This is a genomic window from Nocardia sp. NPDC101769, from assembly GCF_044766925.1.
Taxonomy (GTDB): Bacteria; Actinomycetota; Actinomycetes; order Mycobacteriales; family Mycobacteriaceae; genus Nocardia.
This window is the reverse complement of sequence record NZ_JBIWMX010000033.1, coordinates 56,440-110,225: the sequence shown is the minus strand read 5'-3', so window position 1 is coordinate 110,225 and position 53,786 is coordinate 56,440. Positions and strand designations below refer to the sequence as shown.

At 67.1% G+C, this 53,786-nt stretch carries 61 protein-coding genes (1 of these 61 running past the window's edge); 31 read left to right on the top strand and 30 right to left on the bottom strand.

All coding sequences use genetic code 11. The features are described from left to right. Window positions 1-362, top strand: a 362-nt coding sequence (locus ACIRRA_RS36810) for a hypothetical protein (RefSeq protein ID WP_402777990.1), incomplete at its 5' end; no start/stop codon positions are given. Window positions 363-1,095: 733 nt separating this feature from the next. On the opposite strand, the gene ACIRRA_RS36805 is transcribed toward ACIRRA_RS36810, so the two are convergent. Then, window positions 1,096-1,236, bottom strand: a complete 141-nt coding sequence (locus ACIRRA_RS36805) for a hypothetical protein (protein ID WP_402777988.1) — start codon at window positions 1,234-1,236, stop codon at window positions 1,096-1,098. Window positions 1,237-1,567: 331 nt separating this feature from the next. Here ACIRRA_RS36805 and ACIRRA_RS36800 point away from each other — a divergent pair, with 331 nt between their 5' ends. Then, window positions 1,568-1,855, top strand: a complete 288-nt coding sequence (locus ACIRRA_RS36800; RefSeq protein WP_402777985.1) for a hypothetical protein — start codon at window positions 1,568-1,570, stop codon at window positions 1,853-1,855. A 242-nt stretch (window positions 1,856-2,097) separates the two neighbouring features. Here ACIRRA_RS36800 and ACIRRA_RS36795 read toward each other — a convergent pair whose 3' ends face one another. The 4 genes from ACIRRA_RS36795 to ACIRRA_RS36780 form a co-directional block, all read right to left on the bottom strand. Further along, window positions 2,098-2,550, bottom strand: a complete 453-nt coding sequence (locus ACIRRA_RS36795) for a hypothetical protein (protein WP_402777982.1) — start codon at window positions 2,548-2,550, stop codon at window positions 2,098-2,100. A 121-nt stretch (window positions 2,551-2,671) separates the two neighbouring features. Next, on the bottom strand, window positions 2,672-2,833 hold the full coding sequence (locus ACIRRA_RS36790) for a hypothetical protein (RefSeq protein WP_402778004.1): 162 nt from the start codon (window positions 2,831-2,833) through the stop codon (window positions 2,672-2,674). Window positions 2,834-3,246: 413 nt separating this feature from the next. Further along, the gene (locus ACIRRA_RS36785; protein ID WP_402777979.1) at window positions 3,247-4,500 is read right to left on the bottom strand and encodes an MFS transporter; all 1,254 of its coding nucleotides are present in this window, start codon (window positions 4,498-4,500) and stop codon (window positions 3,247-3,249) included. Window positions 4,501-4,597: 97 nt separating this feature from the next. After that, window positions 4,598-4,750: a hypothetical protein gene (locus ACIRRA_RS36780; protein WP_402777976.1), complete on the bottom strand. Its 153-nt coding sequence runs from the start codon at window positions 4,748-4,750 to the stop codon at window positions 4,598-4,600. A 266-nt stretch (window positions 4,751-5,016) separates the two neighbouring features. Between ACIRRA_RS36780 and ACIRRA_RS36775 the strand changes: the two genes are divergently transcribed. Continuing rightward, window positions 5,017-5,922 carry a M24 family metallopeptidase gene (locus ACIRRA_RS36775; protein WP_402777973.1) on the top strand — a complete coding sequence of 302 codons (906 nt, stop codon included), beginning with the start codon at window positions 5,017-5,019 and terminating at the stop codon, window positions 5,920-5,922. 276 nt (window positions 5,923-6,198) lie between these two features. On the opposite strand, the gene ACIRRA_RS36770 is transcribed toward ACIRRA_RS36775, so the two are convergent. Together ACIRRA_RS36770 and ACIRRA_RS36765 are read right to left on the bottom strand one after the other, a co-directional pair. After that, window positions 6,199-6,492, bottom strand: a complete 294-nt coding sequence (locus tag ACIRRA_RS36770; protein WP_402777970.1) for a hypothetical protein — start codon at window positions 6,490-6,492, stop codon at window positions 6,199-6,201. 160 nt (window positions 6,493-6,652) lie between these two features. Further along, the gene (locus ACIRRA_RS36765) at window positions 6,653-6,958 is read right to left on the bottom strand and encodes a hypothetical protein (RefSeq protein WP_402777967.1); all 306 of its coding nucleotides are present in this window, start codon (window positions 6,956-6,958) and stop codon (window positions 6,653-6,655) included. Between the two features lie 222 nt (window positions 6,959-7,180). Here ACIRRA_RS36765 and ACIRRA_RS36760 point away from each other — a divergent pair, with 222 nt between their 5' ends. After that, window positions 7,181-7,612, top strand: coding sequence for a pyridoxamine 5'-phosphate oxidase family protein (locus ACIRRA_RS36760; RefSeq protein WP_402777964.1), 432 nt, complete (start codon window positions 7,181-7,183; stop codon window positions 7,610-7,612). An 18-nt stretch (window positions 7,613-7,630) separates the two neighbouring features. Next, complete coding sequence (locus ACIRRA_RS36755) at window positions 7,631-8,407, top strand: tyrosine-type recombinase/integrase (protein ID WP_402777961.1); 777 nt, start codon at window positions 7,631-7,633, stop codon at window positions 8,405-8,407. A 237-nt stretch (window positions 8,408-8,644) separates the two neighbouring features. Here ACIRRA_RS36755 and ACIRRA_RS36750 read toward each other — a convergent pair whose 3' ends face one another. The 3 genes from ACIRRA_RS36750 to ACIRRA_RS36740 all read right to left on the bottom strand — a co-directional run bounded on the left by ACIRRA_RS36750 (window position 8,645) and on the right by ACIRRA_RS36740 (window position 10,593). Continuing rightward, window positions 8,645-9,010 carry a hypothetical protein gene (locus ACIRRA_RS36750; protein ID WP_402777958.1) on the bottom strand — a complete coding sequence of 122 codons (366 nt, stop codon included), beginning with the start codon at window positions 9,008-9,010 and terminating at the stop codon, window positions 8,645-8,647. Window positions 9,011-9,539: 529 nt separating this feature from the next. Beyond that, entirely contained in the window at window positions 9,540-9,845 is a 306-nt protein-coding gene (locus ACIRRA_RS36745) for a hypothetical protein (RefSeq protein WP_402777956.1), read from the bottom strand. Window positions 9,846-10,242: 397 nt separating this feature from the next. Further along, window positions 10,243-10,593, bottom strand: coding sequence for a DoxX family protein (locus ACIRRA_RS36740; RefSeq protein WP_402777953.1), 351 nt, complete (start codon window positions 10,591-10,593; stop codon window positions 10,243-10,245). 49 nt (window positions 10,594-10,642) lie between these two features. On the opposite strand from ACIRRA_RS36740, the gene ACIRRA_RS36735 reads away from it, so the two are divergent. Further along, complete coding sequence (locus ACIRRA_RS36735) at window positions 10,643-11,014, top strand: winged helix-turn-helix transcriptional regulator (protein WP_402777951.1); 372 nt, start codon at window positions 10,643-10,645, stop codon at window positions 11,012-11,014. Between the two features lie 465 nt (window positions 11,015-11,479). On the opposite strand, the gene ACIRRA_RS36730 is transcribed toward ACIRRA_RS36735, so the two are convergent. Beyond that, window positions 11,480-12,064 (bottom strand): hypothetical protein, encoded by a 585-nt coding sequence (locus ACIRRA_RS36730; protein ID WP_402777949.1) that lies wholly within the window; start codon window positions 12,062-12,064, stop codon window positions 11,480-11,482. A gap of 709 nt (window positions 12,065-12,773) precedes the next feature. On the opposite strand from ACIRRA_RS36730, the gene ACIRRA_RS36725 reads away from it, so the two are divergent. Next, complete coding sequence (locus ACIRRA_RS36725) at window positions 12,774-13,052, top strand: hypothetical protein (protein ID WP_402777947.1); 279 nt, start codon at window positions 12,774-12,776, stop codon at window positions 13,050-13,052. Between the two features lie 78 nt (window positions 13,053-13,130). Here ACIRRA_RS36725 and ACIRRA_RS36720 read toward each other — a convergent pair whose 3' ends face one another. From ACIRRA_RS36720 to ACIRRA_RS36710, 3 genes are all read right to left on the bottom strand, one after another. Further along, window positions 13,131-13,352, bottom strand: a complete 222-nt coding sequence (locus ACIRRA_RS36720; protein WP_402777945.1) for a hypothetical protein — start codon at window positions 13,350-13,352, stop codon at window positions 13,131-13,133. A 246-nt stretch (window positions 13,353-13,598) separates the two neighbouring features. Continuing rightward, a complete protein-coding gene (locus tag ACIRRA_RS36715) occupies window positions 13,599-13,790 on the bottom strand; it encodes a hypothetical protein (protein WP_402777942.1) in 192 nt (63 codons plus the stop codon). A 127-nt stretch (window positions 13,791-13,917) separates the two neighbouring features. Further along, window positions 13,918-14,838: an esterase/lipase family protein gene (locus ACIRRA_RS36710; RefSeq protein ID WP_402777939.1), complete on the bottom strand. Its 921-nt coding sequence runs from the start codon at window positions 14,836-14,838 to the stop codon at window positions 13,918-13,920. Window positions 14,839-14,970: 132 nt separating this feature from the next. On the opposite strand from ACIRRA_RS36710, the gene ACIRRA_RS36705 reads away from it, so the two are divergent. The 6 genes from ACIRRA_RS36705 to ACIRRA_RS36680 all read left to right on the top strand — a co-directional run bounded on the left by ACIRRA_RS36705 (window position 14,971) and on the right by ACIRRA_RS36680 (window position 22,754). Next, window positions 14,971-15,519 carry a TetR/AcrR family transcriptional regulator gene (locus tag ACIRRA_RS36705; RefSeq protein ID WP_402777935.1) on the top strand — a complete coding sequence of 183 codons (549 nt, stop codon included), beginning with the start codon at window positions 14,971-14,973 and terminating at the stop codon, window positions 15,517-15,519. 456 nt (window positions 15,520-15,975) lie between these two features. Then, the gene (locus ACIRRA_RS36700) at window positions 15,976-17,370 is read left to right on the top strand and encodes a hypothetical protein (protein WP_402777933.1); all 1,395 of its coding nucleotides are present in this window, start codon (window positions 15,976-15,978) and stop codon (window positions 17,368-17,370) included. Between the two features lie 231 nt (window positions 17,371-17,601). Next, window positions 17,602-18,015, top strand: a complete 414-nt coding sequence (locus tag ACIRRA_RS36695) for a pyridoxamine 5'-phosphate oxidase family protein (RefSeq protein WP_402777931.1) — start codon at window positions 17,602-17,604, stop codon at window positions 18,013-18,015. Window positions 18,016-18,177: 162 nt separating this feature from the next. Next, window positions 18,178-19,581, top strand: coding sequence for an amino acid permease (locus ACIRRA_RS36690; RefSeq protein ID WP_402777928.1), 1,404 nt, complete (start codon window positions 18,178-18,180; stop codon window positions 19,579-19,581). A gap of 189 nt (window positions 19,582-19,770) precedes the next feature. Then, window positions 19,771-21,303 carry an LCP family protein gene (locus ACIRRA_RS36685; RefSeq protein WP_402777925.1) on the top strand — a complete coding sequence of 511 codons (1,533 nt, stop codon included), beginning with the start codon at window positions 19,771-19,773 and terminating at the stop codon, window positions 21,301-21,303. A gap of 71 nt (window positions 21,304-21,374) precedes the next feature. Further along, window positions 21,375-22,754: an FAD-dependent oxidoreductase gene (locus tag ACIRRA_RS36680; RefSeq protein WP_402777922.1), complete on the top strand. Its 1,380-nt coding sequence runs from the start codon at window positions 21,375-21,377 to the stop codon at window positions 22,752-22,754. On the opposite strand, the gene ACIRRA_RS36675 is transcribed toward ACIRRA_RS36680, so the two are convergent. Next, window positions 22,755-23,414, bottom strand: coding sequence for a TetR/AcrR family transcriptional regulator (locus tag ACIRRA_RS36675; RefSeq protein WP_402777919.1), 660 nt, complete (start codon window positions 23,412-23,414; stop codon window positions 22,755-22,757). It abuts the gene before it with no gap. Between the two features lie 66 nt (window positions 23,415-23,480). Here ACIRRA_RS36675 and ACIRRA_RS36670 point away from each other — a divergent pair, with 66 nt between their 5' ends. Next, complete coding sequence (locus ACIRRA_RS36670) at window positions 23,481-24,521, top strand: oxygenase MpaB family protein (RefSeq protein ID WP_402777916.1); 1,041 nt, start codon at window positions 23,481-23,483, stop codon at window positions 24,519-24,521. A 4-nt stretch (window positions 24,522-24,525) separates the two neighbouring features. Further along, window positions 24,526-25,866, top strand: coding sequence for an oxygenase MpaB family protein (locus tag ACIRRA_RS36665; protein WP_402777913.1), 1,341 nt, complete (start codon window positions 24,526-24,528; stop codon window positions 25,864-25,866). Between the two features lie 4 nt (window positions 25,867-25,870). Here ACIRRA_RS36665 and ACIRRA_RS36660 read toward each other — a convergent pair whose 3' ends face one another. The 3 genes from ACIRRA_RS36660 to ACIRRA_RS36650 all read right to left on the bottom strand — a co-directional run bounded on the left by ACIRRA_RS36660 (window position 25,871) and on the right by ACIRRA_RS36650 (window position 28,281). Further along, window positions 25,871-26,221, bottom strand: coding sequence for a hypothetical protein (locus ACIRRA_RS36660; RefSeq protein WP_402777910.1), 351 nt, complete (start codon window positions 26,219-26,221; stop codon window positions 25,871-25,873). Between the two features lie 407 nt (window positions 26,222-26,628). Then, window positions 26,629-27,270 carry a LysE family translocator gene (locus ACIRRA_RS36655; protein WP_402777908.1) on the bottom strand — a complete coding sequence of 214 codons (642 nt, stop codon included), beginning with the start codon at window positions 27,268-27,270 and terminating at the stop codon, window positions 26,629-26,631. A 237-nt stretch (window positions 27,271-27,507) separates the two neighbouring features. Further along, window positions 27,508-28,281 (bottom strand): SDR family oxidoreductase, encoded by a 774-nt coding sequence (locus tag ACIRRA_RS36650; protein ID WP_402777906.1) that lies wholly within the window; start codon window positions 28,279-28,281, stop codon window positions 27,508-27,510. A gap of 59 nt (window positions 28,282-28,340) precedes the next feature. Here ACIRRA_RS36650 and ACIRRA_RS36645 point away from each other — a divergent pair, with 59 nt between their 5' ends. Next, window positions 28,341-28,700 carry a winged helix-turn-helix transcriptional regulator gene (locus ACIRRA_RS36645; protein ID WP_402777903.1) on the top strand — a complete coding sequence of 120 codons (360 nt, stop codon included), beginning with the start codon at window positions 28,341-28,343 and terminating at the stop codon, window positions 28,698-28,700. A 7-nt stretch (window positions 28,701-28,707) separates the two neighbouring features. Beyond that, window positions 28,708-29,412, top strand: a complete 705-nt coding sequence (locus tag ACIRRA_RS36640) for a polysaccharide deacetylase family protein (RefSeq protein WP_402777900.1) — start codon at window positions 28,708-28,710, stop codon at window positions 29,410-29,412. Window positions 29,413-29,415: 3 nt separating this feature from the next. Here the strand turns inward: ACIRRA_RS36640 and ACIRRA_RS36635 are convergent, their stop codons facing one another. Further along, window positions 29,416-31,422, bottom strand: coding sequence for an APC family permease (locus ACIRRA_RS36635; RefSeq protein WP_402777897.1), 2,007 nt, complete (start codon window positions 31,420-31,422; stop codon window positions 29,416-29,418). Between the two features lie 173 nt (window positions 31,423-31,595). Here ACIRRA_RS36635 and ACIRRA_RS36630 point away from each other — a divergent pair, with 173 nt between their 5' ends. Then, a complete protein-coding gene (locus tag ACIRRA_RS36630) occupies window positions 31,596-32,372 on the top strand; it encodes a GntR family transcriptional regulator (protein ID WP_402777895.1) in 777 nt (258 codons plus the stop codon). A gap of 79 nt (window positions 32,373-32,451) precedes the next feature. Here ACIRRA_RS36630 and ACIRRA_RS36625 read toward each other — a convergent pair whose 3' ends face one another. Together ACIRRA_RS36625 and ACIRRA_RS36620 are read right to left on the bottom strand one after the other, a co-directional pair. Then, a complete protein-coding gene (locus ACIRRA_RS36625; RefSeq protein WP_364616657.1) occupies window positions 32,452-32,745 on the bottom strand; it encodes a hypothetical protein in 294 nt (97 codons plus the stop codon). Between the two features lie 126 nt (window positions 32,746-32,871). Further along, window positions 32,872-33,063 (bottom strand): hypothetical protein, encoded by a 192-nt coding sequence (locus tag ACIRRA_RS36620; RefSeq protein ID WP_402777891.1) that lies wholly within the window; start codon window positions 33,061-33,063, stop codon window positions 32,872-32,874. A gap of 384 nt (window positions 33,064-33,447) precedes the next feature. Between ACIRRA_RS36620 and ACIRRA_RS36615 the strand changes: the two genes are divergently transcribed. Further along, entirely contained in the window at window positions 33,448-33,678 is a 231-nt protein-coding gene (locus ACIRRA_RS36615) for a DUF397 domain-containing protein (protein ID WP_357002634.1), read from the top strand. Window positions 33,679-33,764: 86 nt separating this feature from the next. Next, window positions 33,765-34,652, top strand: coding sequence for a helix-turn-helix domain-containing protein (locus tag ACIRRA_RS36610; RefSeq protein ID WP_402777888.1), 888 nt, complete (start codon window positions 33,765-33,767; stop codon window positions 34,650-34,652). Between the two features lie 122 nt (window positions 34,653-34,774). Here ACIRRA_RS36610 and ACIRRA_RS36605 read toward each other — a convergent pair whose 3' ends face one another. The 3 genes from ACIRRA_RS36605 to ACIRRA_RS36595 form a co-directional block, all read right to left on the bottom strand. Further along, window positions 34,775-35,023, bottom strand: a complete 249-nt coding sequence (locus ACIRRA_RS36605; protein WP_157390198.1) for a hypothetical protein — start codon at window positions 35,021-35,023, stop codon at window positions 34,775-34,777. Window positions 35,024-35,356: 333 nt separating this feature from the next. Further along, window positions 35,357-35,602 (bottom strand): hypothetical protein, encoded by a 246-nt coding sequence (locus ACIRRA_RS36600; RefSeq protein ID WP_402777883.1) that lies wholly within the window; start codon window positions 35,600-35,602, stop codon window positions 35,357-35,359. 70 nt (window positions 35,603-35,672) lie between these two features. After that, window positions 35,673-36,344, bottom strand: coding sequence for a hypothetical protein (locus tag ACIRRA_RS36595; protein ID WP_402777880.1), 672 nt, complete (start codon window positions 36,342-36,344; stop codon window positions 35,673-35,675). A 60-nt stretch (window positions 36,345-36,404) separates the two neighbouring features. Here ACIRRA_RS36595 and ACIRRA_RS36590 point away from each other — a divergent pair, with 60 nt between their 5' ends. Both ACIRRA_RS36590 and ACIRRA_RS36585 read left to right on the top strand, forming a co-directional pair. Next, window positions 36,405-37,238, top strand: coding sequence for an acyl-CoA thioesterase domain-containing protein (locus ACIRRA_RS36590; RefSeq protein WP_402777878.1), 834 nt, complete (start codon window positions 36,405-36,407; stop codon window positions 37,236-37,238). A 183-nt stretch (window positions 37,239-37,421) separates the two neighbouring features. Next, on the top strand, window positions 37,422-38,801 hold the full coding sequence (locus ACIRRA_RS36585; protein ID WP_402777875.1) for a lipase family protein: 1,380 nt from the start codon (window positions 37,422-37,424) through the stop codon (window positions 38,799-38,801). Between the two features lie 16 nt (window positions 38,802-38,817). Here the strand turns inward: ACIRRA_RS36585 and ACIRRA_RS36580 are convergent, their stop codons facing one another. After that, window positions 38,818-40,368 carry an acyl-CoA carboxylase subunit beta gene (locus ACIRRA_RS36580; RefSeq protein ID WP_402777873.1) on the bottom strand — a complete coding sequence of 517 codons (1,551 nt, stop codon included), beginning with the start codon at window positions 40,366-40,368 and terminating at the stop codon, window positions 38,818-38,820. Between the two features lie 169 nt (window positions 40,369-40,537). On the opposite strand from ACIRRA_RS36580, the gene ACIRRA_RS36575 reads away from it, so the two are divergent. The 4 genes from ACIRRA_RS36575 to ACIRRA_RS36560 all read left to right on the top strand — a co-directional run bounded on the left by ACIRRA_RS36575 (window position 40,538) and on the right by ACIRRA_RS36560 (window position 43,812). Continuing rightward, window positions 40,538-41,917, top strand: coding sequence for an ABC1 kinase family protein (locus tag ACIRRA_RS36575; RefSeq protein ID WP_402777870.1), 1,380 nt, complete (start codon window positions 40,538-40,540; stop codon window positions 41,915-41,917). Between the two features lie 114 nt (window positions 41,918-42,031). Next, window positions 42,032-42,247, top strand: a complete 216-nt coding sequence (locus tag ACIRRA_RS36570; RefSeq protein WP_402777867.1) for a hypothetical protein — start codon at window positions 42,032-42,034, stop codon at window positions 42,245-42,247. 133 nt (window positions 42,248-42,380) lie between these two features. After that, the gene (locus ACIRRA_RS36565; protein ID WP_402777864.1) at window positions 42,381-42,731 is read left to right on the top strand and encodes a hypothetical protein; all 351 of its coding nucleotides are present in this window, start codon (window positions 42,381-42,383) and stop codon (window positions 42,729-42,731) included. A 649-nt stretch (window positions 42,732-43,380) separates the two neighbouring features. Beyond that, window positions 43,381-43,812 (top strand): hypothetical protein, encoded by a 432-nt coding sequence (locus ACIRRA_RS36560; protein ID WP_402777861.1) that lies wholly within the window; start codon window positions 43,381-43,383, stop codon window positions 43,810-43,812. Window positions 43,813-43,924: 112 nt separating this feature from the next. Here ACIRRA_RS36560 and ACIRRA_RS36555 read toward each other — a convergent pair whose 3' ends face one another. The 4 genes from ACIRRA_RS36555 to ACIRRA_RS36540 form a co-directional block, all read right to left on the bottom strand. Then, on the bottom strand, window positions 43,925-46,936 hold the full coding sequence (locus ACIRRA_RS36555; RefSeq protein WP_402777858.1) for an alpha-mannosidase: 3,012 nt from the start codon (window positions 46,934-46,936) through the stop codon (window positions 43,925-43,927). A 211-nt stretch (window positions 46,937-47,147) separates the two neighbouring features. Next, window positions 47,148-47,309, bottom strand: coding sequence for a hypothetical protein (locus ACIRRA_RS36550; RefSeq protein WP_402777855.1), 162 nt, complete (start codon window positions 47,307-47,309; stop codon window positions 47,148-47,150). Window positions 47,310-47,346: 37 nt separating this feature from the next. Continuing rightward, the gene (locus ACIRRA_RS36545; RefSeq protein WP_402777852.1) at window positions 47,347-48,012 is read right to left on the bottom strand and encodes a respiratory nitrate reductase subunit gamma; all 666 of its coding nucleotides are present in this window, start codon (window positions 48,010-48,012) and stop codon (window positions 47,347-47,349) included. Window positions 48,013-48,125: 113 nt separating this feature from the next. Continuing rightward, on the bottom strand, window positions 48,126-48,605 hold the full coding sequence (locus ACIRRA_RS36540; RefSeq protein WP_402777850.1) for a pyridoxamine 5'-phosphate oxidase family protein: 480 nt from the start codon (window positions 48,603-48,605) through the stop codon (window positions 48,126-48,128). 124 nt (window positions 48,606-48,729) lie between these two features. Between ACIRRA_RS36540 and ACIRRA_RS36535 the strand changes: the two genes are divergently transcribed. Then, window positions 48,730-50,679: a GMC family oxidoreductase gene (locus tag ACIRRA_RS36535; RefSeq protein ID WP_402777848.1), complete on the top strand. Its 1,950-nt coding sequence runs from the start codon at window positions 48,730-48,732 to the stop codon at window positions 50,677-50,679. 46 nt (window positions 50,680-50,725) lie between these two features. Here the strand turns inward: ACIRRA_RS36535 and ACIRRA_RS36530 are convergent, their stop codons facing one another. Beyond that, window positions 50,726-51,334, bottom strand: a complete 609-nt coding sequence (locus tag ACIRRA_RS36530; RefSeq protein ID WP_402777845.1) for a TetR family transcriptional regulator — start codon at window positions 51,332-51,334, stop codon at window positions 50,726-50,728. A 108-nt stretch (window positions 51,335-51,442) separates the two neighbouring features. Here ACIRRA_RS36530 and ACIRRA_RS36525 point away from each other — a divergent pair, with 108 nt between their 5' ends. The 4 genes in view from ACIRRA_RS36525 to ACIRRA_RS36510 are tightly spaced (each overlapping or abutting the next) and all read left to right on the top strand, a layout consistent with a single transcriptional unit that may run on beyond the window. Continuing rightward, window positions 51,443-52,681, top strand: coding sequence for an alkane 1-monooxygenase (locus tag ACIRRA_RS36525; protein ID WP_402777842.1), 1,239 nt, complete (start codon window positions 51,443-51,445; stop codon window positions 52,679-52,681). Beyond that, window positions 52,681-52,866, top strand: coding sequence for a rubredoxin (locus ACIRRA_RS36520; protein WP_379384828.1), 186 nt, complete (start codon window positions 52,681-52,683; stop codon window positions 52,864-52,866). Before ACIRRA_RS36525 ends, ACIRRA_RS36520 begins: the two co-directional genes overlap by 1 nt. Next, on the top strand, window positions 52,863-53,048 hold the full coding sequence (locus ACIRRA_RS36515; protein ID WP_402777838.1) for a rubredoxin: 186 nt from the start codon (window positions 52,863-52,865) through the stop codon (window positions 53,046-53,048). Before ACIRRA_RS36520 ends, ACIRRA_RS36515 begins: the two co-directional genes overlap by 4 nt. Beyond that, window positions 53,045-53,786: the 5' portion of an NAD(P)/FAD-dependent oxidoreductase gene (locus ACIRRA_RS36510; protein ID WP_402777835.1), read on the top strand. Its footprint extends 548 nt past the window's final position; only the first 742 of its 1,290 coding nucleotides appear in the window; it begins with the start codon at window positions 53,045-53,047; its stop codon lies off the right edge, out of view. Before ACIRRA_RS36515 ends, ACIRRA_RS36510 begins: the two co-directional genes overlap by 4 nt.

The window sequence follows — 53,786 nt, the reverse complement described above, 5'->3', positions numbered from 1 at the left end:
CCTCGACCACCAACGGCCACAACCCTGAAAAGACCACGGCGGCAGGCACATTCACCTCACCCACCGGTACATCGTGCCGTCAACGGCGCACAGTCACCACCGAAAAAGGGACAGAGCCGTTATCTGGACAGACCCAGCGTGTGATCTGCTTAATCATCAACTTCGGTCACCCGGACAGTTCGACCAAGTATCTCGCGCAAGCGGGTATCGCATGCGTCGCGTTGTTCTGGTTCGTCGGTTGGCTCCCCCGCAAAGGGAAAAGCGCCGTGGCGCCGCGCCTCGATGATTCGATCAAGCCCGTGCAGCCGAGCGCAGATACCCTTCTCGCGGTCGGGTTTGACATCCGAGGCGTTCACGCGTGACTGGAATGGAGCCGACCGGATCGTCCAGCGCCTTCATCCGCTAGCTTTAGTGAGCTAGAGTGCGCTGCAATGCCGCATACCGTGCTGACCGAACCGGCCGCCAACGGCCGGAACCTGTTGCGGTGCAGAACGTCCGCTACTGCCGATGAGCGAGCTTGAAGGATGATCGTTCGAGTGCGGGTGTCAGCGACCAGCGCTAGCGTCCCTTCGGTGACGAGCAATGTGGAGATGCAGTTCGACGTGCGCGGCCTTACCGGTGACGACCAGGCTCAATCCGTTTACGAAGCGGTGCGGAGGTGCTCACCCATGAAGGTATGGATCGGGACGTCATGCTGAACACAGTGGAGCAGAACCAGCATTGGTCGGTCGAATGCAGGAGTGAGGGTTCGCTGTACATCAGTAGTTGGGGCCAGTGGTACTCGAGCTTCGAGGGCTCGTTGCGCCGATGTGTCGCCAGTGTCGCACCCGCCGCGGAGGTGAAAATCTGGTGGGGCCATCCTGACTTGGAGTACCCGGGCTCAGAGTGATCTCGCTGCCAGAACGCACTATCTTGCCGCTGACTGCGCTGACCGAACCGGCCAGCGCAGCGCGCCGACGGCCGGAACCTGGTGCGGTGCAGAACGTCCGCTATTGCCGAGTTCAGTGCATCGCGGCGCGCCTGCAATGTTGGCGGGCTTGTGCTTGGTCGTGAACCCGAACTGGCGTTCCAGCCGCATGGTGGAGGCCGTAGTCGTCACGCTTTGGCTTCGAGAGCGGGAGCGAGAGTGTCGATGATCCGGTCTGCGTAGGCGGGGTTGATCGGGTCGCCGCTGATGAGGAGTCGGTAGTACAGGGCGCCGATGCCGTCGCGGGGATTCGCGTCAAATTCGACCATCAGCTCACGCAACTGCACGACCAGGAGATCGCCGGCCGTGCAACAGCTTGACACCGCGCGCTTGACCAGACTGATCTTCCGTTCGGATCGTCGCGGCGTCGCATAAACGATCTCCGATCGAACCCCACACTCTCCCAATGTGTCTCGCAACAGCGATACTTCCGTGAGGGTTCCGCCGCTGCGTAGCGAGCGGTACGGCCGTCGTGAGCGGCCCACCGAAGTCGGGGCACCGCAGCCCCGTACGAGTCGCGCACAATGATATTGGTGGTGGGTGGGGACTCAACGACAGCGGTCCCTCCCGCCACGAGGATTCGTCGCGAAGGAATCACCTATGTTCAGGAAGTCCGGCATCTACGCCGATCCGCCAGTGGAACTGACCATGGGGCAGATGCGGTCTGCGCTCGCAGGTGCCCGGCGGGCCGCTCGCGAATCCCGCCGGTCACTGCGCACAGCCGGCGGCCAGTACCGGCGCTACCGGCGGGGTGCGGGCACGACTTATATGGATTGGCCACGCTGGCACACGGAGTACCTGCGCGAATACCGGCGGGGATCGGATTGGGTCCGGCCCGACAACCCCGACGGCCTGGCAGGAGGGGCCGACAGCGGGGCGCTCTTGTAGCCCCTGATTCGGGGAGCGGAGCCGGTGAGCCAAGGCTGCGCCAACCACACTGCACGGCCTCCATCGCCAGCAGGCTGACACGGGCCGACCCCGCGCTGACCGAACCGACCAGCGCAGTCCAGACCGGCTGCCGCCCAGGGCATCCGCTCATACCCGAGTATGGCGCAGGAGCCGGGTGGTGGGCATGAGAGGATCTCGCCCCCTGCGATGAACTCGGATGTCAGAGTTGCCGGGGCGGAGTGCTAGCTGCCGGGCAGCAGGTTCGAACTGCCGGATCCGATGCTGCCGCCGCCACCGCAGCCGCCCTGCTGGGGCTGCTGCGCCGTCGGTGATCCGGGGGGTGCGGCGACCACGACCACCGTCAACGAATCCGTGTGATCGCCGGTGGTGGACAGGGTGTGGGTTCCCGCGGTGAGTGGAACCCAGGTGACGGAATTAACGTCGCTTCCGATGCAGGCGCCGTTGTCGTAGAAGCTGCTGACGGGTCTGATGGCGCTGTCATTGGAGGGCGCGATGAACGAATAGCTTTGTCCGACAATGTAAGACGCGGGTGACGTGCAGGTTCGGTTCGAACAGTCCAGCACCTCGATGCCGTGGATGCCAGCGGTGGCGAGGGCCGGGAACAGTGTGGTGAGGGTTCCGGCGACGCCGACAAGGGTTGCGGCCCAGGCGATGTCGCGGTTTGTGGCGGGCATTGGTGACTCCTTGCTTCGTCCAGATTTCTGGTCGAGCGGAATCCTGCCTTCACTCGCAGTGAAATTGTCTCGCTTCACAAGAATGGGTGACCCCCGACTTGCAGGGGCACCGAAACGGGGGTCAGTCCGCCGCGGAGTACAGCGCGGCGGTCAAGCGCGCGCCGACCAGTGCCCGCTGCCAGAGTTGGGCGCTGCCCGCGGCCAGGTAGTCCTCGATGGGGGCCGGGGCGTCCCCATTGGTCGCGGTCTTCGGCAGGCCGTCCCAGCACATCCGCCGCAACAGGTCGGGGTGAGCAGGTTCTCGACCGGGATCAAGACCTCGCCCGACAGGTCGGTCATGGCGACGCCTTGGCTGCAGATGCGAAGGCCACTGCGGAGCAGGTCATCGCCTCCATCGACGAGAACAACGGATAGTAGACGTCCGCTATTGCCGCATACCGCGCTGACCGAACCGGCCAGCGCGGGGCATCGGAAGATCAACTGGCCGTGCCGATCCGAGGCCGGCGGAACGTCCGCTATTGCCGAATGCAGTGCGTGCGGCACTGCGACATGCAGGAGCATCATCGCGAAAGGCTGCTGCCGGTGTGGATTCCGACTTGAGCGTGTTCGCGGGCGGATCGGTCAGGGCCGCTCGCGAAGCCTGGTGACCGTTCGCCAGGGCAGGGCCGAATCCGCATCAGGTGGGGTGGGTGAACGTCAGTCGCGGCTGGGCGCGGGTTCGGGTTCGGACTCCAGGCTTGGTGCCGGTATGGCGCGCATGGGGATCAGGAGCAGTGGCGTGAGCAGCATGGCGGTTCCGGCGGTCGCTATCGCGGTGCGCACGCCGGCGACGGAGGCGAGCAGGCCGAGCAGCATCGTCAGGGCGGCGATGGACAGGTTGCTGGTCACCGACCAGGACGACAGGGTACGGGCCGCCAGCTCCCTGGGAGTTTGTTCGAGCCGGTAGGCGGCGTAGATGGGGTTCATGATGCCGCAGGAGGTGACCAGGCCGAACTGCACGGCGATCGCGAGCGTCAGGCCGGGCATGCCGGGTTGGACGAAGGCCCAGCCGAGAATCCAGCACGAGCGCAGCGCACCGGAGGCCAGCATGACCCGGTGCCGGCCGAACCGCTCCGCCAGCGGGGCCGCGCTGCGGGCGCCGATCAGCCCACCGACGCACGGCGCGGCGAAGGCCAGGCTGAACTGCCAGGGCGCGAAGCCGAGCTGGCGGAGCATGAGCAGGGCGATCAGCGGTTCGGTGCCCATGATGAACCCGTTGCACAGATTCGTGTTGAACAGCAGTGGGCGCAGCGACGGATGGGACAGGATGTGCCGCCAGCCGTCGAGCAGATCCGTCGCGCGGATCCGGGACCCGGGAGTGGAAGGGGGAAGAGGCTCGCCCGGGCCGATCGCCGAAATACCCAGCGCGGACAGCAGATAACTGATCGCGTCGCCCGCGATGGTGACGACCGGGCCGAAGATTCCGATCGCCGCGCCGCCCACCGGGGGACCGACGATGACCGAGGTCCAGGTGGTCGCCTCGAATCGTCCGGTGGCGACGAGTAGATCCTGCACAGGCACAAGCGATTTCAGGTAGGCGCCGCTGGCGGCGTTGAACGCGATCTTGGCGGCGGCGACCAGCACCGTCACCACCAGCACCTGGACATAGGTCAGGGTTCCCAGGACGTAGGCGGCCGGGATGCTCAGCATTGCCGCGAACCGGCCCAGATCCATTGCGATCATCACCGGGCGCTTGCGGCGCGCCTCCACCCAGGGGCCCAGCGGTACTGCCAGCACCGCGCCTACGGTCAGCCCCGCCGCCGACAGCGCGGAGATCGCCGTCGGGCCCGCGTGCAATGCCAGGACCGCGATGATGGAAAAAGCCCCGAGCCCGAATCCGGATCCATACGCGCTGGCTGCGTAGGCGGCCCAGAGCCACTGGAACTCCCTGCCCAGCGATCGTCGCTGCACACCCCGTCGGAACCCTGCCGTGCCGAATGCCATGAGAGGGGATCGAAGTCCACTGCGGGCGGGTGGCGCAAACAACCGAATGTCCGTGTCGCACAACCTATAATTGTGCGGACATTCGGGTGTGGAGATATGCCTGCAGCACCACCGCCCGCAGGTCTGCCACCGGCTCGATGTACGCCGACGTGGCCGGTCGAATCTCCCAGTCCGCCATGATCGTCATGGCTACCCCGGCACTACGAAACACACTCATTTGCCGCATACCGCGCTGACCGAACCGGCCAGTGCGGGGCGCTGGCGGCCGGAATCTGGTGCGGTGCAGAACGTCCGCTATCGCCGAGTTCCGTGCGATCGGTAAGCGATCCTACGGTGATGATCTGGTCATTTTGTGTGCGTTCTGGCGGGCCCACCCCGACCAGCGCGAACTCCCGCCGGTTGATTCCCTCGTGTTCGACCTCGGCCGTCGATCAGTGCCTAAGCTGTTGTGCTGAAGCAGTTTCCGGGGGCAGGAGAGCATTCGTGGCCGCATTGACCAATCCGCCGACACCAGATTCCGCCGGAAGGTTCATCCGCTGGCTGTCACGCCGCCGCACCGCATCGGCGACCCAGCTGTCCCCGGCCGATATCGAGGGGTTCCGGCGCGCCCAGGCGCTGGCGTTCGACTGTGCGCAAGCCACCGCCGCGGAAATGCGCCCGGGATGGACCGAGGGGCAGACCCAGGCATGGATGACAACGTGGCTGCGCGGTCACGGCGTGAAGACCTGGCTGCACAAGCCGATCGTCGCGTTCGCCGCCCGCACGCTGGCCCCCGACGCCGAATGGGCACCCGCCAAAGGCGAGGGTCTTACGCTGGGTGACGCCGATGTCGCGATCCTGGATTGCTCACCGATCGTGGACGGCTTCACCGGCGACATCGCCTACACCGTCAGCGTCGGCGAGAACCCGGAACTGCGTAAGGCACAGGACTTCCTGTCCGATCTGCGCGCACAGCTGCCCGGGCATTTCGCCGACCCTCAGCAAGCGGCCGGCGTATTCGACTGGGTGACCGAGCAGATGAGCGCCGCGGGCTATCAGAACGCGGTCAACGGCTACGTGGGACATGTCCTCGGCCACCGCGTCTACCGACACGGCCGACTCGCCTCCGCGTTCCCCTACTTCCTGCCCGAACGCCCTTTCGGTTACATGCTGAGCTGGCACGCCCCGGGCTTTCTCCTCAAGATCGTCAGCCGCCTGGTCTTGCCCGAGGAACTAGGCCCGTTCCACACCGGTCCGAAGACCGGGATCTGGGCCATGGAACCACATCTGCGCATCGGAACCTTCGGCGCGAAGTTCGAAGAACTGCTCGTCGTCGAGGACGGCAACGCCTACTGGCTCGACGACAAGTCGCAACAGCGAATCGAAATCCCAAATACACCAACCGCGTAGCACGTGGAACGCTATGACAACGAAAGCCCTGTACAGACCTCTACTCGATCCTCGCGTGAAACAGCATGACCCTCAAACACACTCGCCATCAGAACATCCTCAACAGCAGTCCTGGAATCGCGCCACCGATTCACCGCCGCTGCTCACCCACCAACGCACTAATCTGCCGCATACCGCGCTGACCGAAGCGGCCAGCGCGGGAAGCGTGGAAGATCAACTGGCAGGAGTCATCTCAGTCTGCCGACTGAACGTCGTCAGTACACGCTAGGTATGACTTCAGACGTCGGGCAGGCTACCGAGCTGGTCGAGCGCCACCTCGCATAGGCCGATACCTATACAGAGGTCGATCGTGGCGACCTGACGGTCTCGGTCGACGCTCACAAGATCGCACGTGATTTCCAAGGGGATCGGATATACGGCGTCGCGAGTCAATTGGTCATGCTCCTGGAATTCGGGCACCTTCGCGACGAAACTGGCGGTGCTTCCGTCCGCCTGCTGGAACTCAGCCTCGACCCACCCCGGGAAATGATCGTCTTCATACCGAACTGCAACTGCCCTGATGTACGTCATCGTGTGAAGGATCTTCTCACCATGCTGTCGCGCCCGCAGTTCAGATTGACGTCACATCGGTGGGAAGGGCGACCTAACATGCCGCATACCGCGCTGACCGAACCGGCCGACGCGCGACTCCTCGAAAGCGCAGGGGGCAGAACGTCGTACGATCACTGGCCTACAGCGGCTCGGTACCTACCACTGCCGGGATTTCGATGTGCACCAAGTCATACACATACGAGCGGTCACCCTTGAAGCTCACCCACACACCCTCAGGCGGAAGCTCGCCCTGCCCGGCATCCTCGAACGGGCGACTCGACACTGCGGCGGCCGCATTACACACCACCCACCCGTAATCGGGAATTCGCCGACACCAGATATCGAGGTCGACCCGCTTGTAGGACGGAAAACCCTGCGCGTCCCCATCACGGACGAACTCGTAGATCAACCCATCCACACGCCGCACGAACCGCACACCCCACATCACGCCATCCTCAACGACAGACTGCGCTATCTCAACCGAAGACCGACTCCGGACCTACGTACGCCAGGAAACCGGACCGCCGGTCGAACGCCCTACATTGCCGCATACCGCGCTGACCGAACTGGCCAGCGCGGCGCCTCGGAAGGCCAACGGGCCGAGGGTATCCGGCGCCGGCCGAACGCACGCTACTGCCGATGACACGACGGGTAGCGTTCAGACATCATGCGCAGTCTGGAAGACCCCGAGGTCGGGGAACTGCTGAGCCTGGATGTCGTTGCGCACCTGGCGACGATCGACTCGGAGGGCTATCCCCATGTCACCCCGATCTGGTTTCTGTGGAGCGATGGAGCGTTCCACCTGACCAGTTATACGGGTCGGCCACATCTGGGGCGGATCATGCGAAATCCCAGAGTCGGGCTGGTGATTGACGTGGAGGGTGCGTTGCGAGCCGACGGTGAGCGGCCGAACAAGCAGGTTCGGGTGATCGGAGATGCGAAGGTTTCCGACGATTCGAACGCGATTTGGACCCAACGTATCCGAGCCAAATACATCGACGCGTCGATTGCGCCGGGTGCGGTCGGGTGGGTTCCGGACCGGGAGCGGAGGCTGATCACTGTCAGCCCGCGTAAGATCACTGCTGTTGCAAGCGTTTGACGGCACCAACGCACTGTCATGCCGCATACCGGGCTGATCTATCCGGCCGAGTGCACGGCTCAGCTCGTCCGGCTGTGTGCCGGTTCAAGCAGATGGAATGGACAGATCGCGGCCATCGAGCACTTCGATCCCGGTCGGTTCTCCGCGGTCTCACGAATCCACACCAAATCCGATCTGCGCCTGTACTTCTACTGGTGCATCGACCACCAGCTGACCCCGCTGGCCGTGGCGCGGACCGAGGTGGAGCGGTACATGCGGTGGATGCAGGAAGTCCGCCGCTTCAAACCCGCCACCGTCGCCCGCCGCCTGGCCGTCGTCGCAGGCTTCTACCGCACCTGCGTCATCGACGGCGTCCTCGACAGGTCTCCGGCGGAGTATGTGCGCCGGCCACGAGTGTCGAACGAGTCACCGACGCTGGGGCTTTCACATCTGCAGTTCGCGGCATTGTTGTGCGCGGCCCGCGACTCCGACAATCCGCCGGACTTCGCGCTGGTCGCCATGCTGGGACTGCTGGGGTTGCGGATCAGTGAGGCGTGCCGCTGCGATATCAGCGATCTCGGCGAGGAACAGGGGAAGTCCGAATTCGGTGTCTCTGCCAGCTTCGGCATAGCCCCAAATGAGTACTACCCCAGCCAGCAGGCGACAGGGACGATCACGCGAGGTCAGGTCGTCGGCGATCTCTTGGGCGGGACCAGGACGACCTCGGTCAACACAGTGCTGTACGCCGAATGCGGAGATATCCGCTACCCGGACAGCGGCGTGCACACCCTTCTCATTCCGAATGGCGGTAGGTGAAGGACAACCTCGCCGCCGTGCGCCGCTGCGCGAAGACAGGTACCGACTATGTGCGGTAGCTCAGGTACTGAGCCGGAAAAGGCCTGCCGAGGCGCGGCGACTCCGCAAACTACCTGCGGTAGCGGCTTTCCGCAGGATCCGGCGGTAGCGGCTTACCGCCGGATCCTGCGGACTCGGCCGTTCTTCTCACAGCCGCGACACCGCGATGGACTGCCGGGGTAAAGCCCGATCACTCAGTCACGGATGGTCGGGAAACTGGTCGATGCAGTAGTTGTACACCTGCCCGGTTGGGTTGTAGCTGACGCGGCCGCCGCAGGAGAAGCCGTAATCGTGGTAGACCGGCGCGTTCGCGACCTCGGTCTGATCGGCGAGGCTATCGCAGGCTCGCATCGAACCTTTGTAGCACTTCTGGGCCAGTGACTCCCAGTGCGGATCGCCTCCGGTCGGCGGTGCCGTAGGGGCGGGAAGATTCGTTCGAGCTGTCGCGATCGGCGCGGCGACAATCCCGGCAGCCCCAAGGCCGAGGATGGTGATCGCCGCGATCGCCGCCGACATCGTTCGCGACGGCCGCTTCGGGCAGGACGCGATGTAGCTGGCGTTCATGATGGGTTTCCTCGATTCGACATGTGCGGCCCAGCCACTCCCGCAGAAGCTGCCGAGCCGATCCGGACACGGCCGCAGAACAGCGGTCACGTTCTCCCCGAGAATCGCCACCCCCGCCAGGGATCTCGGCGAGATCACCCAACTGTCCTCCCCATCCACAACGATGCCCCGAGTAGCGAACTACTCGAATCCTGCCGAGAACCACCCCACGTCCGCGGGGCCGAGGACCATCGCGACGGAATCCGGCGACAGCGCAAACCGGGGTTCCCGGACTCGCGCGACCATCAACGGCAATGGCTTGACCAGCAGCGATGCGAGCGCGCAGCTGAGTGCATGCGGGCCGGTGACGTCATGGTCGGGCAAACCTATGTGGATTTCGCAGGGGCGCCATCGCGGCCGTGTCCAACCCGGCACGCCGGCGTAGGCGTGGTGGTGGATGACCGGTACTCGTTTCTGGCTCCGACAGACAACTCGCGAATCCTGGATCTGGCCCATATTTCGTGATCGCTCTGTCGTTTTACTCAGTCGCTCAACAGGATTCGCTTGCACAGCAGGTCCGGTTTCGTCGGCCGAACATCTGCCGCTCGAGCATCTTAAAAGTTACGTGGAATCTGGCCCCGGCACTGACCAGGCGGTGCGTCAGGTGGCGGCCGATGCCGTTGCATCCTTCGACCGCCCACACGCGATCGGCAAATCGTCGTGCCGTGGTGAGCATTTCGGTGAACTCGCAGCGGTCGGTGCTGTATCTGCCGGCGGTGAGGATCTGTCCGGAGGGGGCGATGATTTCGATGGTGGCCGAGCGTTTGTGCGGATCCATGCCGATGATGACTGTCATCGCGGGCCTTCCCGACTCGAATCTTTTGGTGTGCGTGCACGGGGAGGGCACCGCTTCTTCGAGCCAGGGCAAGCCCCTTTTCAGCCACTCCCGCACGGTGTCCCGGCGGGACGGCAAGCCATGAGTGAGCCACACCGATCCTGCTGGCGGGCAGCCGCATAGGAGAGCATCCCGCCGGGCACCTGGACCGAGTCCTGGCCGGGACCCGGTCCTACCCATCATTTTCTAAGAAGCCGCATACCGCGCTGGCCTGTCCGGTCAGCGCGCATCGGAAGTTCAACTGGCCGTGCCGATCCGAGGCCCGCGGAACGTCTGCAACCAGCCGATTCCAGGTGTTCGGACATCGCGCGCGATTTGAAGGCGGACAACCGAGACTGCGAGGTTGGGCTCCTGGAGTTCAGGCGACATTGAGAACGAGCACGACTGACGTCGCGATCGAGAGCGCGAGGAAGACCACGGCTCCCAGCATGTTCCGGTCGCCGCTGCGGAGGTGGGCGATGATCGCGCCGGTGAAGTAGAGCGCCAGCCCGATCGCGGCGGCGATCGCGAAGGGCGGGAACCAGATTCCCCAGAGGAGACCGACCGTCGCGGCGATCTGCAGGCTCCCGAGCGCGGTGAGCTGGGAGGTGGTGAGGTGGACCGCTTCGGCGAATTGGCGTATCCACGCGGGGCGCAAGAACTTCATCACTCCGGACTGGAGCATGGCCAAAGCGAGCAGGACAGACAAGATCAGGGCTGCGATGTGCATGACGGCTACGCTAGGAATCCGATAGGTACCTTTTGGTAACCTTCGGACCGTGAGTCCCCCTGCCGGAATCATGTTCATGTCCGACTGTCCCGCGCGCACAGCGATCGAGATCGTCGCGAACAAGTGGTCCGTAGTCACCCTGTACGCGCTCGGGGATGGCCCCAAGCGGCACAGTGAACTTGTCGCTTTGTCGGGCGGTATCTCGCGGAAGGTGCTGACCCAGACCCTGCGCCGCTTGCAGAGCCACGGCCTCATCGATCGACGGCGGTACGCCGAAGCGCCCCCGCGGGTGGAATACAGCCTGACCCCGCTCGGCCGGACGCTCCAGGAGCCGATAGCGATGCTGACGGAGTGGGCGCAGACGCATGGAGAAGCACTCCTCGACTTCCAGGAATCGGCAGCCGCGAACCAGACGCACTAGGGTTCCAGACAGCCCACACCGTGTGTCGCTGATCGTTTCCGCGCGGCGGAGATCGCCCACCAACGCACTCACGCGCCGCATGCCGCGCTGACCGAACCGGCCAGCGCGGGTGCGTGGAAGATCAACGGGCAAGGGGCATCTGAGCCCGCCGACCAGATGTCGTCAGTGCACGGTAATGGCGAATATCGTGCATTCCGAAGGGATTCGTCCGGGGTGATCGCCCTGCTGTTCTGATGACCCGCGCGTACGCGCCCCCAAAGGTGACGTAGAAGCTGTACGAACCCGCCGCGCCGGTTAGGGGTGTGGGGAGGTGGGTGTTCGGAAGGCTTGGATGTGGTTGGTGAGCCATTGGTCGAAGGTTCGCGGTGGCCGGCCGAGGATCTTGTCGAAGGTGGGGTTGGCGGTGCGGGGTTGGTGGTGATGTTGGGCTTGGGCCCAGAGGGTGATGTCGATGGTGGTTTCGGGTCAGCCCTGACCGCGCCACAGTTGACGAGCCTGGTCGGGTTCGAGTTGTTCGAATCGTATTGGCGTGTCCAGGATTTCGGTGATTGTCCGGACACGGTCGAGGGTGCTGACGGCGGGGCCGGCGACGTCGATGACGCCGTCCGGGTGTTCGTGGTCGGTGAGCACCGTTGCGGCGAGGGCTGCGAGGTCGTCCTCGTCGAGGTGTGGGATGGCGGCGGTCGTGTAGGGCTGGCGGAGAACCCCGTCGTTGCGGATGATTTCTGCCCAGGAGACGCCGGGATACGGGCAGCCCTCGGGCAGCATGCTGGCGAGGATGGCGGACGGGCGCAGGTGGTGCCATCTGGTTCCGGATGCCTCGACGGTCCGTTCGATGGTCAGCCAGTACCACTGCTCGGGCGGCAGGTTGATCTCGAATTCCGGTCCGTGCGAGGACAAGACGACGATGTGCCCGACGCCGCCTGCGACGGCTTGGCGGACCGCGTCGTCGACGGTGTCCGGCGCGGCGCCGGCGAGGAACAGTCGGTCGATCCCGTCGAATGCCGCCGGACTGTCCGCGGGGCGCCCGACACCGTCGGATTCGGTCACGGCGCAGCCCTGACCGAATCCGACGTCAAGGCCTTTCGCGACTTCGTGAAAGCCAACACCGCCACCGACGCCCCACGCTCGGGAAGCGTCCAATGAGCACGCACGACATACGGTTCGCCCTACCTTCGGAGGCAGATATCGGCCGGAGGACAACAGCGAGCACTTGCTCGCTCCAGAGCCTCACCTAGCGGTTTCCAGCTGTTCTCGGCAGGTATAGGCCGCACCGGGCCGAGGTTGCGGCACGGCTCATTACCCGGACCGACTACAGCAGACCGAAGTACACGCATCTGCCGCATAGCGCGCTGACCGAATCGGCCGACGCAGCACGGTCGGCGGCCAGAACATGTTGCGGCGCAGAACGTCCGCTATTGGCCGAATATCGTGCGTCCGGGAGCTGGCCATAAAGACCCGGTGGATGCTGCTCGCAATGGCCCTCGTCTGGGCAGTTGTGCAGTTCCGCGTGCTCGGGGCCGCGTCGTTCTCGGTGCTCGTGGCCTCGCGGGTCGTCCTCGACTTCGCCGAGGGGCCGGCTCTCCCTGTCGCACCCACAGCACCTTCCACATCAGACCGGCGATGCCCATTGCTCCGAACCTTTCATTGCGTTGGGCGACCAGCGGTTTCAGTAGGTTCCGGGCTTGCCGGCCGGGCAAATCGGGCGTCCTCGTCGCGCCTCGCCCGTGGAGGGTGCGGGTGGCGCTACGGTTCCGGCATGATGCTGCTGCAGCCGCCCACGATCGCGTCAGCGCGGGAGAAGGGGATGATCCTCGATGTGGCCGCTCTCGGCCGTCACGATCCCCTCGGTGCCGACATCCCGTACCTGCGCGCCACCGACGGCTGGATGTTTCAGCTGCCCGAGGAGTTGCGGGAGTGGGCCACGGGCGTCATCGGAGGCAACCTGCACAACCTCGAGGCCGGATACCCGTCGGAGTTCCCGCGTCGGATCGAATTCGGGGTGCTCGACGGCCGCGTGTACGCCGAGATGCTGTAGCCCGCACAGGGGCCGAAGACCGGGAGACACGCCCATGTGCCAGGTGACACGATTCTTACCCCTCAGTCCCCCGTGGGTTCAGCCGAACTGAAGGCATTTCACCGCTAACTCACGTTGGTTCGCGTCGTCGGGCGCGGATTCGCGGTGAGTTCGACTGCGATCCACGCCGTTTCGCGGGCGGGCACTACTGGGGCGGTTGCTCACGCTCGTCGACAGCACATCGAGCTCGAAATCGGCGATCTCGTCATCGATCGCCAGAGCCCGGAACTCGCGCAGGTCCCGCACCGCCGACAGCGCCAACCCACGCCTCCTTGATTTCACTCTCCGTGAAGAACTTTCGGTATGGCCGCAGAGTGATCGGCCGTGCAGAGGCTACTTCACCCGGGTGATCAAGTGCATGGAAACGCCAAACAAGCCTGGTCCAGGCACGAAACAGAGAAAGGAAGTCAGTCGCACGGCTCAGGAACTCGTCGACTGTTGATTATCGTGGTGATGGGCCTGTGCACCACATTTGTCGTGCTTCCATGATGAGGCGGCCGATACGGTTCAATGGCAGAACTCCTGCTTCCCAAGCAGTTTCAGACTCCCGATCGCCTCGGCGATGACTGTGATCTGGTCGTCGAGATCGAGAATCCGGTCCTCGATCGCGGCGGTGGTGAGTCCGGCCGCCAGTGCGACCTCGAGCTCGCCGTGCGTGCGTACCCGGGCCGCCCGCAGCGCGGCGAGCGTGCCCTCCATCGTCGTGTCCTTCGCGAATTGCCTAGTGCGAGTGAGAGATTCGCAGTCGGTCATGCGCTGGCCTTCGTTCGTGTGGGTGCGGATGTCGGGGCGGGTATGGGCAGCAGGCGGCTCGAATGGCGGATTGCTATCGACCCAGCGGTCCTGCGAAAGGCAGAACGATCGTGCAGGAGACGGGTGCGGCGTGTGCGGGGTCGAGGGCATTGAGGACCACGCGCACCGTGACCGGATCCGCGGGCAGCTCGTAGTGTTCGGTGTAGTCGGTCGGGCAGAGGTCCTGCAGCACCACGTCGTCGACATTGGGCCCGTCCAGCAGGCCGGTGGTCCAGGGGGTGGCGATCTCGTCGTAGCGCGAGACCACGGTGGTGAACCGGATGTCCGGTGCGAGGGCCGGGTCCGCGTTCAGGTCGACGGCGACCGTCGAGCCGGGCGAGAGCTGGCACGGCCCGCACTGCGCAGCCAGTTCCGCTCCGGGTGCCGTGGATTCGAGCAGCGGCTGCAGGTTCGCGAGGCCGCTGACCGTGGAGCCGTGCAGCGGCGCGGCCAGCGCCACGTAGCGGTCGATCTTCGGGATGGCGCCGAGGTGGTTCAGGGCGTAGAACGGCACCGCGCCGCCCATCGAGTGGCCGACGAGATCGACCTTGTCCGAGCCGGTTTCGGCGCGCACCCGGTCGATGAAGTCGGAGATCTGCCGGGCGCTGGTCTCGACCGGCGTGATGGCGCCCATGACCGGGCCGAGCGCGCCGGTGCCGTAGGTCGTGGTGAACACGCAGTAACCGGCGTTCACGAGGACCGCGGACAGGGTGTTCCAGGTGACGGTGTCATTGGACAGCCCGTGCAGCAGCACCACCGGATTCGGGTGCGCGGCAGCGGGTTTGCAGGACCAGTCGTTCGCGCCGGGTGGGGCCTGCCCGGGCGCGGTGAGCTCGGCGGCCAGTCCGCCGAAGTAGCTGTAGGACGGATCCGGCTCGTCGGCAGCGGCCGGGCGTACGGCGAATGCGGCAGCGAACAGGGCGGCGGCGGTGAGGCAGCGGGTGGCCGATCGCATGGGTACTCCCGGGGATTCGTGCCGGTCGGCCTCGCGATGCCCCCTACGCGCCGCGCATGACCGACCGGTCGGTCATAGGCTAGCCGATGTGTACCCTCGGGGGAAGAGACAGCGCAGGAAAGGATTTCGGCCATGCCCCGACCCGCGGAACCGGGCCGCAACGCCCTGCTCGACGCCGGGGCGGAGGTCGCCGCGCGCACAGGCCTCGCCGGACTGTCGGTCAATGCCGTGGTCCAGGCCGCCGGTATGGCGAAAGGCACCTTCTACCACCACTTTCCGGACCGGCGCAGCTATGTCGTCGCCCTGCACCGCCGGTATCACGACGAGCTGACCGGTCGCGTCCTCGCCGCCGTCGGCGACCTCGCGCCCGGCCGCGAGCGACTGCGCACCGGCCTCGCCGCCTACCTCGACGCCTGCCTGGCCACCCGGGGCACCAAAGCCTTTTTCGCCCAGTCCCGCACCGAGACCGATCTGCTCGACGAGGTGACCGCCCGCAATCAACTGGTCGCCGCGGTGATCGCGCCCGATATCGAGCAGCTGGGCTGGGCGGACCCGCCCGCGGTGGCGCTCCTGGTCATCGCCATGGTGGCCGAGATCGCGCTGGCTGAACTGTATTCCGACGCGGCCCGCCCCGACCTGCGCGCCGCGCTCACCGCATTGATCGAGCACACGCCGGCCTGACCGCGGTCCCGGTCATCGCCCGCAGGCGGCGAGTCCGGCCCAGACGAGCATGCAGAGGTGGGCCGATCGGCGAATGAGGCCACTGCCCTACGGCGCGAAAGTCCCTGTGCCCGAGTGGAATAAGCAGCGATGGGCGGTATCGGACGTACGAAGCTCCCTCCTGGCCGTCCGTTCCGCGGCCCATGTGTCCGGTCGGCATACCCTGATCAGGAAGCTGTACGGATCGTTGTTCAGGGACGGCTCCGACGAAACCGTCGACGCTGTGATCGCCCCGTACGACTGGTCCGCATATCACTTCCCGAACTCGGAGAATTCGCACAGCAGATGCGGCGAATGCAAGTCATATCAATTCCTGTGAACGAGGGATGGATGGGACACCTGATCGACCGTATGCGCTGACGTGATGCCGGGGCGATCGCTACCATCGCGGGAGGGCACGATATCGCCACTGCCATCGTGCGCGGGATCGACCAGCGCGGGACCGAGGCGGAAATTCTCATGGAGGCCGCTGAATCCGATCGCCCACCGGGCGAGAGCGAACGCGAGGAGCTCGAGCGATTGCGCCGGGAACTCGCGGCGCATCGTGGTGTGCCCGGCACCGGCGACCGGCCCGGTGGGCGGGCCGGGCGCGAACACCGCGGTGCACTGCGCTGGACGGCCATGGTCGTGCTGCTGGCCCTCGTCGCCGTCCTGGCAGTCGGCTCGGTTCTCGCGCGATTCGCCCACGGTGAAGTGCTCGACACCGGCCGCTACCTCCGGATCGTCACGCCGCTGGGGACCGATCCGGCACTGCAGAGCGAGCTGGTCGACCGGATCACCGATGCGATCATGGATCGCGTCGACGTCGAGGCCCTCACAGCCCAGGCGCTGACCGCGATCACCGAGAACGACCCGCGGGTGCCCGCCGCGGTTGTCGGGTTGGCCCCGCTGGTCGGGAAGCAGGCGCGAGACTTCGTGCGGGACACGGCGACGTCCGTCCTCGCGTCGAACGAGTTCGAAGCCCTGTGGATTCAGGCGAACCGGCAGACGCACAAGGGCGTTGTCGCTGTCCTCACCGGCGACACCCATCCGGCAGTGGGGATGAGCGAGGACGGCACCGTGAGTGTGTCGCTCGGGCCGATCATCGACCGGGTACGGACCGTGCTGACCGAACAAGGTTTCACCTTCGTCGAGAAGGTGCCGGCCATCGACCGGTCATTGGTGGTGTTCCGCTCGCCGGAACTGGTCAAGGCACGGTGGTGGGTGTCGTTCCTGGACCGGACCGACCGGGTACTGCCGTGGATCACCGTGCTCCTGGCGGCCTGCGCCGTCTGGGTCGCGCCGAAAGGCGCCCGCCGGCAAGCGATTTCCTGGATGGGTGTGGCGCTGGCCCTGGCCATGGCGGCACTGGCGGTAGCCATCGGCATCGCGCGATCGGCGTACCTGCACGCGGTGCCCGCCGAGGTGATGACCCCGCAAGCGGCCGCGACGGTGATCGATGCCTTTCTCGTGCCACTGCGGACCGCCGTGCGCGCGGTGTTCACGGTCGCCGTGGTGATCGCGCTCGCCGGGTTCCTGAGCGGGCCCTCGAGATCCGCGGTCGCGGTGCGAGACGGCTACAACCGGGCCCTCGCCGCGGTGCGGTCACGGCGAAGCGGCCGAGAACCGCAGGCGATCGAATCCGCCATGGGCCGGTTTCGCGGCCCGCTCCGAGGCGGCATCATCGCCGTCGCGGTGATCGTCCTCGCCTTCTGGCGATATCCGACAGGGCTGGTCCTCATCGGGACAGTGCTCGTCACCGTCACCGCTCTGCTCGCCGTGGAACTGGTGGCCGGACCGAGGACCGTTCGACGCGACCGAGCTCCGCGCTGATCTCACGCGCCGGTCGCCGGGGCCCGGTGGGCGGATAACGCCCGGCAGCCGTGTCGTCCGATGCGACGGCCTCGACGATCGCGTGTGCACCAGCAAGACCGGTGCCGCCGCGCCGACACGGTGCCGGCGGTTCGCTGGCGCGGTGCCATCTCAGCGCCGATGCTGGGAGTGAACCATGAGATGCGGCAAGGCAATTGGCGTAATCGCAAGCGATCGACCACAATCGAAGGAATGGGTGGCGTTGGGGCACGAAAGCTGCGCGAGCTCTCGGCTGCAGAGTCACTGAAAAGGCTGGCCGGCGCGCAATACGGGCGAATTGTGTACTCGCGCCGGGGACTTCCGATCATCCGGCCGGTCAATCACATCGTCGAAGAGGATGTCGTGGTGGTGCGGGCGCATCTGGGCGCCAGCCTGCTGCGGGGTGACGGCCAGGTGGTGGCGTACGAGGCCGACTCGTTCGACGAGCACACCCGGCAGGGCTGGAGCGTGATCGTCACCGGCGTTGCACGGGTGATCATGGATCCCGAACAGGTACAGCGCTACGAGACGCTGCTCGATCCCTGGATCAACCTGCCGATGGATCACGTCATCCGCATCGAGGCCGAGGTTGTCACCGGCCTCGAGCTGATCGACGAGGGCAGCTGACCGCACGCCACATGCGGTGGCGACTGTGACCCCGCATACCACTCCGGTAGCGTGGCACGCCGTTGGACCGAGCCCGGCAAACCGCCGGCAGGCTCGGCGCGGCCGGTGGCTCCCGATCACGAACGGCGGGTTCCGGGCGCACGCACGCGAGAGGAACCGCATTTGACAGCCTCGGAAAGGCAGCTACCGGACACCGGTACCGCACCCACGGACGACGAGGGATATTCCCGCGGCCTGTCGCCGCGCACCATTCAGATGATCGCCATCGGCGGTGCGATCGGCACCGGCCTGTTCTACGGCGCGGGCGGTGCGATCGAGAAGGCCGGCCCGGCGCTCATTCTCTGCTATCTGGCCGCCGGCCTGGCCATCTTCGTGATCATGCGAGCCCTGGGCGAACTGCTCACCTACCGGCCCGTCACCGGCAGCTTCGCCGAATACGCCAATGAGTTCCTGGGCCGCTTCGCGGGCTTCGCCACCGGCTGGACCTACTGGGCGGTCTGGGTGGCCACCTGCATGGCCGAGATCACCGTGGCCGGCAAGTACGTGCAGTACTGGTTCGACATCCCGCAGTGGGTGACCGCGCTGGTGGTGCTGGGCATCATGTTCATCGCCAACCTGGTGTCGGTGCGGCTGTTCGGCGAGGGCGAATTCTGGTTCTCCGCCATCAAGGTGACCGCCATCGTGGCCATGATCGTGATCGGCGTCGGCGTGCTGATCTTCCACTTCGGCCACGCCACCAACCCGACCGTCACCAACCTGTGGAACGACGGCGGCGTGTTCCCCAACGGTTTCGGGCAGGCGCTGCTGGCCCTGCAGATCGTGGTATTCGCCTACGTCGGTGTGGAATTGGTGGGCGTCACCGCGGGTGAGGCGCGCGAGCCCAAGCGCACGCTGCGCAAGGCGATCAACAGCCTGCCGCTGCGCATCGGCCTGTTCTACGTCGGCGCGCTCGTGGTCATCATGTCGGTGTCGAGCTGGCGCACCTTCCACGCGGGCCGCAGCCCGTTCGTGGAGATCTTCGAGCAGATCGGTATTCCGGGCGCGGCCGGCATCATCAATTTCGTGCTGCTGACCGCGGCGCTGTCGTCCTGCAACTCCGGCGTCTACTCCACCGGCCGCATGCTGCGCAGCCTCTCGCAGCGCGAGGAGGCCCCGGCCGCCCTGGGCTCGCTGAGCGGGCGATCGGTGCCCGCGGCCGGTATCGCGGTGTCGGCGGCGGTCATGGTGATCGGCGTGGCGGTGAACTACTTCTCGCCGGACAAGGCCTTCGGCTACATCACCTCGGTGTCCACCATGGGCATCATCTTCGTGTGGGGCGTGATCCTGGTCTGTCACCTGCTCTACCGCCTCCGCGTCAAGCAGGGCGTGCTGCCGGGCAGCGACTACCGCCTGCCGGGCGCACCCGTCACCACGGTGCTCGCCCTGGCCTTCCTGGCCCTGGTCGTCGTCCTGTTGTTCTTCACCGAGGACGGCCGCAGCGCCCTTGTGGTCGGCCTGGTCTGGGGTGTCCTGGTCTGCGTGGGCTACCCCCTGCTCTCCCGCAAGCACTCGGGCAGCGCCGTATAACGGCTAGTCTCGGTGGGCATGACGCATGCTCGAGATCGTCGGGGGAGGCAATCGGCTGCGTACGACCCCGCCACGGTGCCGCTACGCCCGACGAGACCCAGCCGGTCCAGACCCCGCCCGCCCGCCGCCCGCAGCCCTCGTGAACGCCCCGAGCGAACACGCCGGGCGCTGGCGGCCGGGCGGGTGGCAATGGCCCTGCTGGCAGTCGCGGCGCTGACCGCCACCGGCGCGGCCTGGCGCAGATACCATCAGGAATTGAGCGGGCTGACCATCTCCGGTGTCACTCCGGACGGCCCCAAATCCACCGGCAAGACCCAGAACATCCTCGTCATGGGCCTGGACAGCCGCCTCGACGAGCACGGCAATCCACTGCCCCAGGACATGTACGACGCGCTCCACGCGGGGGACGACAGCGAGGGCGGCTTCAATGCGAATGTGCTGATCCTGGTGCACATTCCGGGCGACGGCTCCAAATCCACCGCCATCTCCATTCCCCGCGACGACTACGTCACCCTCGATCCCGCGTCCTGCGCCACCTCCCCGTGCAAGGGAAAGATCAAGCAGGCGTACGGATTCGCCTACGCCCGGGCCAAGGACAAGCTCACCGCTGCCGGGGTCAAGGATCCGCTGGAACTCGATCAGCGCTCCCGCGACGCCGGCCGCCTCGCCGAGAGCAATACGGTCGGCAAGTTCCTGGGCAATGTGCCCGTCGACCATTTCGTCGAGATCACCCTCGCCGCCTTCTTCCAGATCGCCGAGGCCGAACAGCCGATCACGGTGTGCCTCAACGAGGACACCTCCGACAGCTACTCGGGCGCCAATTTCAAGAAGGGCAAGCAGCAGATCGACGCCGCGCAGGCCATGGCCTTCGTGCGCCAGCGCCGCGACCCGGATCAGCCGCTGTTCACCGACCTGGACCGCACCCGCCGCCAGCAGGCCTTCATCGTGTCCCTCGCCCGGCAGCTGCAGGACGGCGGCACCCTCAGCAGTCCCACCAAGCTGCGCGCGCTGCTCGATATCGCCAAGCAGAACACCGCCATCGACAGCGGCCTGGACCCACTGTCGTTCGCGCAGCGCGCATCCGCGCTGCTCGACGACGGGCTGTCGCTGTACACGCTGCCGGTCAAGGACTTCGGCACCGACGACGCGGGAGAGTCGATCAATATCGTCGACCCGGACGAGATCAAGGGCATCGTGCGAAACCTGTTGTCCCCGGGCGATTCCGGCACCACCACGACCACCACGCCCGCACCCACCACCACGGCCATCCGGGACGCCACCGGGATCGTGCTGAACGTCGTGAACAGCTCCGGCGAGAACGGCCTGGCCGCCAAGGTCGAACAGGCCCTGGCCACCCAGGGATTCACGCAGGGCGCCGCGACCACCGGCGCGGCCAGCGACACCACCACGCTCACCTACGGGGCGGGCGCCGAATCCGCCGCCACCGCCCTCGCGGCCCAACTCGGGCTCACCGCCACCGGATCGGCGGCCGTGGAAGCCCAGGCCGTCCAGCTCACCCTCGGCACCGACGCCCGCAGCGGACCTCTCGCGAATGTACCGATCGACCAGGCCGATCCGGCCACCTCGGCCACCCGCACCAGGACCCCGGCCACCTCCACCACCCCGCCCGCCCCGGTCTCGGCCACCGCACCCGGCGCCAACGCGCCCGAGGCCACCGATCTGTCGCAGATGGATACCGGCGGCATTCCCTGTGTGAGGTAACCGAATTCGCGCATGCCCCGGGCACGGCGGGCGTAGCTTTCTTGATGCAGGCTATGGTTCGAGGGGCGAACATGAACGATCCGCGGCGCTACGTGGTCATCGGCGGGGGACTGGCGGGATTGGCGTCGGCGGTCTGGCTGGCCGAGGCCGGAAAGCAGGTCACGCTCCTGGAACGGCGCGGACGCCTCGGCGGGCGTACCCACGCGCTGGAGGTCGCGCCGCTGCGCGATATCCCCGACAACGGCCAGCACGTGATCGCCAGCGGCTACGAACATCTGTTCCGGTACCTGACCAGTGTCGGCACCCGCCAGTACGTGACCTTCCCGCAGCAGGGTGTCCTGCGCTGGCCCGGCGGGCGCACCGCGATCATGGGCACCACCGGTTTTCCCGCGCTGCGTGCCCTGTTCGGCGCGCATCCCGACGCGAGCACCGGCGACCGGCTGCGCGCAGCCACGGCCACCCTCCGGATGGGGTGGCAGTGCCTGCGTCAGCCCGGTGATCTGGCCGACCTCACCACCGATCAGTGGTTCCGGCGGCTCGGCATGCCCGCCACCGCGCGTGAGGCGCTGTGGGACTGGCTGGCGCTGGGCATCGCCGCCGAACCGGTGCGGCAGGAGTCGGCCAAGGTGTTCGCCGACGTGCTGGCCACCGGAATCCGGTTGGGCGTCAGGCATTTGCGGCCCGTCAGCATCGGCTATCCCACCACCGACCTCGACACCCTGTTCGTCTCCGGCGCGCAGCGGGTGTTCGACCGGCACGGGGTGCAGGTGAGACACCGGGCGGTGGCCCGGCGCATTCGCATCGAGGACGGCGCGGTGACCGGTGTGGTGCTGGCCGGCGGCGAGGTGCAGCCCGCCGACGCCGTGGTGTGCGCGGTGCCCAACTCCTACATCGGCGGCCTGCTCGACGAACTACCCGAGCACGACCGGATCTATTCGGCCGCCGACAAACTCGGCTACACCCCGATCGTCAGCACCAACCTGTACCTGGACCGCCCACTCGGCACCAAGGCCGCCATGGAGGCGCTCATCGGCGGCGCGGGCATCGTCGACGAGGTCTTCGATCGGCAGCGCATGCACGGGCGCGGCACCCTCGACGGCTGGCTGTACTGCCTGACCACCAGCGGCGCCTACGAGCAGATCCACAAGCCGCACCACGAGGTGGTGGACGAACAGATGGCGCTGCTGCGGCGCTACTATCCCGACGCCGCGGACGCGAAAGTGGTGCACGCGCAGGTGGTTCCGATGCCGCGGGCCACGTTCTCGCAGGTGGTCGGCACCGATGGGCTGCGGCCGGGGCAGCGCACCTCGGTGCCCACGCTGGTGCTGGCGGGGGATTGGACCCGAACCGACTGGTCGTCCACGATGGAGAGTGCCGCCCAGAGCGCGGCGAAGGCCGTGGATCTGCTGCTGGCCCTGCCCGCCGCCCGCCACGTCGACCAAACGGTTTGATTACTCGCGTTCTGCTCGCACCGGCGGCTCCCGGAAGAAGTTCAGGATCAGCCGCGTGATGTCGGCCAGGAACCGTTCACGGGGAATGGGTGGAGCGTCGAGCAGGTAGCGGATGGTGAGATGCTCGACCGTGCGCACCAGCATCCAGGCCGCGGCATCGGCGTCCACCACGACCGGAATCGGATACGGACGCATGGACAGCGCCACCCGGGCCAGCTCGCCGATCTGCTGCTCGAACGCCACCACCGGCCCGTCGGCACCAAGCCGCGGCGTCTGCTCGACCACTGCGCGCAGCAGCTCACGGTCATTGCCCAGGGCGTCCATCAGATACGAAATGGTTTCCGGCACCGACACTTCCGGTGGTCTGCCGATATTCGACAGCACCCGCGCCCGGGCCCGCTCTGCCACGTCGCGGGTGTAGCGTTCGATCACCGCAGCCACCACCGCGTCCTTGTTCGGGAAGTACTGATACAGCGAGCCCGGGCTGATATTCGCCGCCGCGGCAATCCGATTGGTGGAGGCGCCGTCGTAGCCGTGCGTGATCAGCACCTGCTGCCCGGCGTCGACGATGCGCGCCACCATGGCGCGTGAGCGCTCCTGCTGCGGGGTGCGGCGCGGCGGTGGCGCGGGCGTTTTCGGGGTGCGGCGCTTCGATGTCATGGCGTTTCGGGCGAGATTCGGAATGCGAATTGAATGCGAGTAAATAGTCGTGTCAGCGTGGGAAACATGGTGTCACACAGTGCGGTGTCGGACCAGGGCAAGGAACCGGCGCACCCTCTCCGACGCGATCCGTTGCCGCTCGGGCCGGAAACACTGACCTGGAAGATCTTCGGGTCCCTGTACTTTCTGCCCAGCGCCCTGTTCGTCGGCATGGTGCAGAACATGCATCCGGGGCTCGGGGCCGGCGTGGAATTCCACTCCGAGATCCACGACGAGTTCTATCAGCGGATCCTGCGCTCGCTGTACCCGATCTACGGGGTGGTGTTCGACGGCGCCCGCGCCCGCGACACCGCCCGCGAGATCGTTGGATACCACCGCGACATCAAGGGCGTCGACGCGCGCGGGCGCCGGTATCACGCCCTGGATCCCGGCACCTTCTACTGGGCGCACGCGGTGTTCTTCGTCCAGAACCTGCGCGCCGCAGACCTGTTCATGGGCGGGCTGAACGAGGCCGAGCGCGAACAACTCTGGCGCGAGCACTACCGCTGGTACGAGCTGTACGGCATGAGCATGCGGGTGGTGCCGCCGAGCTGGCCCGCCTTCCAACGCTATTGGCGCGACATGTGCCGCGACACCCTGGAACCGACCAAGGCGGCCCGGGATGTCTTCCATCTCGTGGACACCGTGCCGGTGCCGCCGTTCCCGCTGGTGCGACAGCTACCGAAACCACTGTGGGAGCACCTGATCCGCCCGGCCGGCGGACAGTTCTACCGGTTCGTCACCATCGGCCTGTGCGATCCGGAGATCCGCCGCACCATGGGGTTCACCTGGACCGCCCGTGACCAGCGCCGCTTCGACCGGATGTGCCGGACGCTGTCGGCCATGAACCGGGTGACACCCGACTCGGTCAAATACTTCTTCCCCCGCATCCACGCCGCCCGCCGCCGCGTGGCCGGGAAACGTCCCGCGTGGCTGCCGCCGCCCGAAGCACCCGAAATGCTGTGGCCCGCAGCCGAACACCGCGGCGACCCCAAGCACTACTGCCCGGTCCGCGCTGACCGCGGTGCCGACTCGATCACCAGATTCCGCCAGCTGACAGGGTTTTGACGCCATGACCGAGGGTCTCGAAGCGACACGGTCGCATCCCTACGATTACTACTACCGCCCGGGCCTGCCGCTGCGCCCGCCACCGCCGCGCGCCGTGCCCTCGAAGCTGTGGTTCGAACCGCGAAAGGCCATGCTGGGTCCGTGGATCGACGTGCGGCCCGAGCCCGTCGACACACCGCGCGCCCGGATGATGGCCGACCACCTGTGGCAGGGCGACGAACCCATGGACGCGCTGGTGGCGGCCTTCCGGCGGCTCGGCTCCGCGGGCGGTCGGCGCATGCTCAACCAGGCGCTTGCCCACGGCATCGACAGCATCGAGGATCCACTGCCGGAACTCGTGAATCTGTTCGCGCTGCTGGACAATCCACCGGACTGGTACGACCCCGACCTGTGGGAGTACGGCCGCCGGCTCTGGATCAATGTGTCGCTCGCCGGGAAGATGGCGATGGGTGTGCAGGACTTCATGGGTACCTTCGTGGGGGCGGAGGTCGCCTCCGCGGTCGGGCAGACGGGTCGTTTCGTCCGGGATCCCTACCGCCGCAATCTCGAATCCTCGGTCTGGTTCCGCAGCGTCACCGCACCGCGAGCGCTGGAGCGCCGCAACCCGATCTTCCACGACACCGTCCGAGTCCGGCTCATGCACGCCCATGTCCGTGCGATGCTCCGGCGAACCTGGGGCGATGAGCATTTCGCCGAGCACGGCAATCCCATCTCCACCGCCACCACCATGGGCGCGGCCGTCACCTTCGGTCTGTCACCGATGTGCTTCGACCACGTGCACGGCCGCCGCTGCACCACCCGCCAACTCGACGCGGTCATGCACTACTGGGCTTACATCGCATACGTTTTCGGCGTCCCCGACGAACTCATTCCCCGCCGCGCCGCCGAAGGCATGGAGCAGGCCGACTATATGGTCGCGACCGCCGGAGTGGCCCCGCGGTGGACGGCCACCATGGTGGGCGCGGCCACCCGTCGCTTCACCACGGCCACACTGACCGGTCGCCTCCAAATAACCGCTACCGCACCGCTTCTGGGTGCGCTGGCCTACTACAGCAGCGAACCCCTGGTCCGCACTTTGCTGGCGGATACACCCCTGGAGTCGGTACCCCTGCGCCCGTTCTCACAGCTGGTGGGCCTGGCCGCCACCACCGGGGTCCGTCTGCGCGCCCTCGACGACCACCTCCCCGGCGCCCGCGCCCGCATGGCCCGCCGCGCCCGCTGCATCGACCCCATGTGGGACCGCAACACCCGGGTGGCCCGCTACCTCGCCGCCCGCGTCGGTATCCGCGGCACGCCCTTCGACCACCACGACACCTCCGCCGAAGCCACCCACTGCCCGATCTGATCCGCTAACCCTGCGTCCCGGCAATGCTCAGGTACACGACCATGATCGTGAACAGAAACCACGCCGCCCCCTGCCAGATCGGCCACGCCCGCTCCGCCCGCCACGCCCGGAACGCGATCACCAGCGCCCCGATCCCCCCGAACAACAGAACCCCACCCGGCACCAGCCCCACCACAACCCGGGAGGTGCTATCACACAGGCTCGACCCCGCATTCAGGCACGCAGGCCGTGCCGCCGCCCAAACCAGCACGACGACCGCAACAACCGCGGTCCCGCCGAGCACGGCCAGCACATAGGTGGTCGCATGCCGCAACATCGACGGATCATTCCACCGCTTCTCCACGTCGTTCACCATGACCACACCACCTCCGCTCAGTGCCCGATCCGCACCCGCCGGTACCACCATGGTCGTCCTGCACGCCACCTCCTGCCACGCCGAACACCACCGCGTCGTACCCCCTGGCCTCCACCGGATGCCGCACTTACGCGCGCAAGCCTCATCGAATGCCGCGCACCCCCACTTCCCGACCACTCGTTTCGACACGCCCTCGAACAAGACCGAACAGAGAGTGCGGCGCTCCGTTCGGCGGGCACTGTATGACGGCCCGAGACGCATCCACGAGCACGGCGGCCGGGATGCGTTCGATGCGGAGGAATTCGTATCGGTGCAGCCCGATTCCACCGCCTGCTGCGGCGGTCCGCTTCGTGGCGCCACGAGGTCGTGTCCGAAGCGCCGGCGTCGAAGAGGTGCGGAGTCCGTGTTCAGCGGGCGTCGGCGGCGAGGCCCAGGCCCAGGCCGACGAGGATGGCGGCGAGGGTGCGCTCGATGCGGCGGCGGATTCCGGTGCGGCGCAGCCAGGCTCCGGCGCGGTCGGCGGCGAGGACGACGCCGATGCACCAGGTGGTGTCGATGGCGAGCTGGATGACGGCCAGGATCAGGACCGTGGGGAGGACCGGGCCGCTCGAAGGTAGGAATTGGGGGAGGATCGTCAGGCCGAAGACCGCGGCCTTCGGGTTGGCGGCGATGGAGATCAGCGATGCCCGGAAGGCGGAGGCCGGGGTGCGGCCGCCCGGCAGGGCCGAGGTCAACGCGGCGCCGAAGGCGTCGTCGCCCCGCGATCCGCGCCAGGCCTGGATGCCGAGCCACACCAGCACGACCGCCCCCAGCAGGTGAATGCCCACATTCAGCACCCGGTTGGCCACCAGCAGCGCCGACAGTCCCGCGCCGCCCGCCAGCGTCCAGCCGAAGATGCCGATCTCATTGCCCGCCACCGCCGCCAGCCCGGCGGCCCGGCCGTCCCGGACCGACCGCTGCAGAAACAGCGCGGTGGCTGGACCCGGCAGTGCGGCCAGAATCAAACAGGCGAGTGTGAAGGTAGGAAGTACCTCGATCCAATGCGGCATCGGTCGATGCTGTCACCGCCGCGTCGGCCCGGCCAGCGGATTGTGCTGTGCGAGTCGACTTCGCACCCCCATTCGGCGAGTCTCGCCACGACACGCAATCATTCGGCCAGCCGGAACCCGACCCTCGCCTGTCGCCGGCCATGCTCCAGCGCCTGCCACCTCGTCCCTCCGAACATGCCGGCCTGCTGCGCCGCCTCGGGCGCGGGCGGATCGCCGCGCCGAGGCACAGCCGAAGAGTCAGCCTTCCGAGGTCGCCTGTGCGCTGACCGCCTCGGACAGGTAGTCCCGGCCGCCGACGTACACCGTGTGGCCGGGTGGGGTTTCGAGGATGGTGGCGTCGGCGACGGCGGTGGCGAAGTCCTCGACGGTCGGCAGGTCGCCCTGGTCGCGCCGTGCGGTGACGGCATCGGGGTCCCGGCGTTCGAGCAGGCGCACGATGATGGTGCCGTCGATCATGTCGCCGGATACCACGGTGAAACCGACACCGCGGCTGGTGAATTCGCCGGTCATGGCGCGCAGGGCGTCCTCGCCGGCGCGCTTGCTCGCGGCGATGGGCTCGTAGCCGGGCGGGACCTCGTGGGTGGGGGAGAAGTGGGCCTGGTGGCTGGTGACGAAGACGATGCGACCGCCCGCGGGGAGATGCGGCAGCGCGAGCCGGGTCAGGCGAGTCTGGGCGTCGCGGTTGAGGAGCATGGCGTAGCCGGGGGCGGCGTCGCGTTCCAATCCGCCGGAGGCGTTGAGCACCAGCACATCCAACCGGCCGAACTCGGCGACCACCCCGTCGATGAGGGCCCGCGCGCTGTCCGGGTCGGCGATATCCGCTCCCGCCACCGACGCGCTGCCGCCCGCGGCGGCAATCTCGGCGGCCAGGGTCTCCGCGCGTTTGCGCTTCTCCCGGTAGTTGATGACCACGTGGTCGCCGCGGGCGGCCAGCACCCGCGCGGTTTCCGCGCCGATGCCGCGGGAGGCTCCGGTGATCAGGACGATGCGCTGGGTATCCGTTGTCGCCATCAGCGACCTCCATCCACTGTATTGCTTCTAATCCAGAAGCATTAGATTGATACTTCGAAATGAGAAGCGCAAGTCAGCCACCCCCCGCCAACAGCCGCGCCGACGCCTCGGCCACCCCGCTGCTGGCCGTCATGGACCTGCTCGGCCAGCGCTGGATGTTGCGTGTGATCTGGGAACTCGAGCCCGGTGCGCTCGGCTTCCTGGAACTGCGCCGGCGCATGGGCAATTGCTCGTCGAGCATGCTGTCGGTGCGACTGCAGCGGCTGGTGGAAGCCGGTGTGGTGGACAAGAAGCCGGACAAGTCCTACGAATTGACCACTGCCGGAGTGGAATTGGGCGATGCCCTGGAACGGGTTTGGCGGTGGTCGGAGCGCTGGGCGGGTAGCCTCGAGCGCGCGGGGGGCGAGAACGAGGCTTAGGAACGGGATGAAACGCAGGCTGCTCATCGGCGGCGCGCTCACGCTGGTGGTGCTGGCCCTGATCTCCGTCGGGCTGTACACCCTGATGAACTCGCGCACCTACCAGGTGGCCGGCCGCATCGTGTCGCGCGTCGACACCACCGCCAAGATCGTCGCCCTCACCCTCGACGACGGCCCCGGCGAGCGCACCCCCGAGATCCTGAAAACCCTTGCCGACGCGGGTATTCCGGCCACCTTCTACCTCATCGGCGGCGAACTGGCCGCCCGTCCCGACCAGGGCCGGGCCATCGCGGCCTCCGGCAATGAGATCGGCAATCACACCTACCACCATCAGCGCATGATCTTCGTGACCCCCGGCTTCGTGCGCGACGAGGTGGAGCGCACCGACGCCGAGATCGCGAAAACCGGCTACCGGGGCCCGATCACGTTCCGGCCGCCCAATGGCAAGAAGCTCTTCGCCCTGCCCTGGTACCTGTCCCGCCACGATCGCACCACGGTCACCTGGGACGTCGAGCCCGACTCCGGCAAGGCGCCGACCACCGACCAGATCGTGGCGGAGACCCTGTCGAAGGTGCGCCCGGGCTCGATCATCCTGCTGCACGCCATGTATGCGACCGGCGCGCCCTCGCTCGCCGCCATTCCCCGCATCGCCCGGGCGCTGAAGGATCAGGGCTACCGCTTCGTCACGGTCTCCCAGCTGCTCGCGCGTTAGCGCTCAGGCCGCGTCGCCGGATCCGGTGATACCGCGCCGGATCTCACCGGGCGTGTGCTCCTCCCGCGGCATGGCCCGGGCGCGCGAGGATCGCAGCTGCCAGGGCACACTGGTCACCATCACGCCGGGCTCGAACAGCAATCGCGCCTTGAGCCGCAGCGAACTCTGGTTGTGCAGCAGGTTCTCCCACCAGCGCCCCACGACGTACTCGGGGATGAACACGCTCACCACATCGCGCGGCCGCGACTTCCGCTGGCGTTTGATCTCTTCCAGTACCGGCCGGGTGATTTCGCGGTACGGCGATTCGATGACCTTCAGTGGAATCCCGACCTGGTGGGACTCCCAGTCCCGGGCGAGGTCGCGGGTATCGGCGTCGTCCACGTTCACGGTCACCGCGGTCAAGGTGTCGGGCCTGGTGGCGCGTGCGAACTGGACGGCGCGCTGGGTCGCCTTGTGCCAGCCCGACACCAGCACCAGTGCGTGCACCCGCCCCGGCAGCGTCTCCAGATCGTCCCGGTCGATCTCCAGTTCGGCCCGCACCGACGAGTAGTGCCGGTGGATCAGCCACATGATCGCCACCAGCACCGGCATGGCGATGACCACCAGGTACGCGCCATGGGTGAATTTGGTGATCATGACGACCACCAGCACCACCCCGGTGAAGCAGGCGCCGAAGGCATTGATGAAGCGCGCCCGGTGGATTCGCAGGCGTTCGCCCCGGCCCTCGACGGTGTTCAGCTCCTTGTTCCAATGCCTGACCATGCCCGTCTGGCACAGGGTGAAGGAGGTGAACACACCCATGATGTAGAGCTGGATGAGCCGCGTGGTCGACCCGTCGAAGGCGTAGATCAGTCCGCCGGCCACCACCGCCAGCAGAATGATGCCGTTGGAGAAGGCGAGCCGGTCGCCGCGGGTGTGCAGCTGCCTCGGCATGTAGCGCCGCTGCGCCAGAATCGAATTCAGCAGCGGGAAGCCGTTGTAGGCGGTGTTGGCGGCCAGGATCAGGATCAGCGCCGTGGTCACCATCAGGTAGTAGAAGGCGATGCTGTGCCCGCCGAACACCGCCGCCGAGATCTGTGCGATGACGGTCTTCTGCGCGTCGGTCCGGCAGTCGCCCTCGAATCCGATGAGATCGCAGGCATTTTCGACCACCCGGGTCTTGGTGATCATGGCCAGCGCCGTGACGCCCGAGAACATGACGATGGCGATGACGCCCATGGCGGTCATGGTGCGGGCGGCATTGAGCGCCTTGGGCTTCCGGAACGCGGGCACCCCGTTCGAGATGGCCTCGGCGCCGGTCAGCGCGGTACATCCGGAGGAGAACGCCCGCAACAGCAGGAACGCCACCCCCGCGGTCGAGAGGCCGACCTGCTCGGCGTGAATCTGATAGTGCGCGCTCTCCGCCACCGGCGTGTGCCCGAGCAGTGTCTGGCCCAGCCCCACCGCGATGAGCGCGAACACGCCGAGAATGAATCCGTAGGTGGGAATCGCGAAGGCCCGCCCGGATTCCCGGACGCCACGCAGATTCATCGCGGTCAGGAAAACGATGAATGCGAGATTGACGGCCACCCGGTACGGATTCAGATCCGGAATGGCGGAAATGATGTTGTCCACTCCGGCGGCCACCGATACCGCGACGGTCATGACATAGTCGACCAGCAGCGCCGCCGCCACGACCAGGCCGGGCAGTGCCCCCAGGTTCTCGGCCACCACCTCGTAGGAGCCGCCGCCGGACGGATACGCCTGCACCACCTGCCGATACGACAGCGCGACCACCGCCAGCAGCACCACCACGCCCGCGGCCACCACCGGGGTCAGATGGAGGTAGGCCAGCCCGCCCAGGGTCAGAATGAGCAGGATCTCCTGCGTGGCGTAAGCGACCGACGACAGCGGGTCACTGGCGAAAATGGGCAACGCGAGCCGCTTGGGCAGCAGGGTCTCCCCGAGCCGATCGCTGCGAAACGGGCGTCCGAGCACGAGTCGTTTGGCTACGTCGATCGGTGAAACCACGCTCGGAGCGTAGGGCGGAAAACTGTATGAATCGGAACCCCATGCCGTATGGATTTCGTAAAGATACTGAACAGTCCGGTGCTTTCTCTTGCGAGTCCGAGACTTGTGCGGTTGATCGAACAACCACCTAGACTGTCTGGGACGTAGTCGAGGATTTATGGAGAGGTGACACGATGGGAGACCGGACGGTCGTCGCCGACGTTGCCGACGAGTTGGCACGCCGTGTGGCATCCGGGGAGTACGAGCCCGGTGGTCTGATGCCGTCCGTCCGCCAGGTCGCTGACGAATTCGACCTGAATCGTGCTACGGCGCAATTGATTCTGGGCCGCCTCGAATCCTACGGGTTCGTGGACGCGTACCGCGGCAAGGGATTCGTCATCCGGGATGTGCGCGCCGAGGGCGGCGTGGATGTGTACCGCCGGCTGTTCCGGCTGTCCATGCCGGACCCGGAGATCGCCGTGGACATGTTCGGCAATATCGTCGACGAGGAACGCGGCATCGCGCTCGAGGCGCTGCTGGCCTACACCGGCGGCGAGCGTGCCCTCGATCCGGCGGTCCTCAAGGACGAGATCGACGTACTGGAAACCCTTGCGCGCGGTGCGGACCCGGATCCGCACCGCATGCTGAGCATCGAGCTCGGGCTGCTGCGCCGGCTGCTCACCGCGCTCGGGCACACGGTGCAGCGCGCGGTGCTCAATTCCATCGGCGAGATGGTGCTGGAGGTGCCGGAGGCGGTCGAGGCCTATTTCGCGGTCTCACCGGATCTGCATGTGCTGGTGTGGCGGGCGCTGGTCGCGGTGTGGGAGTCCGACAGCGGGCCGAGTCAGGCGCAGCTGGCGCTGTTCGAGGATCTGTTCGGCATGTACCACCGGAAGGTGGTGGCGCGCTTCGAGGAACTGGTCGGCGCGGCCGGGGCCGAGTCCGCCGGCGAGGTGGCCGCGACGGCCTGAAGGGGCTGGACCGACCCGATCACGCCCGTTTCAAATCCGACGGGTCGGTTTCGTCTGAGACAACCCCGCTTGGCAGAAATTATTGCCCGATCACGGCGTTCATGATGGTGCCCGCGCTCGTCGCCAGAATGCCGCCGATGAGCGCACCCGCGACCTGTTTGGGAGCCTGCACCCCGCCACCGCTCCACTTCTCCCAGGCGAAGCGGCCACCCGCATAGGTGATGGCCAGCACTCCGGAGAGCAGGACGAACCAGGTGAAATAGCGGACCAGCCGCAGCAGCTTGTCGGCTACCGGCGGCGTCTCCGGGGTCGGGTTGAAGATCTGTGCGTGCTGAAGCTGCGTCAGCAGCTCGTGGGCGGCAGTGAGAAACATCGCGGCACTCTTCCACGTGATGGCATGTCCATCTCCGGGGTACCCGCCGGACATGGTGCCGCGCAAGGGAAGTCGTGCTCTGATCGGTCATCGGGCGCGGACGCGCGAAAGCAATAGTGCGCGCGCTCAGTCCACGTCGTTGTCCGCGGACAGATAGGCTATGGCCGCCAGATACTGCCGGCACGCGAAGTGTTGATCGTGCGCGCGCAGAATGGCGCGGGCCTGACGATAGGTGAGGGTGCGCGGTTCGACCGCACAATCACCGGGAATATCGTTGCGCGCCGCGACATCGGTGGGACGGACGAGCATCTGCGTCATAGGATGCCTCTGGCCGATTAGGGGATGATCCACCGAGTTTAGGAGCTCGGATCGTGCAGATGCAAGCACATCTGCACGCTCGAATCCCCTGTCCCCGCGCGATTCCGGTGTCACGTGACTTTTCGGACAACTGGTACCGGAGCAATCGGACGAACGGGACCAACTAGCCGGGATTGTCTGAAATCCTTCGCAACTTCGCCGGTCCTTTCGGTGAACCAAGATCAAACCTGTTGTGTTGCAAAGGATGTGCCGCTCCGAGGGCATCGATAGCTGGCAATCTGCGTGCTATCGTCGTGCTTGCGGTTGCAACTGTAAGTACACCTGACCGAACATTTGCAAGTACTGGGACCACCGTCTGCGGGCGGTACTGGCAAGGAGTCTGAAATGACGGACATCTCGGCAACCCCCATCGATCGCTCGAACCTGTTGTGGCGCAAGAGCACCTTCAGCAATCCCAGTGGGAACTGCGTGGAGATGGCTCCCATGGCCGACGGGCAGGTGGCCGTGCGCAACTCCCGTGACCCCGAGGGCTCGCTGATCGTGTACACGCGGCCCGAGATCGACGCGTTCCTGCGCGGCGCGAAGAGTGGAGAATTCGACGACCTCGCGCGCTGAGCGGTAGCATTGGCAATCGGCGCGGTGGTTCGCGACAGACGGTTGTGAGTCCACTGCCGGCAAACCCGAGCATCGGAGTGGACCCCATGATCGCAGAACCTGTTGCCCACGATCGGGCGGATTCCGCTGTCGCCGAACGTGGCCCGACTGCACTGCGTATCGCGGTCGGCAGCCAGCTACGGAAGCTGAGGGAACTCAGCGGTATTACGCGCGAAGCTGCGGGTGACCACATCCGCGGGTCTCACGCCAAGATCAGTCGGCTGGAACTCGGGCGGACCGGATTCAAGGAGCGCGATATCCGGGATCTGTTGGCGCTGTACGGCGTTGACGATCCCGGTGAGCGCGAGCAGTTCCTCGAACTGGTTCGCAAGGCGAATCAGCCGGGATGGTGGCATCGCTACAGCGACCTGCTGCCGCCCTGGTTCGAAACCTACCTGGGCCTCGAGCACGCGGCGAAATCCATTCGTACCTATGAGGGTCAGCTGGTCCCGGGTCTGCTGCAGACCCCGGACTACGCTCGCTCGATCGTCGCCCTCGGGCACGATGCGGATGGAGAACGCCGCGTCTCGCTGCGCCGGCGTCGCCAGGAGCTACTCACCCGCGACGGCGCACCGAGCTTCTGGGCCGTGCTGGACGAGGCGGTGCTGCATCGCCCCGTCGGCGGCCCCGGCGTGCTCCGCGGCCAGATCGAGCATCTCATCGACATGTCCAAATTGCCCAATGTGACCATTCAGGTGCTGCCCTACGCGGCGGGTGGCCATGCGGCTGCGGGCAGTTCGTTCACCATGCTCCGCTTCGCCGAGGCCGAACTCCCCGATATCGTCTACCTCGAGCAGTTGACCAGCGCGCTGTATCTGGATCGCCGCCAGGATCTGGAGCTCTACCGTCAGGTCATGGATCAGCTGAGCGTCCAGGCGGAGCCGCCGGAGCGCTCCCGCAAAGAGCTGGCGCGGATTGCTGCGGAGCTCGACTGAGTTCCGCGCTGTCCCCAGCGGCGGACGGAAGCTCCGCACACACGGACAAGGGGCCCCTCGCGGGGCCCCTATCTGCGTGCCGTGGACCTGACGAGTCGGCCTGCGGCACGGCCGGATTCGGATTACTGCCTGATGAAACTGGAGGCGATGCGCCAGAACGCCTCCGGTTGCATGCTGTGCAGATCCCAGTCGTTCACCATGGCATGCGCCGTGGTGACGATCCGCTCGATGTCGAAATCATACCGAGTGGCCGCTCCAGTGGATTCGACCTGGCGGATGACGAAAGCGGTTGCCGTCTCGCGTGAATAGGTTTGCTCCGGCTGACTTCTGTCGGCAAACCCGAGTCGGCTGAGGTTGATTGGCTGATTCATTCGAACGCCCCTGACGCCAGGCCGACGGCTCACCGTGGGCGAAGAATCGCCGGTGATTCACCGCTCGGCTCTCTGGTTGTCCCCTTATTGGTGCCTTGCACGACGAGTCTATGACCGTGCGTTGCGCAGATGCAAGTACATCTGCAACATCGAATTCGCAGCGCCAGAGTACTTTTCGGTGTGCTACGAGTTTGCGAAACAAGGGTTGGCAAAAGGTTGCAATCGCCCCTGAGCACGGGTTTTCCAGTACTTCCGATCGAAAGTTCTGCCGGGAATGGACTGTTCCGCTTTATCCAGGAATTAGCGGAAGATCAAACTCGGCCCTCGAGGTGATCAAACTCGTCCCTGGCGAGCGGAGTCGTGCCGCATCGCCGCTTTGACCCGGCGGTGCTCGATGATCATCAGGCCGATTCCGAATCGCAGACACACCGCGCCGGCGAGCCCGCACAGCGCGCTCCAGGTGAGTGCGCCGTAACCGGCGGTCGTCAAAGTCAAAGCGATCGCGACGATTCCGGCCGCGGCCAGAATCGGTCCCGGGAGATTATGGGTGCCGTCGTAGGCGGGCGAAGTGACAGGCATCAACACTGTCCTCTCTCCGGGGGTATTGCAGAGCCGATAACAACTGGATACCCGGGACGGTTCGGGCGAATCACACCGCTGTAGACCCATGTTCACACCGGCCGTCGGTGATACCCAGATCGTCCAGCAGGCCGAGGAACGCGCGCGCATAGGGTGAGGCCGTGGTTTCGGCCCGCACCAGCCTCCAATCGACCTGGGCGCGCAATTCCCGCGCGATGTGTAGCAGCCGGGTGAAGTCCAGCCGCTGTGGATCGGACACGGTGAGCTCGTCCACCAGGAAGTCGGCGACGGTGACCACCGGCGCGGCGATCGACCCGATGGGCAGCCGCTCCGCCCGCGCCAGCAGTTCATCGGTGACAGGACGGTAGTTGGGGCGGAACACCAGATCGACGCGAATATCGCGGTCGTACAGCGTGGTCCGCTCGGCGTCGGCGGCCGGCAGCGGCGGCCGCAGTCCGGCGGCGGCGAGCAGGCGCTGCCCGCGGGCCACATCCGCGGGCCGCAGCAGCACGTCGACCTCGGAATGCGGGCCGCTGACCGGCCCGCCACGCGCGTAGACCGCGCAGTCACCGGTGAGCGCACAGGGAATGTCGTTGTCCTGCAGGACGTGCACGGTGAGCGTCAGGGTGCCGAGCAGCCGGTCGATGGTGCGGACCATGGCGATGGCGTACCCGTGGTCTCGCGGGCTAATCCGGACCGATGCCGGCCCGTCCAGCGGGCCCTGGGTTGAAGCGGGTTTCACGCGTGTGTTAGGTCTGAAAAGAAGTGGATCGATCAACCTGAGTGGACGGGAGCCGGTGCCGTGGTGGATGTGCCCGCGTATTTCGACGAGGTGGACGGCGGTTTCTTCCCGACGCCGTTCGCGGCCAGCGAGTGGTCCTCGGCGCAGGTGGTCGGCCCGGCCCTGACCGGCCTGCTGGCCCGTGAGCTCGAACGCGCGCACGCCACCGACGGGTTCGTGCCGGTGCGGCTGACCGTGGACCTGTTCAGCGCGGCGCGCTTCGAGCACACCACCACCCCGACCGTGCGGGTGCGCGACGGCCGCCGGATCCGGGTCGCGGACGTGAGCGTGGTGCAGGGTGGCACGGTGGCCGCGCGCGCCACCGCGGTGCTGCTGCAGCCGGCCGAGCAGCCGCCGGGGGAGCTGTGGCATCGGGAGCGGGAGCCACAGCCGCCGTCGCTGGAGATCGCGCCGCCCTCGCCGCTGCCGCGGACGCCGCTGTTCAACAGCGGGGAGGACTCGCCGGCGTGGAGCTCGGTGCCCACCGACCACGAGAACAACCTCCGGAAGCGCACCTGGCAGAACCCCATCCGGGTGGTGACCGGCGAGGAGCTGACCCCGTTCGTGCGGGTCGGGGTGGTGGCCGAGGCCACCAGCATGATGACCAACTGGGGCGACAAGGGCATCGGGTTCATCAATACCGATATGACGCTGGGCCTTTCCCGTCAGCCCGAGGGCACCGAGATAGGCGTGCAGGCCGACAGCCATTTCAGCGAGCGCGGCCTGGCGGTCGGCGTCGCGACCCTGTTCGACCGGACCGGCTCCTTCGGTAGCTGCATGGTCACCTCGGTGTCCAACGCCGGACGCCAGATCAGCAATGCGCAGCTGGACATGGTGATGCGCCGGAGGATGTGAAACGCGACCCTCCGGGCACGGGCCGGTCTCGATGTGGCGTCGAATCGACAAGTCCGGAGTGTCGGATCAGGGTGTCCCAGTAGGCTCGGGCGCGCGAGAGACCAGGGGCTGGCCCGTTCGAAGACCGTTCTGATCCGTGGGGGTGTTGTGCCGCATCGTCTGCGAAATATTGCCGGTGCCTTGATGATCGGGTGGTGCACGATCGTCGGTTACGGTGCCGCACCGGGATTCGCGCAACCACCTCACATCGGAGCACCGGCGATCCCACCCGGTCCGCCCGGAATCGCCCTGCCCTCACTGCCCGACATCCAGCACTGGATCGACGAGGTGATCCCCGCGCCGCCCCTGGCACCGGCCCATGCGGACTCGCCGCTGGTCGACGCCGCCCAGCTGACACCGGATTTGGCGGCGCTGCGGGCCGCGACCATGCCCGCCGCCATCGGTGACTCCTTCGTCGACGACTGGCCCGACGGGCTCGACGACGTCGCCCCGGGCGGCATCGTCGCGGTCCGCGACGTAACCGCGACGGCCGCACCCACACTGATCGTGCCCGTGCGGCAGGTGCTGCAGCTGAAGTACCGCACCGACGACTCTCACGACGAGTCCTCCTACGGCATCGCCAGTCTGGTGCTGCCGGTGGGCGATTGGACCGGGCCGGGGGAGCGGCCGGTAGTGGTCAACAACCTGCCCATCGACGCGCTGGGCCGCGACTGCAACCCCAGTTACACGCTCGCACACGGCTTCTCACGGGCCTCCAACTTCACCGGGTACATCCTGCCCACCACCCAGCTGGCGCTGCTGCGCGGCTACGCGGTGCTGATCACCGACCACGAGGGACCGCGGATGGCCTACGCCGAGCCCATCGTGGCCGGGCACGCCATCCTCGACGCCATTCGCGCGGTCCGCAATCAGCTGCCGGACGAGCTGGGCGACAGCAAGTTCGGCATGATCGGCTACTCCGGCGGGGCCATCGCCACCAATGGCGCGGTGAAGCTCATGTCCGAGTACGCGCCCGAGCTGTCCGACGTGGTGGTCGGCGCGGCCCTGGGCGGCGTGCCCGCGGACTTCAGCCTGCTGGCGCACTCCATGAACGCCAATCTGGCCTCGGGGGTGTTCCTGGCTGCGGTCTTCGGCATCGGCCGCGAGCGGCCCGAAGTCCTGGCCCGCATGAACCATCTGGCTCAGTGGGTGGCGGTGTCGGTGCTCAACAGCCAGTGCAGTGAGGTCTTCACGGTGCCGGGCGTGCTGCAGCTGCCCATCGACATCGCGGCCAATACCCCGGACCCGCTGGACAGCGATCTGGCGCACGAGATCTACAGCATCACCCGCATGGACGGCAAGAAATCGCCTGTGCCGCTGTTCATCTTCAACGGCGAGCAGGAGTTCTGGGTACCCGCGGTGGGCGCGAAGAACCTCTACCGGGAACAGTGCGCACTCGGCGTGCCGGCGGTCTACCGCAGCGTGTTCGGCGAACACTTCATCGCCGCGGCCACCGGCTATCCGGAGTCGCTGAGCTGGCTGGACCAGCGCCTGCAGGGTGTGCCCGCGCCCAACGAATGTTGACCGCGGGCAACGGTTCTCAGATCGGGAACAGGTTGTGCTTGCGTGGGTTGTGCTTGCGGACCGCGTCCTTCTCGCGCAGCAGGCGCAGCGCCTTGCGGATCTCGAGGCGGGTGGCCGACGGCTCGATGACCGCGTCGATGTAGCCACGCTCGGCCGCCACCCACGGGTTGTCGATGAGCGCGTTGTAGAAGTCCACCATCTGCTGCCGCACGGCCTCGCGCTGCTCGGGAGGGGTGGCGGCGAGGGTCTTCTTACCGGTGACGGTGACCATGCCGTCCGCGCCGATGACCGCGATACGGGCGGTCGGCCACGCCAGGTTGATGTCGACGCCGAGCTGCTTGCAGCCCATGACCGCGTACCCGCCGCCGTACGCCTTACGGGTCACGATGGTGACGATCGGAACCGTGGCCTCGATGAGCGCGCGGAACATGCGGCCGCCGCGCTTGATGACGCCGTTGCGCTCCTCCTCGAGACCCGGCAGCACGCCGGGGGTGTCGACCACGTAGACGAGCGGGATGTTGAAGGCGTCGCACAGACGGATGAAGTACGCGCCCTTGTCCGAGCACGCCGCGTCCAGCGCACCGCCCAGCACCATCGGCTGATTGGCGATGACACCGACCGGCCGGCCGTCCACGCGGGCGAATCCGGTGATGAGGTTCTGCGCGGCGGCCTCGCCGATCTCGAGGAACCCGCCGTCGTCGAAGATGCGCAGCAGCACCTCGTGCATGTCGTAGCCCTGGCGATCGGAATCCGGGATGATCCGGTCCAATTCGCGATCGGAGTCGGTGAGCTCGGGCTCCAGGCCGGGGTTGATGATCGGCGGCTGCTCGAGGCAGCTGCTCGGCAGGTAGCTCAGGTACTCGCGCGCCCAGTGCAGGGCGTCGGCCTCGGTTCTGGCCACGTGGTGCAGCAGTCCGTTGCGAGCCTGGACGGCCGCGCCGCCCAGCTCCTCGGCGGAGATCTCCTCGCCGGTGATGCCCTTGATGACCTCGGGCCCGGTCACGAACATGTACGAGTCGTCGGTGGCGACCAGCACGTCCATGTTCACCGGTCCGTACACCGAACCGGCCGCGCACTTGCCGAACATGACCGCGACCATCGGCACGTATCCCGACAGGTCCTCCTGCAGCCGGCACATGGTGGCGTACCAGGCCAGCGCCGTGACGCCCTCCTGAATGCGCGCGCCGCCGGAGTCGTTGATCACGACCACCGGGCATGCGTTGTTGTACGCGAATTCCATGGCGATCCGGACGCGGCGGCCGAAGGTCTCGCCGACCGAGCCACCCTGCACCCCGGAGTCGTGGGATATCACCACGATCGGGCGGCCGTCGACGGTGCCACGCCCGGTGACCACGCCGTCGCCGTAGAGGGCGTTGGGCTGACCGGGCGACCGCATGAGCGCGCCCATCTCGACGAAGCTGCCCGGGTCCAGCAGCATCGTGACGCGTTCTCGGGCGCTGGCGACGCCTTTGGCAAGACGCTTCTGGATGCCTTTCTCACCGGTGGGTTCCTCGGCGATCTCCAGGAGCTTGCGCAGTTCCGCCAGCTTTTCCGCTGTACCCGTCATTACCTCGGTCTTGCCTTTCCGCCGACATGAGTTTGGGCCCGATCGTGCCCGTGTGGAGCCGGATTGCGACTCGACCGCCCACGGTACCGTGCGGTGTGGACCCGAAACTACTGAACGTGTCGGTAACCTATGCCGCGGTGTCAGCAAGGTCAGCGATACACTGCGGCGCGTGAGCTCACCTATGACTGTGCGAGCGGGGACGCCCGAGGTGATCCGGCCCGACCTCGACACCTTCGGGTTCTCGGAGTGGCGGCGGACCGCCGTGGTCGGTGCGGTATTGGGCGGCTCGGTCGTGGGCAGCGTGCTGCGCGGCGGCCTGCGTCCCGCCAAGCGCAAGCGTGCCGCGGCCGAGGGCCTGGTGAACGGTTTCGAGACGCTCGGCCCGATGTTCGTGAAGCTGGGCCAGCTCATCGCGTCCTCGCCGGGCGCGTTCCCACGCGAGCTGGCCGATGCCTGCCTGCGCTGCCTCGACGACGTCCCGCCCTTCCCGGCCGCGGACGCCCGCGCCATCATCGAGGCCGATCTGGGCAAGCCGATCTCGGAACTGTTCCGGGAGTTCGACGACGAGCCGCTGTCGGCGGCCTCCATCGCGCAGGTACACGCGTGCGTGCTGGCCGATGGCCGGCCCGCGGTGGTGAAGGTGCAGCGGCCCGAGATCGCCCGGCGCATGATCGTGGATCTGCGCGCGGCCATGCGGCTGGCCCGCACGCTCGAGAAGCGGTCGGAGAACGCCCGCGTCGTCAATGCCCAGGCGGTGGTACGGGATCTGTACGAGGCGACTGTCGCCGAGCTGAACTTCCTCATCGAGGCGGACAACCAGACCCGCGCCCGCGACCATCTGACGGCCTTCGGCGACAACACCAATGTGGCGGTGCCCGAGGTGTATTGGGAGTACTGCGCACCCCGGGTGCTGTGCATGGAACGCATGCGCGGCATGCCCCTGGACCGCTTCGACGATATCCGCGCGGCGCACCCCGAGCCGGAGCTGCTGATCCGCCGCCTGGTGAAGGCGTGGATGGAATCGGTTGCGGTGCATGGTCTCTTCCATGGTGACGTGCACGCCGGCAACCTGTGGCTGCTCGACGACGGCCGGGTCGCGATGCTCGATTTCGGCATCGTCGGCCGGATGGAGTCCGAGTGGCGCGAGTTCGTGCGCGCCCTGTTCTATGCCAGCTCCATCGACAACGACTTCCGTCCGGTCGCCCGCGCCCTGCGCGCACTGGATCTGGTCGCCGATGACAGCGGTGACGACGCCACCCTGGGCCGCCAGCTCGCTGTGGCCCTGGGCCCGGTGCTCTCGGGCAGCCTCGACAAGCTCGATCTCGGCGTGGTCACGGCCCGCCTGCTCGAATTCGGCAAGCGCCGCGGCGCGTCCGGCCCGCAGCAGCTGGTCATGATGGGCAAGCAGCTCGGCTACTTCGAGCGCTATGCCGTGGCCCTGGCCCCCGGCTGGAAGCTCGGCCGCGACCTGTACCTGTTCCGCAATATCTTCCCCGCGGAGGTGGCCGCCAAGGCCGCCGAGGACGGCGTCACCCTCCCGACCGACTGACAGCGGCCGTTCGCGCGTGGTCAGCGCACCGTCGGTGGCTCGTCAGCGGCGGGCGGCATTGTTCTTCTCGTAGCCGGAAACACCAGCTCCGGCACGGGCACAAGGAGAACAACGATGTCGAACAAGAACGTCCTCGCCGAGATGATCGCCGGCCGGCTGGACCAGGCCCGGACCCGGGCCGAGCAGAGTGTGCGGGCCGCGTCGGTGGCCCGGGCGCGCGCCGGACAGCAGCCGATCCCGCGGCTGAGCAGGGCAGAGGTGAAAGAGGTGCGCGCGGAGGCGCGGGCACAGGCGAAGCGCATGGTCGCGGAGTTGACCGGAAAGGCGTGAGGGCCGGCCGGGACGGCGTACGGCCGCGGTGTGAAAGCCTGAGAGAAGAGCCAGGAAACGCTCAGGCTACGACCAGTATCGCCCGGCACTGTGGATGACGGAAACAGTGTCGGGCGAGCGCGTGAGGTGCGGAATGGTCGAAATCGAGGTCACCGGAACCACTGTGACGGTGCGGGTCACCGGCGCTCACCGGCTGCTCGCGCTGCGTGATCACGTCAGCTTCGACCTGTCGCAGGTCACCGTCCTCACGCCCGCGCCGGTGGATCTACGCCCGCCGTGGATGCGGGCGCCGGGCACGTTCTTCCCGGGCGTGATCGCCGCGGGCATCTTCCGGGGAAAGGGCCGGAAAGAGTTCTGGGATACGCGTTTCGGCGGTCAGGGCGTGCTGATCGATCTGGCGGGTTCGGAGATCACCCGCCTGGTCGTGGATGTCGCTGATCCGCAGCTCGTACTGCGGCAGCTGTCCTCGGCGATGGCGGCCTGATCGGGCGGCAGCGGCCGGATTCATCTCGGCGGCTGCATTCCCCGGGGTCGAAGCCGCTCGTGCCGGAAGCCTTTGTCGCGAGGCGGAAGCCTTTCGCGTGGCTGCGGCACGAGGCGAGCGGGGGCGGACGGATGGACGGACGCGGGATTGTGTCAGGGAGTCGGGCAGAGGAATCCACCGGCGGGTGGCGGAACCGGAACGATCCTTTCCGGTGCCGGTGCCGCCGGGATAACGCCGGCGGGAGCTGGCGCGTAGGGCGCCACTGCTCCGGGAGCGTCGGGGGGCGTCCCGATGTCACCCGAACCCCACGCCGCGGAGGGGTTCATGGTGAATACGGCAGCACACACGCACGCACTCACGAGCAGGCCGATGGCTTTCTTTCGTGTCATGGAATCGGACCGTACAACCAGCTGAATGCAATTCGTGGGAGGCAACGTCGCCTCGGAATGTCGCCGACCTGCTGATCATTGTTCAGGACCTTGAATTCGGCTGCGACACAAGAATACTGATCGGTCGGAATTTAGAATTTTCAAATTGTCGAGTCATGGGCTGCGTCAGCACACGTTTCGATGACGAACTGGCGTGTCTGCGAGATGTTTGCCCGATTCTATTGTTCACTGCCCGGGTTGACCGACCGGGAGGAAGCCGAATGACCGCTGGGCCGTGTTCGAGGATTGCTATCGCGGGGGCGCTCACGCTGGCCCTTTCCGCCGCAGTGACCGCCACCTCGCACCCCGGCCTCGCCGCGGGATCGTGCGGGGCGAGCCTCGGGGACTTTCGCGGTGAATTCACCGCGGCGGAGGACTCCTCGAATGTGCTGAACTTCGACGGCGGGGGCGGCATCGCTTTCCGCAGTGGCCGGTTCGGGACCGGTGAGGGCATCTACGCGGTCATTCCGTCCGGTGGATTCTCGGCCACTCTCCGTCTGACCGACAGCGGCGAGGATGTCGAGCGGCCGGGCAATCAGACGGCGATGGTGAAGAGCACCGCCTTCATCTGCCCGGGGCCCGGGACCATAGTCGGGAGTTTCAATTCGCTCGATCAGAGTGGTCGGCGATTCAACTATGTGCGGTCGATCTGACCACGTCATGTCCGCTGTGGGACATGGGTTTCCGGCATTCAGCGCACGCTCGAGTGCTGGTCGGTCGTGCAGGGTATCTGGGCTGATGTCAACGGAGTGAACGAGAATAGCGTCATCGGCGGCTGAAGCGGAGAGTTACCAGCTGAAAAGGTCGCAGTCGCAATCGAATTCCCCGGTCCTCCGGCGTCGCGGTCGTCTCGCCGGGCAGTGGTCGCTCCAGCAGGTCGCAGCAGTGGTGGCCAGTGGTCTCGAACTCGGGGGTCAGCAGCGCCGAGGCGCGGCCGCCGCCCGCCTCGTAGACGCGCACGATCACATCGCCGGATCCGTCGTCGGCGAGCTTGACGGCGCTGGTCACCACGTCGTCGTTGTCGATGGTTACCAGCGGGGCGACCGGTTCGGCGACACCGGGTGTGAAGGGCGGCAGGTTGATTCGGTATCCCGCCCGGACCGCATCGGTGATCGAGGCGCCCGGGACGAGGGCGTGCCGGAAATGGTGGGCGCCGTGGTCGGTATGCGGGTCGGGGAACCGCGGCGCACGTAGCAGGGAGGCGCGCACGGTGATGGTGGCGCCTCCGTCCGGCCGGACCGTGCGGGTGAGGTCGTGGCCATAGGTGGAGTCGTTGACCAGGGCCACGCCCCAGCCGGGTTCCGCCAGGTGGATGAAGCGGTGATTACACGCCTCGAACTTGGCGTACTCCCAGCTGGTATTGGTGTGGGTGGGACGGAAGAGGTGACCGAACTGGGTTTCGGATGCGTAGCGGTCGGCGTGAATGTCCAGGGGGAACGCGAGTTTGAGGAACTTCTCCGTCTCGTGCCAGTCGACGGAGGTGGCGATCTCCAGGGCCGCATCGTTCGATCGCAGGGTGAGGGTCTGCTCGACGGTCGAGGACCCGAAGGACCGCCCGAGGCGAACCACGACCGATGCCGGTGAATCCGTCTCCGCCGCAAGGAAGTCTACGCCGGTCAAGTCGATGTGGCTGTTGCGATAGAAGCGGTCGACATCCCATGCGTCCCATGAGTTGGGGTAATCCTGGTGCAGCTGCAGCAGATTCGCCGCCGCACCGGGCGGCAGGGTCTCGCGATCGTGCTCGATGTCGTACAGCGACACCAGCAGTCCGCGCGTGTCCACCTCGGCCCGCACCAGGCCGTTCGCCAGCACGAACCCGCCGCGGGTCCGTTCGGTCACGGTGCAGTCCCGGCCCGGCTCCTCGGCCGCCGCGCCACCGGCAGGAATCCCGCGCCAGGCGTGCGGCGCCGGATTGAAGACGTTCGGCCCGGACCGTTCACCGCCGAGGGCCCACTGTGCGCGTTCGATGATCGCCGACAGCTCGGCGGCGACCTCGGTGTAGGTGCGCTCGGCCTCGCGATGCACCCACGCGATCGAGGAGCCCGGCAGAATATCGTGGAACTGGTGCAGCAGCACGGTTTTCCAGAGCCGGTCCAGCTCGGCGGCGGGATACTCGAACCCGGTCCGCACGGCCGCGGTGGCGGCCCACAGTTCGGCCTCGCGCAGCAGATGCTCACTGCGCCGGTTGCCCTGCTTGGTCCTGGCCTGGCTGGTCAGGGTTGCCCGATGCAGCTCCAGGTACAGCTCGCCCACCCACACCGCCGGGTTCGGGTATTCGGCCTCGGCCGCGGCGAAGAAGTCGGCGGGCCGGTCCCACCGCACCGTGGGCGCGCCCTCGAGATCGCGCATGCGGGCGGCCTTGGCGACCATCTCGCGGGTGGTTCCACCGCCACCGTCACCCCACCCGGTCGGTGCGAGCGACCGGGTCGCCCGCCCCTTCTCCTTGAAATTCCGTGCCGCATGGGCGATTTCGCGGCCTTGCATCGAACAGTTGTAGGTGTCGACGGGCGGGAAGTGGGTGAAGATGCGGGTCCCGTCGATGCCCTCCCACAGGAAGGTGTGGTGCGGGAACTGGTTGGTCTGGCTCCACGAGATCTTCTGTGTCAGCAGCCATCTGGAGCCCGCCGCCTTGATGATCTGCGGCAGCCCGGCCGCGAAGCCGAAGGTGTCGGGCAGCCAGGCCTCCTCGTTCTCGATGCCGAACTCCGCGAGGAAGAACCGCTTGCCGTGCACGAACTGCCGCGCCATGGCCTCGGAGCCCGGCATGTTCGTATCCGACTCCACCCACATGCCGCCGGCCGGTACGAACCGCCCCGCGGCCACCGCGGCCTTGACCCGCGCGTAGACCTCGGGCCGGTGCTGTTTGAGGAAGTCGTATTGCGCCGCTTGGGACATGGTGAAGATGAAGTCGGGGTCGTCGTCGAGCAGAGCGGTCATGGAGGCGGCGGTCCGCGCGACCTTGCGCACTGTCTCGCGCAGCGGCCACAGCCAGGCCGTGTCGATGTGCGCGTGCCCGACCGCGGAGATGCGGTGTGCCGAGGGGATGGCGGGCTGAGCCAGCGCGTCGGCCAGGCAGGCGCGTGCGGCGCTCGCGCCCGCGTTCACGTGCTGGAGGTCGATGGCGTCGAGTGCGCGCTCGACGGCGCGCACGATGTGGTAGCGCCGCGCGGGATCCTCCGGCATCTCGTGCATGAGTTCCCCGAGCACCTCGAGGTCCTGCACCAGTTGCCAGACCTCCTCGTCGAACACCGCGAGATCCATGCGGCCCAAACGGTATTGGGGCTCGGTCCCGGCGGTTTCGCGATCGCCGAGCGCGGTCGGCCCGAAGAACGGGATGACCGGATTCGATGCCGCCTCCACGTGCAGCAGCACCTGCTCGCCACCGGCCGCGGGCGCCACCACGCGGACCCACCGATTCCGCGGATGCAACCCCTTCACCGGCGTCCCGTCGGCGCGATACACCAGGCCCTCGCACTGAAATCCGGTCATGCCCTGGTCGAACCCGAGATCGATGATCGCCTCGACGGTCCGGCCCGCCCAGCTCGGCGGCACCGTACCCTCGAGGGTGAGCCAGCTGGTGCCCCACGGCGCACCCCAGCGGACACCCGGCCCGGTCGGCGTCCGGGGCGCGGCCAGCCCCTCCGCGACCGGCACCGGTTCGCCCGGCGCCGCCCAGATCGAGGCCCGCAGCGGCACCGACTCCGGATAGACGGCGGGGACGATGCGGTCGAGCACCCGCCCGAGCCTGTCTTCGATCAACCGGCGGTCATCGTGCATGACGGTGGCTCCCTCGGCGTGGGTCGGGACCGGCAAACCGTGTCGAGCCCGACTCTAGCGGCCCGGGGTCCGCGGGCCGGGAAGATCGCACCATTGGCGCGGGCCGATTCTCAACGGGCGCTGTCCTGTTCGGACCACTTGGCCATCCAAGCGGTGTTCTCGGTGGCGATGACGGATTCACAGGCGGAGACGAACGCGGGCCAGTCGGTGATCACGCTTGCAGCGCCGTCGTCGGCGAGGCTCTGGAGGTGACGGGCGGCGTCCGGTAGGTCATGACGAGGTTGTCGTAGCGCTGGGCGGCCAGGTAGGCGGAGATCTCGGCGTGTATCCGAACTCGGCCACCTACTGCGTGAAGAACAGTCGCTCTGAACAATTGGGGCAACCTCCCGGACATCGCGGTGCCGGGATGGTCAGACCGTCGGCGCGGACCGATAGGGGGCGGCGGCCACCTGGCGGAGGACGCGCACCACGGGGACGGTGAGGATGCCGGCCAGGCGGGTGTAGGGCCAGACCGCGATGATCAGCATCACGATGAGTCCGCGCGCCTGGTAGAGGATCGGGGCGTGGTCCATGACCGCCGGTTCCGGATGCAGGGCGATCAGCGAGCGTGCCCAGGTGAAAAGCGTTTCGGCGGTGCGGTATCGGCCGTCGGTGGACCCGCCGTCGAAGGTCACCAGCACGGCCGACATGAGGGCCGCCGCCAGCAGCGGCAGCGTGATGCGGTCCAGCGGGGTGACCCGCTGCCGGACGTCGGCGGAGATCAGCGGCGGAATCAGAATGAGCGCCACCCCGGCGATGGTCACCGGCACGGCCACGATCTGAATGATCCCCAGCGCCAACTGGATACCATGGCCGGGTCGTGAATGCGGTCCGGACGCAAGCATTTCCACCACCCGCACCACGAACACGATCGGCAATCCGACGCGCACCGCCGTGATCCCGGCCCGCTGCGCGCGATCGATGTGCGGCCCTTCGAGATACCCGCGGAACCCGTCGCGTCGATACCGCCAGACATGCCCGGCCGCGCACGACAGAATGGCGGCGTAAGGCAGCGCCACCCACAACGCGATCATCATGCCCTCACCTCACGGAGTCGGTAGCCGCACTGCTCGCCGAGCAACTTTCGCACGCCCGACGCTTGCAGAGAAGTGTCGAATCGTGCCAACCCCGCGGTCCGGCTCGGCCTCCGTTACCGCCAGAGGTGAGACATCATGTGCGGGTACCGAACCGGTCGATAGTCGGTGAAGGTGATGTCCCGGACGTGGCTGAAATCCGACCACAGCAGCCTGCCGCCTTTGAGACGCACGGGAATTCGCACCCGATTCCGCACCCGCCGCAGTTCCTCGTCGGTGGCGGGGCGCTTCGCGCCCACCGTGCCGTAGAGGCGGACCCCGGGCGGGGCCGGGAAGCGCGCCGTCAGCAGGGACCGGAACCAGAACAGCGGACTGCTGTCCACGGCCAGCACACACACTCGGGAATCAGCGTCCAGATTGCGAGCCAGCGCCTCGGTGTACTGGTCGAAATAGAACCCGGTCGCGGTGTCGCCCAGGAAGACCGTGCCGATCGGCGTGACGTTCGGCGAACCGTCCGCATTCACCGAGGCGATCGCGCAGTGCCCGGCGCGGGATACGGTGTCGCGGATACGATCCCAGTTCTGGTCGAGTGTCATGCGTGGTCCTGACCGGTTCGGACGGATGGGGCGATTCGAGGGTAACCGGATTCCGCCGACACAAGTGAGGGCGGTGTGCCGCATTTGCCGGGACAGCGGCGGGGGTGTGGCGCATGATGGCGGCATGGCTTCAGACGCGGCGCGGCGTGCCGTACTCGGAATGGTGTGTGACAGCTTCGCGCCGGGGGACGGGGGTGACCTGCCGACGGCCTCCGAGCTGGGAGTGGTCGACACCGTCACCGAACTACTCGGACGCAATCCGCGGGACGCGGAGCGGCGGCAGTTCGAACTGCTGATGCGCGTATGGGATTCACGGCTGTTCGGGTTGCTCAACGGCGCGGGCTGGCGGAAGTTCTCGCGGCTGAGTGCCGAGAACCGGGAGCGGTGGCTGCTGGGGATGGCCAATTCGCGGCTCGAACAGAAGCGGGCGCTGTTCCAGGCATTGAAGGCGGCGGCGGTCACCTCCTACTACTTGACGCCCGGGCCTACCGGGATCAATCCGGTGTGGGATCGGATCGGCATTCCGCCCGCCTTCGGACCGGTCGAGGGCGCGCAGTGGGGGCTCAGCCCGCAGCGTCCGGATGCCGACACCACCGTCGTGTGCGATGTGGTCGTCATCGGGTCGGGTGCGGGCGGCGGCACCGCCGCGGCCGTGCTGGCCCGGGCCGGGCTCGAGGTGGTGGTGCTGGAACGCGGTGAGTACTACGACGATCCGGATTTCGGCATCGGGGAGAAGGAAGGCTTCCTGAAGCTGTACGCCCCCGGCCCGGCCGCCACCGCGGAAGGTCAGCTCGGGCTGGTCGCGGGGACCGCGCTGGGCGGCGGCACGGTGGTCAACTGGACCACCTCCTTCCGCACCCCGGACGATGTCCGCGCGGAGTGGGCCCGGCTGGGCGCACGGCAGTTCGCCGAGCAGGAGTACACCGACGCCCTCGAGGCCGTGGTGTCGCGCCTCGGGGTGAACCTCGATCACTCACCCGCCTCGCACCGCGACGAGATTCTCGAGCGCGGCCTGCGCAAACTGGACTGGCACGTCGAGCCGCTGCCTCGCAATGTCACCCACTGCGATGCCGGAATCGAATGCGGGCGTTGCGGTTTCGGCTGCCGGATCGGCGCGAAGCAGTCGGTGGTCAAGACCTGGCTGGCGGATGCGGCCGGGGCGGGCGCGCGCCTGTTCGTCGGCACCGATGTGCGGCGCATCGTGGTCGCCAATGGCAGCGCCACCGGCGTGGAAGCCGTGACGGCCGAGGGGCGTTCGGTCTGGGTGCGAGCCCGCGCGGTGGTGGTCGCCGCCGGGGCCATCCAGACCCCCGCACTGCTGCGCCGCTCCGGCCTGGGCAACCGCAATATCGGCGACTTCCTCCGATTGCACCCGGCCACAGCGGTTTTCGGAGTCTTCGACGAGGACATCCGCCCCTGGGAGGGCGGCATGCAGACCCGCTACTCCAAGCAAGATCGTGACCTCGACGGGAACGGCTACGGGGTCATCTACGAGACCGGGCCCATGACCCCGGGCATGTCGGTGGGCTTCCAGGCCTGGACCGGCGCGGCCACCCACCGCGACCGCATGCTGAAACTCGCCAATACCGCCGCTGTCGGCGTGATCACCCGCGACCGCGACCACGGCTCGGTCGAGACCGACCGCCGGGGTGAGGCGGTGGTGCGCTACCGCATCTCAGCCCGCGACGCCGCCCACATGCACACCGGAATCGTCAATGCCGCACGCATTCTGGAGGCGGCCGGGGCGGAGCGGATCTTCTCCGGCCATCAGGCCGGCGTCGGCTACGAGCCCCGCACGAGCGGCACGCACGAGGAGTTCGCCGCGCAGGCCGCCGCGGCCGGGTACGCGCCGGGCCGGTGCTCGATGGGCGCACTGCACATCATGGGCTCGGCCCGCATGGGCGGCTCACCCGCGGATTCGGCCACCAATCCCGACGGTGTCACCTGGGACGTCCCGAATATCGTGGTGGCCGACGGCTCCTGCTTCCCGACCGCCTCCGGCGTGAACCCGATGGTCAGCATCGAGGCCATCGCCCATATGAACGCCACCAGGCTCGCCGCGCGCCTGACCTGATTCCCTATCGACGTGGCGAGATAGCCCGATCCGCCTGTGCGGCAGCCTATTCCAGCGCCGAGCCGAAGGCGCCGACGATCACCCGATGGATCTGGCCGACGGCCCGGTCGATCGGGCCCGTCGGCTGGAACAGATGGCTCAGGGCGAGCCGGACCAGCACCTCTGTGATCGAGGTCAGTTCGGTGTCGTCCATCCCGGTGAGCCCGTACTGGGCCCGGATGGCCGCCGACACCGCGGTGATCGCGCGGCCCAGCACCGGTTCGGTCTCGGTCATCAGCACCGGCAGCAGGGCGGTGTCGGTCGCCGACCGCCCGGCCAGCACCGCCTTGAGCAAAGTGTTGTCGGCGCCCGTCCGCAGCGTGAAATCGACCGCCTGGGTCATGCCGGCCGCCACGTCCGCCGGATGCGCGGCCAGGCTCTCGGCAATGCCGACCAGGAACTCGTCGACTTCCTGCTGGACCACCACTTCGGCCAGCTCGTGCTTGTTGGCGAATTCCTTGTAGAGCACCGGCCGGCTCACACCGACCTCCTTGGCCAGCCGCGACATGTTCACCGCGCCCCAGCCCTCGGTGATCACGATGCGCCGCCCGGCCTCGACGATCCGCTCACGCAGCAACTGCCGCATTTCTGTCTGGAAGTTCGGCGCTTCAACCACGTCCCGATGGTACATGAGCTCAACTTTCGTCCCGTCGTTGACAGACTGGATCACAGTGTATCTAATAAATACAGTTCTTCGGAAAGTGTAAACGCAAGGAGTACGGCAATGACGACGTCTCGTTCTCGAGTTGGACGCAGCCGGGAGCCGGAGGCCTCGGCCCGCCCCCAGTGGCGTGACCGCAAGCGGTATCTGTGGTTGTTCGGTCTCGTACCCCCGACCGCCCTGTTCGTGGCGATGGTGCTGGTGTGGGCGTTCAACGAACTCGGCTGGTCGGTCGTCGCCCCGGTCTGGTGGTGGATCGGCCCGCTGCTGGTGTACGGGTTGCTGCCGGTGCTGGACCGCTTCTTCGGCCCGGACGGCCAGAACCCGCCCGACGAGGTGATGGAGTACCTGGAGAACGACAAGTACTACCGGTACTGCGTCTACACCTACATTCCCTTCCAGCTGCTGAGCCTGACCGTCGCCTGTTACCTGTGGACCGCGAGCGACCTGTCCTGGCTGGGCATCGACGGCGGCCTCGGCGTGGTCTCCAAGATCGGCTTGGCGCTGAGCATGGGTGTCATGGGCGGCGTCGGCATCAATACCGCGCACGAACTCGGCCACAAGAAGGACGAATTGGAGCGCTGGCTGTCGAAGATCACGCTCGCCCAGACCTTCTACGGCCATTTCTACATCGAGCACAACCGCGGCCATCACGTGCGGGTGGCCACGCCCGAGGATCCGGCCAGTGCCCGCTTCGCCGAGACCTTCTGGGCCTTCCTGCCGCGCAGCGTGTGGGGCAGCCTGCGCTCGTCGTGGGAGCTGGAGGCCAAGCGACTGGAGCGACTGGGCAAGCGCCCGTGGACGATTCGGAACGACGTGCTCAACGCCTGGCTGATGTCGGTGGTGCTGTGGGGCGTGCTGGCCGCGGTGTTCGGCCCGGCGGTGCTGCCCTGGCTGGTGATCCAGGCGATCTACGGTTTCACCCTGCTCGAGACCGTCAACTACCTCGAGCACTACGGCCTCATGCGTCAGAAGACCGCCAGCGGCCGCTACGAGCGGTGTACCCCGGAGCACAGCTGGAACTCCGACCACATCGTCACGAATATCTTCCTGTACCACCTGCAGCGGCACAGCGATCATCACGCGAACCCCACCCGCCGCTATCAGACGCTGCGCAGTATGGACGGCGCGCCGAACCTGCCCAGCGGCTACGCCAGCATGATCTCGCTGGCTTACTTCCCGCCACTGTGGCGGCGGGTGATGGATCACCGGGTGCTCGAGCACTATTCGGGCGACATCACCAAGGTGAACATCCAGCCCCGCAAGCGTGTGCGCGTGCTGGCGAAGTACGGGGTGGCGTGATGTCGTCCTACCGTTGCCCGGTCTGCGATTACGTCTACGACGAGGCGAAAGGTGCGCCGCGGGAAGGCTTCCCGGCCGGCACCCCCTGGTCCGCCGTCCCCGACGACTGGTGCTGCCCCGACTGCGGGGTGCGCGAAAAGGTCGATTTCGAACCCACTTCCACCTCGACAGGACACCACTCATGAGCACCGACTTCAAACTCTTCCGCTGCCTGCAGTGCGGCTTCGAATACGACGAGGCCCTGGGCTGGCCCGAGGACGAGATCGCCGCCGGCACCCGCTGGGACGACATCCCCGACGACTGGTCCTGCCCGGATTGCGGCGCCGCCAAGAGCGATTTCGAGATGGTCGAGGTCAGCCGCGCGTGAGCGGCCGCATCGTCATCGTGGGCGCGGGCATCGCGGGCGCCACCGCCGCCCGCACCCTGCGCACCGAGGGCTACACCGGCGAGATCGTGCTGCTCGGTGCGGAACCCGGCCACCCGTACCGCCGCCCCATGGTTTCGAAGGAACTCCTCGCCGGCACCGTCGAGGACCGCCGAACCCTGGTGCAGCCCGCGGACTTCTGGCACACCCACCAGATCGACCTGCGCCCCGGCACCACGGTCGAATCCATCGACCCGGGCCCGGCGCTGGTGTGGCTGGCCGACGGCACGGCGATCGGCTACGACACCCTCCTGCTGGCCACCGGAGCCCGGCCGCGCGCATTGTCGATGGCTGCCACGCCGGTCCGCCCCGATCTCGGCCGCAGGGGTGCCGAGATCGGGGGACGGCGTCCCAGCACGGGCGAGCGGATCCACACGCTGCGCGGCCGGGCGGATGCGGAGGTCTTGCGGGAGGTGATTGCGCAGGGTGGGTCGCTGCTGATCATCGGGGCCGGGCTGATCGGGTGCGAAGTCGCGGCAACCGCACGGGGGCTCGGTGCGGAGGTCACGGTGCTGGACGCGGCGGCCGTGCCGCTGGAGCGCGTCGCGCCAGCGGCGATCGGCGATTACCTCCGGAAGCTGCACGCGGACAACGGGGTTGCGATCCACACCGACGTCCGGTTGACGCATCTCGCACAGGACGGTGCGGCGGTGGTCGCCGTGGCCGATGATGACAGCACCT

Excerpts from the sequence above, each read along its gene's own strand:
- ACIRRA_RS36585 (WP_402777875.1), top strand. The coding sequence starts at position 37,422 with ATGATCGGGTGGTGCACGATCGTCGGTTACGGTGCCGCACCGGGATTC.
- ACIRRA_RS36765 (WP_402777967.1), bottom strand. The coding sequence starts at position 6,958 with ATGTGGGGTGTGCGGTTCGTGCGGCGTGTGGATGGGTTGATCTACGAG.
- ACIRRA_RS36755 (WP_402777961.1), top strand. The coding sequence starts at position 7,631 with ATGCCGCATACCGGGCTGATCTATCCGGCCGAGTGCACGGCTCAGCTC.
- ACIRRA_RS36705 (WP_402777935.1), top strand. The coding sequence starts at position 14,971 with ATGCCCCGACCCGCGGAACCGGGCCGCAACGCCCTGCTCGACGCCGGG.
- ACIRRA_RS36620 (WP_402777891.1), bottom strand. The coding sequence starts at position 33,063 with ATGACGCAGATGCTCGTCCGTCCCACCGATGTCGCGGCGCGCAACGAT.
- ACIRRA_RS36555 (WP_402777858.1), bottom strand. The coding sequence starts at position 46,936 with ATGCACGATGACCGCCGGTTGATCGAAGACAGGCTCGGGCGGGTGCTC.
- ACIRRA_RS36645 (WP_402777903.1), top strand. The coding sequence starts at position 28,341 with ATGAGAAGCGCAAGTCAGCCACCCCCCGCCAACAGCCGCGCCGACGCC.
- ACIRRA_RS36795 (WP_402777982.1), bottom strand. The coding sequence starts at position 2,550 with ATGCCCGCCACAAACCGCGACATCGCCTGGGCCGCAACCCTTGTCGGC.
- ACIRRA_RS36685 (WP_402777925.1), top strand. The coding sequence starts at position 19,771 with ATGGCCCTGCTGGCAGTCGCGGCGCTGACCGCCACCGGCGCGGCCTGG.
- ACIRRA_RS36665 (WP_402777913.1), top strand. The coding sequence starts at position 24,526 with ATGACCGAGGGTCTCGAAGCGACACGGTCGCATCCCTACGATTACTAC.
- ACIRRA_RS36650 (WP_402777906.1), bottom strand. The coding sequence starts at position 28,281 with ATGGCGACAACGGATACCCAGCGCATCGTCCTGATCACCGGAGCCTCC.
- ACIRRA_RS36525 (WP_402777842.1), top strand. The coding sequence starts at position 51,443 with ATGACGACGTCTCGTTCTCGAGTTGGACGCAGCCGGGAGCCGGAGGCC.
- ACIRRA_RS36680 (WP_402777922.1), top strand. The coding sequence starts at position 21,375 with ATGAACGATCCGCGGCGCTACGTGGTCATCGGCGGGGGACTGGCGGGA.
- ACIRRA_RS36560 (WP_402777861.1), top strand. The coding sequence starts at position 43,381 with ATGACCGCTGGGCCGTGTTCGAGGATTGCTATCGCGGGGGCGCTCACG.
- ACIRRA_RS36800 (WP_402777985.1), top strand. The coding sequence starts at position 1,568 with ATGTTCAGGAAGTCCGGCATCTACGCCGATCCGCCAGTGGAACTGACC.
- ACIRRA_RS36670 (WP_402777916.1), top strand. The coding sequence starts at position 23,481 with ATGGTGTCACACAGTGCGGTGTCGGACCAGGGCAAGGAACCGGCGCAC.
- ACIRRA_RS36615 (WP_357002634.1), top strand. The coding sequence starts at position 33,448 with ATGACGGACATCTCGGCAACCCCCATCGATCGCTCGAACCTGTTGTGG.
- ACIRRA_RS36655 (WP_402777908.1), bottom strand. The coding sequence starts at position 27,270 with ATGCCGCATTGGATCGAGGTACTTCCTACCTTCACACTCGCCTGTTTG.
- ACIRRA_RS36725 (WP_402777947.1), top strand. The coding sequence starts at position 12,774 with ATGATGCTGCTGCAGCCGCCCACGATCGCGTCAGCGCGGGAGAAGGGG.
- ACIRRA_RS36675 (WP_402777919.1), bottom strand. The coding sequence starts at position 23,414 with ATGACATCGAAGCGCCGCACCCCGAAAACGCCCGCGCCACCGCCGCGC.
- ACIRRA_RS36695 (WP_402777931.1), top strand. The coding sequence starts at position 17,602 with ATGGGTGGCGTTGGGGCACGAAAGCTGCGCGAGCTCTCGGCTGCAGAG.
- ACIRRA_RS36610 (WP_402777888.1), top strand. The coding sequence starts at position 33,765 with ATGATCGCAGAACCTGTTGCCCACGATCGGGCGGATTCCGCTGTCGCC.
- ACIRRA_RS36570 (WP_402777867.1), top strand. The coding sequence starts at position 42,032 with ATGTCGAACAAGAACGTCCTCGCCGAGATGATCGCCGGCCGGCTGGAC.
- ACIRRA_RS36780 (WP_402777976.1), bottom strand. The coding sequence starts at position 4,750 with ATGAGTGTGTTTCGTAGTGCCGGGGTAGCCATGACGATCATGGCGGAC.
- ACIRRA_RS36740 (WP_402777953.1), bottom strand. The coding sequence starts at position 10,593 with ATGCACATCGCAGCCCTGATCTTGTCTGTCCTGCTCGCTTTGGCCATG.
- ACIRRA_RS36625 (WP_364616657.1), bottom strand. The coding sequence starts at position 32,745 with ATGTTTCTCACTGCCGCCCACGAGCTGCTGACGCAGCTTCAGCACGCA.
- ACIRRA_RS36545 (WP_402777852.1), bottom strand. The coding sequence starts at position 48,012 with ATGATGATCGCGTTGTGGGTGGCGCTGCCTTACGCCGCCATTCTGTCG.
- ACIRRA_RS36640 (WP_402777900.1), top strand. The coding sequence starts at position 28,708 with ATGAAACGCAGGCTGCTCATCGGCGGCGCGCTCACGCTGGTGGTGCTG.
- ACIRRA_RS36745 (WP_402777956.1), bottom strand. The coding sequence starts at position 9,845 with ATGACAGTCATCATCGGCATGGATCCGCACAAACGCTCGGCCACCATC.
- ACIRRA_RS36750 (WP_402777958.1), bottom strand. The coding sequence starts at position 9,010 with ATGAACGCCAGCTACATCGCGTCCTGCCCGAAGCGGCCGTCGCGAACG.
- ACIRRA_RS36540 (WP_402777850.1), bottom strand. The coding sequence starts at position 48,605 with ATGACACTCGACCAGAACTGGGATCGTATCCGCGACACCGTATCCCGC.
- ACIRRA_RS36760 (WP_402777964.1), top strand. The coding sequence starts at position 7,181 with ATGCGCAGTCTGGAAGACCCCGAGGTCGGGGAACTGCTGAGCCTGGAT.
- ACIRRA_RS36605 (WP_157390198.1), bottom strand. The coding sequence starts at position 35,023 with ATGAATCAGCCAATCAACCTCAGCCGACTCGGGTTTGCCGACAGAAGT.
- ACIRRA_RS36535 (WP_402777848.1), top strand. The coding sequence starts at position 48,730 with ATGGCTTCAGACGCGGCGCGGCGTGCCGTACTCGGAATGGTGTGTGAC.
- ACIRRA_RS36805 (WP_402777988.1), bottom strand. The coding sequence starts at position 1,236 with ATGGTCGAATTTGACGCGAATCCCCGCGACGGCATCGGCGCCCTGTAC.
- ACIRRA_RS36710 (WP_402777939.1), bottom strand. The coding sequence starts at position 14,838 with ATGCGATCGGCCACCCGCTGCCTCACCGCCGCCGCCCTGTTCGCTGCC.
- ACIRRA_RS36660 (WP_402777910.1), bottom strand. The coding sequence starts at position 26,221 with ATGGTGAACGACGTGGAGAAGCGGTGGAATGATCCGTCGATGTTGCGG.
- ACIRRA_RS36630 (WP_402777895.1), top strand. The coding sequence starts at position 31,596 with ATGGGAGACCGGACGGTCGTCGCCGACGTTGCCGACGAGTTGGCACGC.
- ACIRRA_RS36600 (WP_402777883.1), bottom strand. The coding sequence starts at position 35,602 with ATGCCTGTCACTTCGCCCGCCTACGACGGCACCCATAATCTCCCGGGA.
- ACIRRA_RS36715 (WP_402777942.1), bottom strand. The coding sequence starts at position 13,790 with ATGGAGGGCACGCTCGCCGCGCTGCGGGCGGCCCGGGTACGCACGCAC.
- ACIRRA_RS36580 (WP_402777873.1), bottom strand. The coding sequence starts at position 40,368 with ATGACGGGTACAGCGGAAAAGCTGGCGGAACTGCGCAAGCTCCTGGAG.
- ACIRRA_RS36515 (WP_402777838.1), top strand. The coding sequence starts at position 52,863 with ATGAGCACCGACTTCAAACTCTTCCGCTGCCTGCAGTGCGGCTTCGAA.
- ACIRRA_RS36520 (WP_379384828.1), top strand. The coding sequence starts at position 52,681 with ATGTCGTCCTACCGTTGCCCGGTCTGCGATTACGTCTACGACGAGGCG.
- ACIRRA_RS36565 (WP_402777864.1), top strand. The coding sequence starts at position 42,381 with ATGGTCGAAATCGAGGTCACCGGAACCACTGTGACGGTGCGGGTCACC.
- ACIRRA_RS36770 (WP_402777970.1), bottom strand. The coding sequence starts at position 6,492 with ATGACGTACATCAGGGCAGTTGCAGTTCGGTATGAAGACGATCATTTC.